We start from the raw sequence: 56,834 nt of genomic DNA on the forward strand, positions 1-56,834 counted from the left end.
AAGTGCCCGCCTTCCGGGCGACATCGATGACTTTGACGTCCCGGTACGGGGAGGAGCTGAGCATCTCGCTGAGGCAGTCGAGCAGCTTCTGCCGGGTCGCCTGCCCACGTCGGCCGGCCACGCGGCCGTCGACGGTACGCACTTGTCCTGTCATGTCGTCAGCTTACCGAGGCGTGATCGGGGCGCGATTCGGCCGACTGCAAATGGGGTGCGCGGGGACGTGGAGGCTGGTGTGCCTGGTCTGCGCGTTGCGCGAGGGGCCGTTACTTTGGCGGCATGGCCGAAAACAGGGCATCCGCGAACGGAACGGGATATCGGGAGGGCGTCCCGTGCTGGGTGGACGCGCAGCTCGCCGACGTGGAGGCGGGCAAGCGCTTCTACGGTGAGCTCTTCGGATGGGTCTTCGAGGAGGCTTTCGACTCCACCGTGCTCGCCCGGCTGGACGACGAGCCCGTCGCCTCCCTCTCGCGCAAGTCGGACGGGCGCATGCCCACCGTGTGGACGGTGTACTTCGCCACCCCGGACGCGGGAGCGCTGGCCAGGCGGGTGCGCGAGGCCGGGGGGCAGGTGGTCACCGCGCCCGTGGAGGTGGGGGACGCGCTGGGCAGGGTCGCCCTGGTCACCGACCCCGAGGGGGCGGTCTTCGGGCTCTGGGAGGCGGGCGAGCACAAGGGCTTTGGGCGCCGGCACGAGATCGGCACCTTCGGCTGGGCCGAGCTGTACGCCCGGGACACCGAGGTCGCCAACGCCTTCTACGGCGAGCTCTTCCACGACGCCCTGTTCGGCCCGGACGCCGAGCCGGACTTCGGGCGCGCGGCCGTCGGGGAGGTCTTCCCGGCGATGATGCCGCCCCACTTCGTCGTCCACTTCCGGGTGGCCGACTGCCAGGAGGTCCTCGCTACGGTGAACCGGCTCGGCGGGCGGGTCCAGGTTGCGCCCTTCGAAACGTCGTACGGGACGGTGGCGGTGGTCAGCGACGATCAGGGGGCGTCCTTCGCGCTCCTGGAGCGCCGGACCGCGCCGTAGGCCTGACCTGGTCCACCTGCGGCCGTCCCACCATGCGAGCCGGAGCTTCCGGCGGGGTCCCGGCTGTGGTTTTGTCCCAAGACACCCCGTTCCGCCCTCGGGTTCGCAACCACGCCCTCGGACAGGAAGAATCGGGGTGCGTGCCGCCAAGGCGGTGCGGTGGTGAGACGCTGCACGGGGTCGCGTACATATGTGGTGACGCGGCTCGTACGGGGAGGTGGCAGGCAGAGTGGTGGATCAGCTGACGCAGCACGATCCGCGCAGGATCGGGCCGTTCGAGGTGCTCGGACGGCTGGGTGCCGGCGGCATGGGGCTGGTCTATCTCGCGCGCTCGGCGTCCGGGCGACGCGTGGCGATCAAGACAGTGCGTACGGAACTCGCCGAGGACCAGCTGTTCCGGGTCCGCTTCACCCGTGAGGTGGAAGCGGCCCGGGCGGTCTCCGGCTTCTACACGGCGGCCGTCGTCGACGCCGACCCGCGCGCGGCCGTGCCGTGGCTGGCCACCGCGTACGTCCCCGCGCCCTCCCTCGAGGAGATAGTGAACGAGTGCGGGCCGCTCCCGGCCCAGGCGGTGCGCTGGCTGGCGGCGGGTGTGGCGGAGGCCCTCCAGTCGATCCACGGCGCCGGTCTCGTCCACCGGGACCTCAAGCCGTCCAACGTGCTCGTCGTCGAGGACGGCCCCCGCGTCATCGACTTCGGTATCGCGTCCGGCGTGTCGAACACGCGTTTGACGATGACCAACGTCGCCGTCGGTACGCCCGCCTACATGTCGCCGGAGCAGGCGAAGGACTCGCGGAGCGTGACCGGCGCGAGCGACGTCTTCTCGCTCGGCTCGATGCTGGTCTTCGCCGCCACCGGCCACCCGCCCTTCCACGGCGCCAACCCGGTCGAGACCGTCTTCATGCTGCTGCGCGAGGGCCCGGACCTGGAGGGCCTCCCGGACGAGCTGCGTCCGCTGATCGAGTCCTGTATGCAGATGGACCCGACGGCCCGCCCGAACCCCGCCGACCTCCAGGCCCAGCTGGCCCCCCACCTGTTCGGCTCCGGCTCCGACGACAGCGGTACGGCCTCGGCCTGGCTGCCCGAGCGGGCGGTCGGCCTGATCGAGTCCCGAAGAGGCGGCCGCCCGGCGGCGAAGCCCTCGACCGGCGGTCGCAGCGGAGGCCGGATCGCGGCCCCGGTGCCGCCGCCGCCCTCGCGCGACCCGGTGGTGCCCGGCCCGCAGCCCGCCCCGGTCGGCGCCCCCGACACCGGCCCGGTACGGCTGGCCGGCGCGGCGGTGCCCATCGGTCCCGGCCCCCGTGTGGCCGATGTCCGCGCCGTCGCGATGCAGGCCCCGCCCCCGGAGGCCGGCCTGGTCGCCTCCTGGACCAAGCCCCGCCCCGGCGTCAACGGCGCGGACCCCGCCGTGGGCCCCGCCGTACCGTCGCCTCCGCCGCTGCCCCCGGAGACGGCGGCCGGCTGGCGCCCCTGGCGTTTCCGCATGTCGAACGACGTCTGGGGCACCCCCTCGGTCGCCGACGACCTCGTCTACGTCACCTCCTTCGAGGTGCACGCCCTGGACGTGGCGACCGGCCGGCGCCGCTTCAAGACGCGGGACGTGGCCTGGTCGATGGCGGTGGCGGACGGCCGTATCCACGCCTCCGACGGACCGACCCTGTTCGCCCTGGACTGCCGCGAGGGCGCAGACCTCTGGCGCCTGCAGACGGACGCCTGGGTGTACTCCCTCAAGGCCGAGCGGGGCACCGTCGTCACCGGCACCCGCGGTGGCGGGGTCCAGGGCTGGGAGGCGTCGAACGGGCAGAAGCTGTGGGAGATCACCGGGGCGCAGACCGACTTCGAGTCGCCCGAGGCCGGGCCGGCGCTGTACGACGGCACGGTGTACGTCTGGCAGGACGCCAGACTGCGCGCCCTGGACGCCCGTACGGGTGACGAGCGCTGGTCGTACCCCATCGGCGACGCCGCCTCCTGCGGCGGGGTTCCGGTGCGGGTGGCGCAGGCGCCGGACGGTTTCGTGTACGTCTCGGCCGGGACGCGGGTCCTCGCGCTGGACGTGGCGAGCGGCCATGTCCGCTGGCACTTCGAGGCCCCGGCGGTCTTCCTGTGCCCGCCCGCCTTCGTACCGGGTCCGGCGGTGACCGGCGGCGGCGTGTACCTCGCCGACTACCTCGGCACCGTCTACGCCCTGGACGCCACCGACGGCCGCGACCGCTGGCGTATCGCGACCGAGTCCCGTTCCTCCACCGAGCCGGTGCTGGTGGCGGCGGGCCATGTGCACGTCGGCAGCGGCAAGGGCCTGTACACGCTGGACGCGGTCACCGGGACGCCGAAGTGGCGCTTCCAGGCGGGCGGCGACATCGTGGGCGCCCCGGCGGTCGCCGAGGGCCGGATCCACTTCGGCTCCACCGACCATCTGCTCTACACCCTGAAGGCCGACGACGGGCGGCTGCGCTGGAAGCTGGCGACCGGCGGCGAGATCACCGGGTCCCCGGTGGTGAAGGACGGGGTCGTGTACGCGTGCAGCAAGGACCGCTGCGTGTACGCGCTGGACGCGGAGAAGGGCACGGGCACGGCCCGCAGCGCCTAGGTGCGCTGTCCGGAGACGTTCGTGACGGCCGTCGTACCGGCACACGGAAGGGATCCGGACGGCGGCCGTCCCGCACGGAGGCGGTCATCTTCACCGCTCCTGCACGAGACGCTACGCCGGGTAAGCGCTGTCCGCCACGTGGCCGCTGCTAGCGTGACGTGCTCACGTTCAGAACACCAACGGGGTGGCACGACAAATCGGGGGTTGTACCAAGTGAAGCTTCGCCATGTCCGCGCTGTGGCCGTGTTCGTCGGTGTGGTCGTCGCCCTGACGGGGGCGCGGCACTCCAGCGGCGGCGGCTGCGACAGCGGCTCGAACTCCAGCAGCTCGTCGAGCAGTTCGGGCGGTACGTCGGGGGGCAGCACCCACTACGACGACGACGACGGCAACGGCTCCTCCGGCGGCCCGGGCGGCGGCACCGAAAGCGCGTCCGCCGAGCCCACCGCCGACGTGCGGCTGGAGAGCTGCACGTACGACGCGAGCCGGGGCATCGTCGCCCGCGTCAAGGCCACCAACAGCAGCACGGTCACCACGTACACCTACGCGTTCGGCGTCACGTTCAAGGACCCCGACGGCGCGGTCGTGCGCACCAGTTCGTCCACCATGCCGTTCGTGGGCCCGAACTCCTCCGACACCCTGGACGTGGCCGCCGTCTACGTCCCGCCGGCCGGCGAGAGCACGACCGGTGTCGTCACCTGCGTACTGGACGACGTCACGCGCACCGCTCACTAGGTGATCAATGCACCAGGCTCATCGCAGCCGGTGCTCGCGGCGCCGTGCCCGGAACAGCTCGCCCTGCCGCTCGGCCGGCAGGTTGCCCAGCGAGATCAGGTGCGGCGCCTGCGCGAACGCCTGGGCGAGGGCGGCCTCCCTGGCCGCCCACAGCGCCCGCACGGTGCCCTGCACGGCCGCGGCCGGATACCCGGCGATGACGGTCGCGCAGTCCACGGCGGCCGCCAACGCCCCGCCCGGCGCGGTCACTTCGCAGACCAGTCCGATCTCGTGGGCCCGGCGCGCCGACAGCCGCTCCGCGCTGCCCATCAGCGCCATGCGCGCGGCCTCCCCGTACGGCATGCGCAGCGCCATGAGCATCGACTCGTAGGCGCTGACCATGCCGTAGGTGGTGTGCGGGTCGAAGAAGGTGGCGCCGGGCTCGGCGATGACGAAGTCCGCCTCCCCGAGCAGGTAGAAGGCGCCCCCGCAGGCCATGCCCCGGACGGCGGCGACCACCGGTTTCCACAGGTCGTTGGACTTGGGCCCGACCCGCAGCAGCGGATCGTCCGTCATGTACGGCGAAGGGGGCTGCGGTACGACGGCGTCCCGGTCCAGCCCCGTGCAGAACGCCTGCTCCCCGGCTCCGGTCAGTACGACGGCCCGTACGGTGTCGTCGAACCGCAACCCCCGCCAGGCAGCCACGAGTTCGTCCCGCAGCGCGAGGTCCAGGGCGTTGAGCCGCTCGGGCCGGTCGAGGGTGACGACGGCGACCGCCGTGGCCGCGTCGATGCTGACGTCCAGGCTCACGGGCGCTCCAGGACCCACCGGACCAGCCCGGTGGTGTCGAAGACGGCCTGGACCTTGGCGCCGATCCGGATCCGGTCCGGCGCGAGGGAGTCCAGGGGCGCGTCCGGGCCGGTGACCAGGTTGCCGACCAGCCGGATGCGGGGCGCGTCGGTGAGTTCGACGACGACCACGTTGTACGGCGCCCGCTCGGCGTATCTGGGCAGCAGGGGAGGGTGCGGGACGACGTACGACCAGACGCGGCCCTGTCCGGACGTGCGGCGCCAGGCGCCGGCGAAGGACTGGCAGTGCGGGCAGCAGGGGCGGGGCGGGAAGCGGGGTTCGCCGCAGTCGGCGCAGGTCTGGACGCGCAGCTCGCCCTGGGCGGCGTACCGCCAGAAGGGGGCGCCGTCGGGATCGGTGACGGGGGAGAGCACCGTGGATCAACTCCTCAGGAGCAGCGCGGAGGTGGGGACGCCCTCACCGGCGGTGACGAGGCAGGTGGCGGCGCCGGGCACCTGGGCGGTGCTGGTGCCGCGGAGCTGTTTGACGCCCTCGGTGACGAGGTTGAACCCGTGGACGTAGGCCTCGCTGAGGCCGCCGCCCCCGGTGTTCAGGGGCAGCAGTCCGCCGATCTCCAGTGCGCCCCCTTCCGTGAACGCCCCGCCCTCCCCTCTCCCGCAGAAGCCGTAGCCCTCCAGGGACAGCGGTATCAGGGCCGTGAACGCGTCGTAGATCTGGGCGACGTCCACATCCTGGGGAGTGAGATCGGCGTGCTTCCACAGATGCCGGGCGGCGGTCCAGGCGGGGCCGGTGAGCGGGTCGTCGCTCCAGTAGTTGACCATGCCGTGGTGCTGGGCGGGCAGGCCCTGGGCGGCGGAGTGGACGTACACGGGGGTGTGCGGGCAGTCGCGGGCCCGCTCGCGGCTGACGACCACGCAGGCCAGAGCCCCGTCGGTCTCCAGGCAGTTGTCGAAGAGGCACAGGGGTTCGCTGATCCACCGGGAGGTCATGTACATCTCGCGGGTCAGCGGCCGTTCGTACATCACGGCGGCCGGGTTCTGGTTGGCCCGGTTCCGGCAGGCGAGCGCGACGTTGAAGAGGTGGTCCCGGGTCGCCCCGTACTCGTGCATGTAGCGGCGGGCGAGCATGGCGATCTCGTCGACGGGCCGCAGGAGCCCGTACGGCCGTGTCCACTGGGCGGGTGTGGGCAGTTGGGCGGTGGTGTTCCGCCAGGGCCGCGGCCCGCTGCCCCGTTTCCGCGACCGCCACGCCACCCCCACGGTCGCCTGGCCGGTGGCGATCGCGGCGGCCAGATGCGCGACCGTCGCGCACGAACCGCCGCCCCCGTAGCCGACCTTGCTGAAGAAGGTCAGGTCGCCGAAGCCGACGGCCTTCGCCAGCTCCACCTCGTCCGTCTCCTCCATGGTGTACGAGGCGAGCGCGTCGACCTCGCCGGGCGCGATCCCGGCGTCGTCGAGGGCGGCGAGGACGGCACGGCAGGCGAGGGTCCGCTCGTCCTCCGGGAGGTGCTTGGCGAACGGCGTCTGACCTATGCCGACGATGGCGGTCGCGTCCTTGAGTCCGGCCATGTGCACACCTCCGCGCCGCGGACGAGTTTGCTGACAGACCGTCAGGTTACCGTTAATCTGACGGACAGTCAGCTACCGAGTTCGGGGAGGCCGATCGTGCAGTGGCAGAGCATCCCGGAGCTGGTCCGCGGGGCGGCCGAGCGGTACGCGGACACCGAGGCGGTGGTGGAGGGCCGGACCCGCATCTCGTACGGCGAACTCGGCGCCCGTGTCGAACGGTCGGCGGCGGCCTGCCTCGCGAACGGCGTCGCGCCGGGTGACCGGGTCGCCGTCTGGGCCCCCAACTCACTGGACTGGATCGTGGCGGCGCTGGGCGCGGTGTCGGCGGGCGCGGTGCTCGTACCGGTGAACACCCGGTTCAAGGGCACGGAGGCGGCGGACGTACTGCGCCGCAGCGGGGCCCGGCTGCTCTTCGTGACCGGCACCTTCCTGGGCACCTCGTACGTGGCGTCGCTGCGCAGGGCCGTCGCTCAGGGGCCGGGGCTGCCGGAGCTGCGGCACGTGGTCGTGCTGTCGGACGACGCCCCCGCGGACTTCCGCACCTGGAAGGACTTCCTGGCGAGCGGGGACGGGGTGGGCCAGGCGCAGGTGCGGGCGCGCGCGGCGGCCGTGGCCGGCTCCTGGCCCTCGGACATCGTCTTCACGTCCGGGACGACGGGCCGCCCGAAGGGCGCGGTGATCACCCATGCGCAGACCCTGCGCGCCTACGAGGTGTGGAGCGACCTGGCGGGACTGCGCCACGGCGACCGCTACCTCATCGTGAACCCCTTCTTCCACACCTTCGGCTACAAGGCGGGGGTGATCGCCTGCCTGATGCGGGGCGCGACGATGATCCCCCAGCCGGTGTTCGACATCGACACGGCACTCGCGAACATCGCGGCGGAACGGGTGTCGGTGCTGCCGGGGCCGCCCACGCTGCACCAGTCGCTGCTGGACCACCCGGCCCGCGCCGCGCACGACCTCTCGGCGCTGCGGCTGGTGGTGACCGGCGCGGCGGTGGTGCCCCTGCGGCTGGTGGACCGCCTGCGCGGGGAACTGGGTGTGGAGACGGTGCTGACGGCGTACGGCCTGTCGGAGGCCAGCGGCATCGTGACGATGTGCCGGCGCGGTGACGACCCGTCGGTGGTCGCGTCCACGTCGGGGCGCGCGATACCGGGCACACAGGTCCGTGTCGAGGCGCCGGTCGGCGAGCCCGGCGAGGTGCTGGTGCGGGGCTTCAACGTCATGCGGGGCTACTACGAGGACCCGGCGGCGACGGCGGAGGTGCTGACGGCGGACGGCTGGCTGCGCACGGGCGATGTGGGTGTCCTGGACGAGTCGGGCAATCTGCGGATCACCGACCGCATCAAGGACATGTTCATCGTCGGCGGCTTCAACGCCTACCCCGCGGAGATCGAGCAGACCCTGGGCCTGCATCCCGCGGTCGCGGACGTCGCGGTGATCGGCGTACCCGACGCGCGGCTGGGCGAGGTGGGCAAGGCGTTCGTGGTGCGCCGGCCGGGCGCGGTGCTGACCGGGGACGACCTGATGGCGTGGGCGCGGCGGGAGATGGCCAACTACAAGGTGCCGCGAGTGGTGGAGTTCGTGGCGGAGCTGCCGCGCAACGCGAGCGGGAAGGTGCTCAAGGGGGAGCTGCGGGGACGAGGCGCCGCGCCCGCATGACACCCCTCGGCCGCGGCGGCTCCCCTCCGTGCCGCCGCGGCCGATCCCCGTGGGGTGTGGTCCTCAGGCCTCGTCGCTCGTGATGTGGGTGTCGCCGAGCGGCTTGACCGTGCCCGCGTCGGCGTCGGTGATGTGGGTGTCCCCGAGCGGCTTGACCGTGCCCGCGTCGGCGTCGGTGATGTGCGTGTCGCCGAGCGGCTTGACGGTGCCGTCGGTCTTCTTCTCTTCGGCCATGCTGTTCAACTCCTGTGGCTGGGTGACGAGGCCCGCCCGGCGACTCCCCCGAGGGCCGCCGGACGGGCTGGTCAGGGCCGTTCACCTTAACGGTGGGCCTTCTTGACGTACCGTCTGCCCCCCGACGCGACGGTTCGACGGCACTCAGCATGCCGGGGGGCGATAAACGAACGATGAACGCGGGCCGTGGCCGGCTACACGGCGGCCATGGGGAGGAGCAGGCCCCGCACCTCCGCGGCCTCCGGGGAGCCCAGGCCCTCGTAGATGGACAGGGCCTCACGCCAGCAGGCCTGCGCACGGTCGAGCTGCCCGATGCCGTACAGGGCACGCCCCAGGACGGTGAGCACGTTCCCCCGCCGCCAGTCCCCGCCGATGCCGCGGAGCACCGCGAGTGACTGCTCCGCGAGCGTGGCGGCCTGGGCCGGCCTGCCCTCGGTGAGCAGTATCTCGGCGATCCGGAAGATCGTCATGCCCTCCCAGAGGCGCTGGCGACTGTCCCGGAAGACCTCAAGCGCTTCATTCAGCTGTTCGACGGCATGGGTGAGCTCCCTGGCCTGCGCGAGGGCCAGCCCCAGCGCGTAGCGGCCGTTGGCGCCGCGCAGGGTGTGGCCCAGACGGTCGTAGATGCTGACGCCCTCGCGCGCGAGCTCGATCGCGCTCGTGGTCCGCCCCATGGCCAGGTGGGCACGGGAGAGGTTGCACAGCGCGCTGGCCTCACCCGCCAGGTTGCCGTCCGACCGGAAGCTGGTGATGGCCTCCTGCAGGTAACCGGCCCCTTCGGCGTGCCGGCCGCCGTAGACCGCGATCACCCCGCGATGGTTCGGCACCCAGCTGTTGAGGGCCGGATCGCTGACCTCCCGTGCCAGAGTCGCCGCCCGGCCGACTTCCTCGTCGGCCTGGGTGAAGCGGCCCGCCGCCAGATGGGCGTCGGTCAGCGTCGTGCGGGCCCGGCCTTCCGCCTGCGCGTCGCCCGCCGCCTGAGCGGCGTCGCGTGCGGCCGTCGCCGCTGCCTCGTAGTCACGGGAGTTGGCGCCGGACTCGGCCAGGTCCTTGGCCGCCCAGAGGAGGTCGACGGCCCTGCGCAGCTCGCCGGTGCGCACGGCCTGACTCGCGCAGGCCAGCAGGCAGTTCGCCTCGGAGTACAGCCAGTCCTGCGCCTCGTGGCGATCGCCGAAGCGCAGGCCCGGGAACTGCCCGTGCTCCAGGTGGTCCACCAGCCGGTCGCCGGGCCGCTCGATCGCGTACACCTGCGCGGTCGTGGCCAGGTAGAAGTCCAGCAACCGCGACAGCGCCGCGTCCCGCTCGCTCGGCGGCTGCTCGTCCCGTTCCGCGCAGGCACGCGCGTAGAGCCGGACCAGATCGTGGTACCGGTACCGGCCGGGCGCCGCCGACTCCAGCAGCGACGTGTCCACGAGGGACTCCAGCAGGTCCTCGGCCGCCTCCACCGGCAGGTCCAGCACAGCCGCCGCGGCGGCGAGCGAGATGTCCGGGCCGTCGGCCAGCCCCAGCAGCCGGAAGGCGCGGGCCTGGGCGGGCTCCAGGGCGCCGTAGCCGAGCTCGAAGGTCGCCTTCACCGCGAGGTCACCGGCCTGCAGCTCGTCCAGGCGGCGGCGTTCGTCCGCGAGCTTGGCGGCGAGCACCGACACCGTCCATGTGCGCCGCGATGCCAGGCGGGACGCGGCGATACGGATCGCCAGCGGCAGGAAGCCGCACGCCGCGACCACGTCCAGGGCCGCCTCGCGCTCCGAGGCGACCCGCTCCTCGCCCACGATCTTCGTGAACAGGGACAGCGCCTCGTCCGGGGACATCACGTCCAGGTCGACCAGATGGGCACCCGCCAGGTCCACCATGCGCACCCGGGACGTCACCAGCGCCGCGCAGCCCTCCATGCCCGGCAGCAGGGGCCGCACCTGGGCGGCGTCCTTGGCGTTGTCCAGGAGCACGAGCACCCGCCGGCCGTCCAGCACCGACCGGTACAGCGCCGCCCGCTCCTCCAGCGAGTCCGGGATCGCCGAGTCGGCCGTGCCCAGCGCCCGCAGGAAGGAACCCAGGACCGTCTCCGGATCCGCCGCCCGCGGGCCGGCGCCCTGGAGGTCGACGTAGAGCTGACCGTCGGGGAAGGCCGTGCGGGCCTGGTGCGCCACATGCACCGCCAACGTCGTCTTGCCCACTCCGCCGATGCCGGCCAGGGCGGACACGGCCATCACCCGGCCGTCCGCGGAGGCGAGGACCTCGCCCAGCTCCGCGACGAAGGCGGCACGCCCCGTGAAGTCCTGGACCGTGGCGGGCAGTTGTGCCGGGCGCACCGGGACCACCGCCGGTTCCGCCACCGGTGCCGACGGCTCCGCCAGTGCCGGGTCCGCCTGCAGGATGCGCTGTTGCAGCTCCTTCAGGCCCGGACGGGGGTCCACGCCCAGCTCGTCCGCCAGCAGTCGGCGCGTGTCCGCGTACACCGCCAGCGCCTCCGCCTGCCGCCCACTGCGGTACAGGGCGAGCATCAGCAGCTCCCGCAGCCGCTCCCGCAGGGGATGCGCCGCCGTCAGCGCCGTCAGCTCCGAGACCGCCTCCGCGTGGCAGCCCTGCTCCAGGTCCATGTCGAGGCGGGACTCCAGCAGTTGGAGCCGCCACTCCTCCAGGCGGACCCGCTGCGCCTCCGCGTAGGGCCCGGGGACCGAGGCGAGCACCTCGCCGTCCCACAGGGCCAGCGCCCGGCCCAGGACCTCCCGGGCGTGACTCAGGTCCCCGGCGCCGCGCGCCTTCTCCGCCTCCGCCGCCAGGTCCTGTGCCCGCGCGAGGTCCAGCGCGCCCTCGGCCAGGCCCCGCACCGCGTAGCCGCCGGACTCGCTCACCAGGACTCCGGGGTCCAGCACCTTGCGCAGCCGGGAGGCGTACGTCCGTACCGCGGCCAGCGCCTGCGACGGCGGTTCCTCGCCCCACAGGGCGTCGATCAGCTCCGCCGCGGTGGCCGTACGGCCCTCGCGCAGCAGCAGGGCCGCGAGCAGGGCGCGCTGCTGCGGGGAACCGGTGGGCAACTGCTCCTCGCCGCGCCACGCGCGCACCGGGCCGAGCACAGCGAAGCGCAGCGCCGCCACCGGCTCCGCCGCTTCTGCCGAGGCGCCGGGACGCCTCTGCTCCGGCACTCGCGGTACCCCGTCCATCGCAGTCCCCCTAGGACCCGTTTACATCTCCGCCAGTTTGCCTTGTTCCGGCAGTCGCGTCAGCTGGGGAGGGACCGATCCGGCACTGGCGCGCGGGATATCACAGGGCCCTCACACGCCCTTCGCAAGGAGGCCCCGACCGACATAGCTGACGGTCCGTCAGATCGGCGCTACCGTGAACGCCATGGACGACACCGAGACGACGTTTCCGCTGATCATCTCCGTCGACGACCACACCGTGGAGCCGCCCAACGTGTGGCAGGACCGGCTGCCGAAGAAGTACCTCGACACCGGCCCCCGCACGGTCCGTGCCCCGCTGCGGGAGATGACCTTCCTCGGCGGCCGGTTCAAGCCCGTCATGGGCCGCCAGGGCGAGGACGGCCCGATCGGCGACTGGTGGGTCTACGAGGACCTGCACCGGCCCTTGACCCGCCTGGACACGGCCGTCGGCTACGGCAGGGACGAGATCAAGCTCGAAGTCATCACCTACGAGCAGATGCGCCCGGGTTCCTACGACGTGCCCGCCCGCCTCGCCGACATGGACGTCAACCACGTCCAGTCCGCGCTGTGCTTCCCGACCTTCCCCCGCTTCTGCGGCCAGACCTTCACCGAGGCCGCGGACCACGAGCTGGGCATGCTGTGCATCCGGGCCTACAACGACTGGATGGTGGAGGAGTGGTGCGGCCCCGAGGCGCACGGCCGTCTCATACCGCTCACTCTCATCCCGCTCTGGGACGCCGAACTGGCGGCGGCGGAGGTCCGGCGCAACGCGGCGCGCGGTGTGCGTGCCGTCGCCTTCTCGGAGATACCCCCGCATCTCGGCCTGCCCTCCGTCCACACCGACGCCTGGGACCCCTTCCTCGCCGCCTGCGACGAGACCGGCACGGTGGTCGCCATGCACATCGGCTCCTCCAGCCGGATGCCCTCCACCTCCGCCGACGCACCGCCCGCGGTCGGGTCCACGATCACTTTCGCCAACTGCTGCTTCTCGATGGTCGACTGGCTGATGAGCGGCAAGTTCGAGCGTTTCCCGAACCTCAAGGTCATGTACGCCGAGGGGCAGATCGGCTGGATCCCCTACATCCTGGAGCGCGCCGACGTGGTGTGGGAGGAGAACCGCGGCTGGGGCGGGGTCGCCGACAAGGTGCACCGGCCGCCGTCCGAGCTGTTCGCCGACCACGTCTACGGCTGCTTCTTCGACGACGCCTTCGGTCTGCGCAACCTGGACGCGATCGGGCTGAACAACGTCCTGTACGAGACCGACTACCCGCACTCCGACTCCACGTGGCCCGAGTCCCGCCAGGTCGGTGAGGCGCAGATGGGGCACCTGGACCCCGAGGTCGTCGAGCGGATCGTGCGGCGCAACGCGATCGAGCTGCTGGGGCTGACCGACGACGGGCTCTGGGAGGGCTCGCGATGAGCCTGTCGTACGGGATCCAGCTCCCCGTCCAGTCCCAGAGCACGATCTACGCCGAGCCCTGGGAGGCCGCGGCCGGTCCCGCCGACCTGGTCGCCGTCGCCCGCGCCGCCGACCGCGCGGGCTTCGCCTACCTCGCGTGCTGCGACCACGTCGCCGTCCCGCGCCGCCTGGCGCCCGCGATGAGCACGGTCTGGTACGACCCCGTCGCCACCCTCGCCCATCTCGCGGCGGTCACCGAGCGCGTCCGGCTGCTCAGCCACGTCGCCGTCGTGGGACTGCGGCATCCGCTGCTCAGCGCGAAGCAGTACGCCACCCTCGACCACTTGTCGGGCGGCCGGCTGATCCTCGGCGTCGGGGCCGGCCATGTGCGCGAGGAGTTCGAGGCGCTGGGGGTCGACTTCGAGCGGCGCGGACTCGTCCTCGACGAGACGATCGACGCCCTGCGGGCCGCCCTCGGGCCCGAGGAGTTCCCCGAACACCACGGCAAGCTCTACGACTTCGAGGGCCTGGGGCAGCTGCCGCGGCCCACCCAGGAGCGCGTCCCGGTGTGGGTCGGCGGCTCCTCCCCGGCCGCCGTGCGCAGGGCCGCGCTCAAGGGGGACGGCTGGCTGCCGCAGGGGGACCCGCGTGACCGGCTGCCGGCGCAGATCGCGCGGATCCGGCAGCTGCGCGAACAGGCCGGCCGCGACGCGCCGTTCGTCGTCGGAGCCATCGCCGAGCCGCTGTACGTCGGCAGCCCCGGCTGGGACGTCGGACGCCGCACGCTCACCGGCGGCGGCGAGGAGCTCGCCGAGTCGCTGCGGGCCTACCGTGCCATGGGTGTGCACCAGGTCCAGGTGCGCTTCCGGTGCCGCGGCCGCTCCGAACTCACCGACCAGATCGAGGCGTTCGGGGCGGAGGTGGCACCGCTGATGTAGCCGGGCCGTCGCTGCGCGCATCCAGCATCTGACGCATCGTCAGATATGGCGCTACGATGCGGGCTCCACCGTGTCCACCGCGTGAAGGGGGCCGTAATGGGCAAGCTCGACGGGCGGGTCGTCATCGTCACCGGGGCGGCACGCGGGCAGGGGGAACAGGAGGCGCGCCTCTTCGCCGCGGAGGGCGCGAAGGTCGTCGTGGCGGACGTCCTCGACGAACAGGGAGCGGCGCTGGCCGAGGAGATGGGCGCGCTCTACGTCCACCTGGACGTGGGCCGTGAGGCCGACTGGAAGGCCGCGGTCACCGCCGCGCGTGCGGCGTACGGCCATGTCGACGGCCTCGTCAACAACGCCGGCATCCTGCGCTTCAACTCGCTCGTCGACACGCCCCTGGACGAGTTCATGCAGGTCGTGCGGGTCAACCAGGTCGGCTGCTTCCTCGGGGTCAAAACGGTGGCGCCCGAGATGGCCGACGGCGGCACGATCGTGAACACCGCCTCGTACACGGGGGTGACGGGCATGGCGGCCGTGGGTGCGTACGCGGCCACCAAGCACGCCGTCCTCGGTCTCACCCGCGTCGCCGCCCTGGAGCTCGCGCCCCGTGGGATCCGGGTCAACGCCGTGTGTCCCGGCGCCATCGACACCGCGATGTCCAACCCCGCCCACCTGGACCCGGCGGCGGACGCCGAGGAGACCTCCAGGGCCCTGGACGGGCTGTACCGCAAGCTCGTGCCGCTCGGCCGGATCGGCCGGCCGCAGGAGGTGGCGCGCCTCGCGCTGTTCCTGACCTCGGAGGACTCCTCGTACATCACGGGGCAGCCGTTCGTCATCGACGGCGGCTGGCTGGCCGGGGTGTCCGTCATCTGACTGACCGTCAGCTATTGACGGTGTCCGCGGGCGGTGCGACAGTCGGGCGGCAAAGGATCTGACGGTTCGTCAGGAACTAGGGATGGTGACCCGCCGTGGAATTCGGGCTCTTTGTACAGGGGTACGTGGGCAAGCGCGCCGAGACCGACCCACTCGCCGAGCACAAGGCGCTGATGGAGGAGACCGAGTACGTCATCCAGGCGGACAAGTCCGGCTTCAAGTACGCGTGGGCATCGGAGCACCACTTCCTGGAGGAGTACTCGCACCTCTCCGCGAACGACGTGTTCCTCGGCTACCTGGCGCACGCGACCGAGCGGATCCACCTCGGCTCCGGGATCTTCAACCCGCTCGCCCAGGTCAACCACCCGGTCAAGGTGGCCGAGAAGGTCGCCATGCTCGACCATCTCTCGCAGAACCGCTTCGAGTTCGGCTCCGGCCGCGGCGCCGGCTCCCACGAGATCCTCGGGTTCCTGCCGGGCATCACCGACATGAACCACACCAAGGAGATCTGGGAGGAGACGATCGCCGAGTTCCCGAAGATGTGGCTCCAGGACGAGTACGCCGGCTTCCAGGGCAAGCACTGGTCCCTGCCGCCGCGCAAGGTGCTGCCCAAGCCGTACGGGAAGTCGCATCCGGCGATGTGGTACGCGGCCGGATCGCCCCCGTCGTACGCGATGGCGGCGAGGAAGGGCCTGGGCGTGCTCGGGTTCAGTGTGCAGAAGGTCTCCGACATGGAGTGGGTGCTGGAGCAGTACAAGACGGCTGTCGTGAACGCCGAACCCGTCGGGGACTTCGTCAACGACAACGTGATGGTGACGACGACGGCGATCTGCGCGCCGACGCACGCCGAGGCGATCGAGATCGCGGTCAACGGCGGGCTGCACTATCTGCCGTCGCTGGTGTTCCGGTACCACGACACGTTCCCCCGCCCCGAGGGCTTCCCGGTGTGGCCGCAGACGCTGCCGGAGTACACCGCGGAGTTCGTGGAGCTGCTGATCGAGGAGGAACTGCTGATCTGCGGTGACCCCGACGAGGTGCTCACGCAGTGCAAGCGGTGGGAGCAGGCGGGCGCCGACCAGTTGAGCTTCGGGCTGCCGGTGGGCGTGCCGAAGGAGGAGACGCTGCAGACGATCCGGCTGATCGGGGAGCACGTGATTCCGAAGATCGACACGGATCCGGTGCATCGGACGTCGCGGTTCCGCAGGGGTGCTTGAGCGTCGTCGGCGGGGGCGGGTGCGTTGTGGCTGGTCGCCCCTGGGTGGGCTGGCGGGCCCGGAGTTGAAGGAGGCAACGTAATGCTCGATCACGTCATCAAGGGCGCGTCCGTTGTCGACGGGACCGGCGCGCCCGCGTACACCGCCGACGTCGGCATACGCGACGGCCGTATCGCCGTCGTCGGGGCCGTCACCGGACAGGCCCGGACCACCGAGGACGCCTCCGGGCTCGTCCTCGCGCCCGGCTTCGTCGACCCCCACACCCACTACGACGCCCAGCTCTTCTGGGACCCCTACGCCACACCCTCCCTCAATCACGGCGTCACGACCGTCGCCGCCGGGAACTGCGGGTTCACGCTCGCGCCGCTGAACCCCGACCGGCCCGGCGACGCCGACTACACCCGGCGCATGATGTCGAGGGTCGAGGGCATGTCGCTGGTGGCGCTGGAGGAGGGGGCGCCCTGGAGCTGGCAGTCCTTCGGGGACTATCTGGACGCCCTGGAGGGGCGGATCGCCGTCAACGCCGGGTTCATGGTGGGCCACTGCGCGCTGCGGCGGTACGTGATGGGCCCGCGGGCCGTCGGCGGACAGCCCACCGACCAAGAGCTCGCCGCCATGCTCCGGCTCTTCCACGAGGCCATGGAGGCCGGTGCCTGGGGGTTCTCCACCACCCAGTCGTCCAGCCACTCCGACGGCGACGGGCAGCCGGTGGCCTCCCGGCACGCGCGACCGGCGGAGCTGCTGGCGCTCGCGCGGGCCGTCGCCGAACACGAGGGCACGCAGATCGAGGCGATCGTCGCGGGGTGTCTCGATCAGTTCAGCGACGCCGAGATCGATCTGCTGGCGGACCTGAGCGCGGCGGCCGGGCGGCCGCTGAACTGGAACGTGCTGACCATCGACGCGGCCGTCCCGGAGCGAGTGCCGCGGCAACTGCTCGCGAGTGAGCGGGCGCGCAAGGCGGGCGGCCGGGTCGTGGCCCTCACCATGCCGATCCTCACGCCGATGAACATGTCGCTGGGCACCTTCTGCGCCCTCAACCTGATCCCGGGCTGGGGCCCGATCCTGGCCCTGCCCGTGCCGGAGCGCATCGCCAGGCTCCGCGACCCCGACGTGCGGGCCGAGATGCTGCGGCGGGCGGGCTCGAAGGAGGCGGGCGTCTTCAGACGGCTGACGCACTTCGGGCGGTACGTCATCGGCGACACCTACAGCGAGGCCAACCGCGGGCTGAGCGGGCGGATCGTGCGGGACATCGCCGAGGAGCGCGGCCAGGAACCCTTCCAGTGCCTGGTCGAGATCTGCGCCGCGGACGACCTGCGTACGGTCCTGTGGCCGATGCCCACCGACAACGACCCCGCGTCCTGGGCGCTGCGCGCCGAGACCTGGCAGCACGAGGACGTGCTGCTCGGCGGCTCGGACGCGGGGGCGCATCTGGACCGGATGTGCGGGGCGCCGTACACCACCCGGTTCCTCGGGGACTGTCTGCGCGGGCGGCGGCTGGCGAGCCTGGAGCAGGCCGTGAAGATGCTGACGGACGATCCCGCCCGGCTCTTCGGGCTCCGGGAGCGCGGCCGGATCCAGGAGGGCTTCCATGCCGATCTGGTGCTCTTCGACCCGGAGCGGATCGACGCCGGCACGGCCACCCTGGTGCACGACCTGCCGGGTGACAGTCCGCGGCTGGACTCCCGGGCGATCGGGGTACGGGCCGTGTGGGTCAACGGGGTCGAGGCGATCCGGGACGACGTGGTGACCGGGGCCGTGCCGGGGCGGGTGCTGCGCTCGGGGCGCGACACCAGGACGGTGGCGACGAGGTGAGTGCCGAGGGCGTCGAGCGGCAGCGGTTGTTCGTCGGCGGTTCGTGGGTGGAGCCGGACGGCGGCTGTTACCCCGTGATCGACCCGGCGACCGAGGACCTCGTCGGATGGGCTCCGGAGGCCTCGCCGGATCAGGTGCACGCGGCCTGCGCCGCGGCCCGCGAGGCCTTCGGGCCGTGGTCGCGTACGGCGCCGGAGGAACGGGCGGCCGTACTGGGGCGGGCGGCGGACATCATCCGCGGCCACCTCGTGCCGTACGCCGACCTCGCGCAGGCCGAGACCGGCGCGACCACGTCGACGGCCCGCGGCATGCAGGTCGGTGTCGGCGCGGCCAGGTTCCGGCGGTACGCGCGCGTGGAGCCCGCGGAGTGGGCGATACCGCCGCAGATCAACGGGGCCGGGCATGGGGGTACCTCCCACGCCCTCAAGGCAGCGGGGGAGGGGAAGGCGGGTGTGCTGGGCGCCCTGGCCGTCCGCCGGCCCGTCGGGGTCGTCACCTGCATCACCTCGTACAACAACCCGTGGGCCAACCCCGCGGGCAAGATCGCGCCCGCGCTCGCCATGGGCAACACCGTCGTGGTGAAGCCGGCTCCGCAGGACCCGCTGTCCGTCTACCGGATGGCCGAGGCACTGGAGGCCGCCGGGGCGCCCGCGGGGGTGGTGAACGTCGTCTCCGGCCGCTCGGTGGAGGTCGGCGAGGCGGCCGTGGCCGGGGACGTGGACATGGTGAGCTTCACCGGCTCCACGGCGGTCGGGCAGCGGATCGCCGAGGTGTGCGGGCGGGACATGAAACGGCAGTTGATGGAGCTCGGGGGGAAGGGCGCGGCGGTCGTCTTCGACGACGCGGACATCGGCTCGGCGGTCGCCGGGATCGGCACCACCTTCTCCTTCTACAGCGGGCAGATCTGCACCGCGCCGACGCGGGTGCTGGCCCAGCGCGGTGTGTACGAGCGGCTGGTCGAGCAACTGGCGCTGTACGCGGGCCGGTTGCGGGTCGGGGACCCGCGCGACCCGGCCACGGTCGTCGGGCCGGTGATCTCGGCCGGGCACCGGGACCGGGTGGAGGCGTACGTGGAGGCGGGCCGAAAGGACGGCGCGGTCGTGGTGGCCGGCGGTGAGCGGCCGCCGCTCGACCGGGGTTTCTACGTGGCCCCCACCCTCCTCGCGGACTGCACGCCCGACATGCGGGTGGTGCGGGAGGAGATCTTCGGGCCGGTCGTCTGCGTGATCCCCTTCGACGAGGAGGAAGAGGGCATCGCCCTCGCCGACGACACGGACTACGGCCTGATCGACTACGTCTGGTCCGGCGACGTCGCCCGCGCCTTCCGGGTCGCCCGGCTGCTGCGGGCCGGCGGCGTCGGCATCAACACCGTCGGCCGCAACATGGAGGCGCCGTTCGGCGGTTTCAAGAAGAGCGGTGTCGGCCGGGACGTCGGCTCGTACGCCCTGCACGCGTACAGCGAGCTGCAGTCGATCGTCTGGCCGGGGTGAGACCTCGGACAGCACGGGGGCGCGGCACGGGCGGGCGTCCTCAGTCCCTGTCCAGGTCCACCCGCACGGTCAGCAGCCCCGTCCCGATCAGCCGTACCGCCGCGCTGTTGAGGCGGGGCAGGCGGCGCAGACGGGCCACCGGGTCGTCGTCCGGCAGCAGGTGGGCGGTGCCCGCGTACCACCGCCCCCGGATCCGCACCCGCACCCGCGGATCCGCCTCGATGTTGCGGACGTAACCCGACCTGCGCCCGAACTCCGAGACCAGCCAGAAGGAGTCGGCGACCCGGCGTCCGCCCACCGGCGTGTGCCGGGGGAGCCCGGAGACGCGCCCCGTGGTCTCCAGGACCGTCTGGAACGGCATCCGGCGCAGCACCGGGTTGGCGACACGCCGCTGGAACGTGGTGGCGACGCGGAATCTGAGGTCGGCCGAGCGGGACATCGTGTGAGGGTCTCCTGTTTCCTGCCGGGTGGCACGGTGTGAAGGTCGAACTGTTGCTTCAATGGTTCCCGACGCGGCAGGACGAGAGCGGGTGGCTGCGGATGCGGGTCGTGACCTGGAACCTCTGGTGGCGCTTCGGGCCCTGGGAGGCCCGGCAGAAGGCGATTCTCGCCGCGTTGCGCGAACTGCGCCCCGACGTCGTCGGCCTCCAGGAGGTGTGGGCCGCCGGCGGTGAGAACCAGGCGGAGTGGCTGGCCGGAGAACTCGGCATGCACTGGGCCTGGGCCCCCTCGCCCGCTCCCGAACGCTGGCGCCGCAGGATCGGCGACCCCACGGTCGACATAGGGAACGCCGTACTGAGCCGCTGGCCGGTGGTGGCCCAGCGGGCGCTGCGCCTGCCGGCCCCCTCCGACGTCGACGACGGCCGGCTGGCCCTCCACACCCGCCTGGCCACCCCCGCCCACGACCTCCTCTTCGTCACCGCCCATCTCACCTCCGCCCCGCACGGCTCGGCCGTCCGCTGCCGCCAGGTCACCGCGCTCGCCGGGTTCATCGCCGAGAACCGGGTCTCCACGCCGTTCCCGACGGTGGTCACCGGGGACTTCAACGCGCGGCCGGACGCCGACGAGATCCGTCTCTTCGGCGGCCACCGGACCGCCCCGGTCGTGCCGGGCCAGGTCTTCTTCGACGCCTGGCAGTACGCCGATCCTGCCGCGCCCTCGGCCACGTGGGACCGCGACAACCCGTACGTCGCCTCCGGCCGGGAGCCGAGTGCGCGGATCGACTACATCCACGTGGAGCCGCCCGGGGCGGGCGGGCTGGGCCGTGTGCGCGCCGTACGGCGCGCGGGCGACGGCCCGGTCGACGGCGTCTGGCCGTCGGACCACGCGGCGGTGGTCGCCGACCTGGCGGACGAGCCGGCCCCCTGACGCCGCCGTGCCCGGACCCCGGGCGGGCCGAGGGCAGGCGCGGACGGCGTACCCGCCCACACGGCCTTCAGCCGCGGTGACAGAACCCGGCGAGCAGCCGCGGCCCCGGCAGGTGACGGGCAGGCGTCGTCGGTCGGCAGGCCCCCGGACCGCACGGGACGCGTGCCGTGCGGTCCGGTCGGCGGCGCCACCGGCGAGCGCGGGGGCGGTCATCCGGGGGCGTGCCCCAGGAAGATCGGGTTCGTGAACGCCGCCAGCGCGCCGGGGAGCGGCCCGGCCGCCGTCTCGTGACGCAGCTCCGCCCGTACGTAGGCCGCGTACGACGGCGTCGTACGCCACTCCACGACCCCCGCCCCCGACACCGGCAGCGGTGCGCTCGTGAACAGCACGCCCTGGTCGGTGACGAAGCGGACCGTGCAGCGGGGGGCGCCGGACGCCTCCAGCCGGACCGTGACCGGGGTGTCCCGGTCGACCTCCAACCGCCCGCCGATGCCCGCGTGCCGACCGCGTCCGCCCGACACGGTGAACGCCAGGGACACGTTCTTCGACTCGGCCACGTACGACCGCCCCGCCCGGATGCCCTCCTGGATCGCCTCTCGGGTGAGGTCGTCGGCGAGGACGACCGTCTGCGGGCTGCCGACCGGGTCGGGGTCGCGGTGGGCGTCGCTGTTGCCCATCGCCGGGATCCAGGAGCGGGTGGCCGAGCGCACGGACGCGACCAGCATGCTGTCCCAGTCGGCCAGGGCCATCTCGTCGTCGGGGGTGTAGGGGCCGTTCCAGACCTCGACCGCGTCGGCCTCGCCGAAGCCGAACTTCCAGTTGCAGCCGACACAGGTGGCGTGCGGGTGGGCCGGGACCACGAGGCCGCCCGCCGCCCGGATCTGCCGGGCGAAACGGCCGAAGCGGTTGTCCCGGGCCCGGTAGCGCCAGTCGACGAAGGTCCCGGGGTCGGTGCCGAGCGCCACCACGTGCCCGTTCCTCGTCGTGACCTCCTCGCCCAGCATGATCAGCAGGTCGTCGCCCGCCACGTCCGCCCAGTGCGCGTGCGAGGAGTGCGTGTTGTGCTCGGAGGTGTTGATGAAGTCCAGGCCCGCCGCCCGCGCCAGCGCCGCGATCTCGGCGGGTGTGCGGCGCCCGTCGGAGTACCAGGAGTGCAGGTGGCAGTCGCCCCGGTACCAGGCCCGGCCCCGGCCCTTCGCCCGATCCGGCGGGTACGTCGGCTCGACCGCCTCGCCGGGCTCGCCGTACGTCAACGTGATCGTGACCTCGTACGGCAGGCCCTGCGGTGCGACCGTGTAGGGGCCGAGCGCGATGTGCCAGGTGCCCTTGCGGACCGGGCCCGGGATGTACCCCGGCGTGGCGTCGTCCGCCCGGATGAAGAACTCCGTGCGCGCACCGCCCGACCAGCCGCGGAAGCCCCGGCCGCCGAGGTCCGTGCCGCGCTGGTCGAACATGCCGATGTCCAGGGCGTTGCCCGGGGTCCCGGCCGGGACGGAGGGCTTGTCGTAGGTGTAGGAGACCTTGATCTCCCGTACGCCGGCGGGTACTTCCACCGGCAGGTACACGAAGTCGGGGGACCCGGGGGGCAGAGTGCCCCGCACGGTGCGGGTCTGCGTGCCCCGGCCGTTCTCGGCGCCTGACGCGAAGGTCACGCTTCCCAACGTAAGCGCGGCGGCGGCGCCCGTCACGAACAACGCGCGTCTTCCCAGGCCCGCGTGGTCGTCCTCGCACATGCTGCTGCTCCCCAGGTCGTCGTGAGTGACATGGCGTGGGTGGTGCAGTGGTGATGCGTGCAACTCTCGTATTCAGCCGTGAACTGCCGTGCAAGGGAAGGGAATCGGCGGACAATCGGCAGCCGAGCGGAAGGCGACCGGGACCGGGAACCATCCTGTGCCGACCAGTCGGTATGGACATCGCGGCGTCCGCGCGGTACAGATGCAGGCATGCGTATCTCCGTCACGATCTTCCTCACCGACGAGACGATCACCCCGACCCGGCTCGCCCGTGAGCTGGAGCAGCGGGGATTCGCCGGCCTGTACCTGCCCGAGCACACCCACATCCCGGTCGAGCGGACCACCCCCTACCCGGCCGGCGGGGACCTGCCGCCCGAATACGGCCGTACCCTCGACCCCTTCGTCGCGCTCGGCCAGGCCGCCGCCGTCACCGAACGCCTCGGCCTCGGCACCGGCATCACGCTCGTCGCCCAGCACGACCCGATCGGCCTGGCCAAGCAGATCGCGTCCCTGGACCACCTGTCGGGCGGGCGGTTCACGCTCGGCCTCGGCTTCGGCTGGAACGTCGAGGAAGCGGCCGACCACGGCGTCGACTGGGCCACGCGCCGCGAACTCGTCCGCGACCGGATGGCCCTGATGCGCGCGCTGTGGGCGGACGAACCCACCGCGTACGACGGCGAGTTCGGCGCGGTACGGGCCAGTTTCGCCTACCCCAAGCCGGTGCAGAAACCGCGCGGGCCGAAGGTCAACGGCCCGCGCACCCTCATCGGCGGAGCCGCCGGTCCGAAGCTGTTCGCGCACATCAGCGAGTACGCCGACGGGTGGCTGCCCATCGGCGGGCGCGGACTGTCCGAAAGTCTTCCCCGGCTGCGGGAGGTCTGGGCGGACGCCGGACGCGACCCCGAGACGCTCCAGGTGGTGCCGTACGCCGTGTATCCCAGCCCCGGCAAGCTCGCCCACTACGCGGACCTGGGGATCGAGGAGGTCGTGGTGCAGTTGCCGCCGGCGGGGGAGGCGGAGGTGCTGACGGCGCTGGACGCGTGCGCCGGGTATCTTCCCTGAGGGGAGAATCGAACACGAGGGGGAGATCACGCTGCGCATCTTCTGGTTGGCCTGGCTGGCACGGCACTTCGGCGAGTACGGCTACAGCCACGGGCTGGTGCGCGGGGCGATCGGCACGACCGCCGTGCTGGTGACCGCGATGCTGGTCTGGCTCGCGCTGCACCGCAACCGGCCGGCCGCCCTGACCGCCGCCGGTCTCACCTGCACCCTGGGCATCGGGTGGCTGGCCTTCCACTGACGGGTCGCCGGGCCTGATCAGGGCGATCGTATGCTCGAAGGATGACGACCTCCGCGACCTCCGGAACCGGCCCCACCGACCGCCCCGGCGGCACCGGCCCGACCGAGAACTCCATGCGTCGCGCCCTCAAGCGCGCCCGGGACGGCGTGGCCCTCGACGTCTCCGAGGCGGCCGTGCTGCTGCAGGCCCGCGGCGAGGCCCTCGACGACCTCGTGACGTCCGCCGGCCGGGTGCGCGACGCGGGCCTCGAAGCGGCCGGCCGGCCCGGCGTCATCACCTACTCCAAGAGCGTCTTCATCCCGCTCACCCGGCTGTGCCGGGACAAGTGCCACTACTGCACGTTCGTCACCGTCCCCGGCAAGCTGCGCCGCGCCGGACACGGGATGTTCATGTCGCCGGACGAGGTCCTCGACATCGCCCGCAAGGGCGCGGCCCTCGGCTGCAAGGAAGCCCTGATCACGCTCGGCGACAAGCCGGAGGACCGGTGGCCGGAGGCCAGGGAGTGGCTCGACGCGCACGGCTACGACGACACGATCGCCTACGTGCGCGCCGTCTCCATCCGCATCCTGGAGGAGACGGGACTGCTTCCCCACCTCAACCCGGGCGTCCTGAGCTGGACCGACTTCCAGCGGCTCAAGCCCGTCGCCCCGTCCATGGGCATGATGCTGGAGACGACCGCGACCCGCCTGTGGTCCGAGCCCGGCGGCCCGCACCACGGCTCCCCGGACAAGGAACCCGCCGTCCGGCTGCGGGTGCTGGAGGACGCGGGCCGTTCCTCCGTCCCCTTCACCTCCGGGATCCTGATCGGGATCGGCGAGACGTACGAGGAACGCGCGGACTCCCTCTTCGCGCTGCGGAAGATCTCCCGGGCGTACCACGGCATCCAGGAACTGATCATCCAGAACTTCCGTGCCAAGCCGGACACCGCGATGCGCGGCATGCCGGACGCGGAGCTGGACGAACTGGTCGCCACGGTGGCCGTGGCCCGGCACATCATGGGCCCGAGCGCCTGCCTCCAGGCCCCGCCCAACCTGGTCGACAGCGAGTACGAACGGCTGATCGCGGCCGGTATCGACGACTGGGGCGGTGTCTCCCCGCTGACCATCGACCACGTCAACCCCGAGCGTCCCTGGCCGCAGATCGAGGAGCTGGCCGGGCGCTCGGCGGCGGCCGGCTTCGAGCTGCGTGAACGTCTCTGCGTCTACCCGGAGTTCGTGCGGCGCGGCGAGCCCTGGCTGGACCCGAGGCTGCGCCCGCACGTGGGGGCGCTCGCGGATCCGCAGACGGGCCTCGCCCTCGCGGACGCGGTGGTCGAGGGGCACCCGTGGCAGGAGCCCGAGGAGGCCTTCGTCGCCTCCGGCCGTACGGACCTGCACACCACCATCGACACCGAGGGCCGTACGTCCGACCGGCGCGACGACTTCGACGAGGTGTACGGCGACTGGGGTGCCCTGCGCGAGGCCGCGGCGCCCGGGATGGCGCCGGAGCGCATCGACACGGACGTGCGCCAGGCGCTGCGGGTCGCCGCCGACGACCCGACCCGGCTCACCGACGACGACGCGCTGGCGCTGCTGCACGCGGACGGCCCGGCGCTGGACGCGCTGTGCGCGGTGGCGGACGACGTCCGCAAGTCGGCGGTGGGCGACGACGTCACGTACATCGTCACGCGGAACATCAACTTCACCAACGTCTGCTACACCGGCTGCCGCTTCTGCGCCTTCGCCCAGCGCCGCACCGACGCCGACGCCTACACCCTGTCCCTGGACCAGGTCGCCGACCGGGCCCAGCAGGCCTGGGACGTGGGCGCGGTGGAGGTCTGCATGCAGGGCGGCATCCACCCGGACCTGCCCGGGACGGCGTACTTCGACATCGCGAGGGCGGTGAAGGAACGCGTCCCCGGCATGCACGTCCACGCCTTCTCGCCGATGGAGGTCGTCAACGGCGCCACCCGCACCGGCATGTCGATCAGGGAGTGGCTGGCGGCGGCGAAGGAGGCGGGCCTGGACTCGATTCCCGGGACCGCCGCCGAGATCCTCGACGACGAGGTCCGCTGGATCCTCACCAAGGGCAAGCTGCCGACGGCGACCTGGATCGAGGTGGTCTCGACCGCGCACGAACTCGGCATCCGGTCGAGCTCGACGATGATGTACGGCCACGTCGACCAGCCCCGCCACTGGCTCGGCCACCTGCGCACCCTGGCGGGCATCCAGCAACGCACGGGCGGCTTCACCGAGTTCGTGACGCTGCCGTTCATCCACACCAACGCGCCGGTGTACCTGGCGGGCATCGCGCGCCCCGGCCCGACGACCCGGGACAACCGGGCCGTGACGGCGATGGCCCGTCTCCTGCTGCACCCGCACATCCCCAACATCCAGACCAGCTGGGTCAAACTGGGCACGGAGGGTGCGGCCGAGATGCTCCGCTCCGGGGCCAACGACCTGGGCGGCACGCTGATGGAGGAGACGATCTCGCGGATGGCGGGCTCGTCGTACGGCTCCTACAAGTCGGTGCGCGACCTGGTGGCGGTCGCCGAGGCGGCCGGCCGTCCGGCGAAGCCCCGCACCACGCTGTACGGCGAGGTGCCGCAGGAGCGGCAGCGGGCGGCGACCGCCTCGGACGGGCACCTGCCGGAGCTGCTGCCGGTACTGGACTGAGGAGGACCCTGCCGTGGGGGTCGGTACGATGATCCGACCCCCGTCGGAGGGGTTCCGTAGCTGAGGAGATGCGTGCCGTGCCTGCTCCCAAGGTCTGGGTGACCGGTCTGACGGTGGGCGCGATAACCGCCGTCGCCGTCCTCGCCGTGCAGGCCGACAAGGGGCCGCACCCGACGGCCGCGGCGGTCCGGCCGAGCGCGTCGGCGACGCCGGGCGCGAGCCCCGCCCCGTCGAAGTCCGCCGCCCCCGCCGCCGTCCCGGACGACTCGGGCAGCGGACGCCGGATCGTCTACTCCCTCGGCCGCAAGCGCGTCTGGCTGGTCGACGCGAGCGACGCGGCCCGGCGGACCTTCGCCGTCTGGCCGGGCACGGTGAGCCCGGACCCCGGCACCTATCAGGTGTCCTCGCGCAACGAGGCGACCACGGGCTCGGACGGCGTGGAGATCGAGAACATCGTCTACTTCGCCGCGAAGTCCGGCATCTCCATCGCCTTCTCCAACGCCGTCGACGGCTCCTCGCCCCCGCCCGCCGCGGGCAAGCAGACCGGCGGGGTGCGGATGCGTACCGCCGACGGGGACGCGTTGTGGGCGTTCGGCGAGACGGGTACGTCGGTGGTCGTGGTCGAGTAGGAGTTCGCTGCATGGCTCCACCCTGTGGCTGCGGCGGTTCTCGGCAGGGCCCCTGGAGTCGCTCCAGAAGTGGGCCCTGCGCCACTGACCCGGGTCAGGCGTCGGTCTGCCGCACCTGTCCGAACGGCAGGTGGTTGACGATCAGCACCAGCCCGCTGAACAGGAACACCCGCGTCGCCGCGTCCAGGCCGTTCCAGTCCCCGGACTGCCACATGGCGAACCACTCACCGCCGATCGCGATGAACCCGCCGCCGAACAGCAGCATCAGCATCAGCAGACCGTAGGTGGAAAAGCGGCGGGCGCGCGGGTCGTCGCGGCGGAACCACAGCCAGGTGCCGTATATGAGCACGAGGGCGGCGACCGTCTCCCAGGCGATGATCGCGACGTACGCCGCGTCCTGGAGGCCCTTGCTGGTGATGGCTCTCCACATCAGGTCCTCGTCCTTGAACGTGGTGTCCATCGCCAGGACATGCCGCACGAACTGCTGGTTGGTGCCGAAGTCGGTGATGTTCCCGAAGGCGACGAGGGCCGTGTAGAGCGCGACGCTCGCGGTGAGCAGGGTGGCGGCCAGATGCAGGGCGGTGCGTGGGGGTGTCGTAGGCATGATGGTCATCTTCCCCGTGGGACCGGCACCCCCCATAGGCATTCAGCCAGAATGGGCGCAACGGAGACGAGCGGGAGGATCCACGCGTGGGGCAGGCGCGGCCGTCGATGCAGGAGCTGATCGGCCGGCGCAGTCGTGCCGGTTTCGTGGGCCGGGGCGCCGAACGTGCCGCCTTCCGGGCCAACTTGGACATCCCGCCGGAGGACGAGCGGCACCGTTTTCTGTTCCACGTGCACGGCAACGCGGGTGTCGGAAAATCCTTCCTGCTCCGCGAGCTGGAGCAGATCGCCAGGGAACGCGGGGCGTTGACGGCGTACGTGGACGAGAGTGCGGGAAGCGTGCCGGAGGTGCTGGAGACGTTCAGTCGGCAGTTCGCCGCGCAGGGCAGGCGGTTGAAGGACCTGGACCGGCTGCTGACGGCACACCGGGAGCGCCTGCACGAAGCGGAACTGGCCGCGTTGACGGCGCAGTCGGCGCAGTCGGCGCAGCCGGGGCAGCAACCCGGGCCGTCGGCGGGCAGCATGGCCGTGGCCCGGGCCGGGCTGGTGGGGCTGGGCATGGTCCCGGGCATCGGCGCCTTCGCGGGCGCCCTGGACCCGGCCCAACTCGCCGAGGGAGCCGAGCGGTTGCGTTCCGGGCTCGGCGCTCGCTTCCGCACCCACGAGGACGCGCGGCTCGTGCTCGCCCCCGAGGGCGTGCTCACCCCGGTGCTGCTGGAGGAACTCTCCCAGGCCGCGTCCGCCGTGCCCTGGATCGTGCTGTTCTTCGACACCTACGAGCGCACCGGCCGGTTCCTCGACCGGTGGCTGCACACCGTGATGACCTCCGAGCGGTACGGCCCGCTGCCCGCCACCGTCGTCGTGGTGACGGCCGGACAGCTCCCCTTCGACGCGGCCCGCTGGGGCGCCTTCGGCGACTTCATGACCGACCTGCCCCTGCTGCCGTTCACGGAGCCGGAGACCCGGGACCTGCTCGCCGGAAAGGGAGTGGTGGCCGAACCGGTCGTCTGGGAGGTGCTGCGCCTCACCGGTGGCCTGCCGGTGCTCGTGTCGACCCTCGCCGAGAGCCGGCCCGCCGATCCGGCCGACGTGGGCGACCCCAGCGCCACGGCCGTCGAGTGGTTCCTCAAACGGGAGGCGGATCCGGTACGGCGTTCGGTCGCCCTGGCCTGCGCGCTGCCACGGCGTCTGGACGCCGACGTGTTCCGGGCGGTCGTGGGCCTCGCCGACGCCGAACTGGACGGACTGTACGCCTGGTTGCGGGGACTGCCGTTCGTCAGCGAGCGGGGCGGCCTGGTCCGGTACCACGACGTCGTACGGGCGCCGATGCTGCGGTTGCAGCGCCGGCAGGCGCCCCGGACCTGGGCGGCCCGGCAGCAGGCGCTCGCCTCGGTGTTCCGGGAGTGGCGCTGTGAGGCGGAAGCCGGACGGAGCGTCGAGGAGCGGTGGGCGGACGAGACGTGGCGGGAGCTTCGGCTGGCGGAGCTGTACCACCTGCTGTGCGCGGGGCAGCGGTCGGCGCTGACGAGCGTGCTCGGAGACGTCGTCGACGCCTGCGAGCAGGGCGAGTCCACCGCCGAGCGGTGGGCACGGGTCCTGGTGGACGCCGGGGCGGACGCCGAGACCTGGGCGGTGGCCCAGTGGGGCCAACGGCTGGCGGCGGCGCTCGACGGCGGCGGGACGCCCGCGGCACTCGACCTGGTGCTGCGGGCCACGGGATTCGAGCCCGCGTCGGCGTCCGCGGGGCCGGCGGCGTACGGCGCGCCGGTGGCCGCCGGCCCGGTTGTGCCGGCCGGCTGGCCGCCGGTGGCCGGCACGGCGCCCGGCACGGGGTGGGGCACGGCCGCCACCGCGGCTTCCTCCGGGCCGTCCGTACCGGCCGGAGCCGGGGCGGCACTCCACGGAGAGCGGCCCCGTCCGCCCCGGGCGGGCGCCACCCGGCCGGACACGTCCGGCGACGGGCGGTCCCATGAGACCCCGCAGGGAGCGTCTGAGGACCAGCCCGCCCGGACGCCGCGGACCGACCCGCAGGACCAGGACGAGCAGCCGCCGTACCCCGTGCCGCGGGATCAGCGCACCCACGAGGCGTCGCACTCGGCGGCCCCGGTCGGCACTCCCCGGGCCGACGGGCCGTCCGACGCCGGCTGGCGGGTCGGCCTCGACCCGGCCGCCGCGGCCCGCGCCTACCGCGCCCAGGCCATCGCCCACGACCTCGCCGGCGACGTGCGCACGGCCGTCGCCCGCCTCGACCGTGCCCTCGAACTGGCCCCCGACGACCCCCGCAGCCTCGCTCTGCGCGGCGAGTACCACCGTGCCCTGGAGCACCACGACGAGGCGATCCGCGACCTGGACCGGGCGCTCGCCCTGAACCCCGCCGACGCCTTCGCGCTGGCCTCCCGCGGCGCCACCCGCCTCAGCCGCCGGGAGTACGCCGAGGCGCTCACGGATCTCGACCGGGCCGTGGCACTCAAGCCGGACTACCCCTGGGCGCTGGTACGGCGGGCCCGGGTGCACCGCGCCCTCGGAGACCCCGCGCGGCAGCTCGCCGACCTCGACCTGGCGGTGGCCGTGGACCCCGACTGGGCCTGGGTCCGCTGCGAACGCGGGGACGCCCTGCGGGTCGCCGGCCGCGACGAGGAGGCCCTCGCCGACTACGACCACGCGCTCGCCCTGGAGCCCGAGTACGGCTCGGCCCGCGCCAGCCGGGGAGCCTCGCTGGCCAACCTCGGCCGCCACGAGGAGGCCCTCGCCGAGCTGGACCTGGTGCTGGAGCGCAGGCCGTCGTACACCTGGGCCGCTGAGCAGCGGTCGGCCGTGCTGAGCCGACTGGAGGAGGGCTCTCCTACTCCCGCACGCACCGCAGGAACAGATGGGGCTCGGGCCCCGCACCGGGGTGATCGGGAGTGAACAGCACGTCCCGCGCGGACAGCACCGTCAGCCCCGCCCGGCCGAGCATGCCGGTGAAGTCGTCGGCCGCGAAGCTCGTCGCCCGTACCGCCTGCCCCATGAAGACCACCTCGACGTCCTCCGCGTCCACGGGCACGGTCGCGACCACCATGCTGCCGCCCGGGCGCAGCGCCCGTGCCAGCCGTCGCACGAGGGCCTCCTGCGCGGGGCGGGACATCTGCAGCAGGGAGAAGTACACGCAGACCGCGTCGAACGAGCCCTCGTCGAGCGGGACTTCGGCGATGTCGGCGTGCCGGAAGGCGGCGTCCGGCACCTGCCGGGTGGCGAGGTCCACCATGACGGGGGACGCGTCGATCCCCAGCACGTCATGGCCCGCCGCGGCGAGCGTCCCGGCCGTCGGCCGCCCCGTCCCACTGCCGACGTCCAGCACCCGGCTGCCGGGCGCGAGCCGTCCGGCGAGCCACGCCAACGACGCCCGGTGCTCCTCGGAGTGCGCGAACGCCTTCTCGTAGGCGAGCCCCAGGGCGTCGAAGACGACGGCGGCCTGTTGTGCCTGGTCGCCGCCGATCACGAGCGCGCGGGCATCTGCTTGACGAACTCCGCCCAGACGCCGTCGGCGAAGGTGAGGTGGGCGCCGTTCCGGTCCTTGGAGTCGCGGATGTGGATGGTGGCGCCGGTGGGGGATATGGCGATCTCGACGCAGTCAGGCTCGTCGGTGCCGCTGTAACTGCTCTTGAACCACGTCAGTGCGGTGGTGTTCATGTCTCTTCTCCCAGCAGCTTCTCGATGAAGGCCAGTGACTCCCGAGGAGAGAGAGCCTGCGCCCGGATCATTCCATAGCGCATCTCCATGACCTGGACTTCCCGCGGGTCACTGACAACTCGGCTGTGCAGCTCTGCTGCCAAGTAGCCCACTGTCTTGCCGTCCCGGAGCTTCAGCACGCGGAACGAACCGCTCACGTACGCGTGGTCCGCTCGGCTTGTCGGCATCACCTGGATCTCGACGTGCCGCAAGCCGCCGACCTCCAATAGGTGTTCGAGCTGTTGTCGTAGCACCATCCTGCCTCCGACGGGCCGCCGCAGTGTGGCCTCTTCTTGGACGAAGGTGATGAACGGCCGGGGCGTCCGTTCGAAGACGGCCTTGCGCGCCATGCGTGCGGCGACGACCCGTTCGATCTCCTCTTCCGTGTGCGCGGGTCGCCGCGTCTCGTACAGCGCCTGTGCGTACTCCGGAGTCTGAAGAAGGCCGTGGATGTGCAGCGCGGTATAGGCGCCCATCTCGACCGCCTCGTCCTCCAACTTCGCCAGATCCCGCACCTTCTTCGGATACCTGGCCCTCTCCACGTCCTCCTTCATCGCGGAGAGCTTCCCGCCCGCCCCGAGCACCTCGTCAGCCTTCTCCAGGAAGTCGGGCTTCGGAATCCGCCGCCCTCGCTCCACGGACGAGACCATCTCCTCGCCGTACCCGATGGCGGCACCCAGCTCGCCCTGCTTCTTCCCCGCGGCCTCCCGCCACATCTTGATCTGCCGTCCGACCGTCCTGAGTACGGCCTCGGCCTCCTCGTCCTCCACCGGCATCCCTCCCGACGTACGAGCCGTACGACCCGGCCCCGCACCCGGACAGTCACGTTCCGTACCCGGATCGTTGCTGTTCAGCGTAGAAACGGCTGGCCACGCTAAGTGACATGAGTCCAAAATCAGTCGCCCAAGTCACCTCCGCCACGCACCACTTCGCGGTTCAGCTGTCCGCGACTCGAAGAGGTGCTCGACTGGCCCGGCTGCTCGCCGAACGCCAACTGGACGACTGGAACAGCCCCTTCGAGGGCGCCGTACACGTCGTGGCCGAGCTGGCGTCGAACGCCGTACTGCACGGGCGCGTCCCCGGCCGGGACTTCCGGCTGAGACTGTCGCTGCGCGCCGACGGCACCCTGCGCATCGAGGTGACCGACGCCCGGGGAGACCGGATCCCGCAGGTCCGCGTCGCGGTGGACGGCGATGTGGAGTCGGGGCGGGGCTTGCTGATCGTGGCGGCGTACGCCGCCCGCTGGGGCGTCGACGAGTCTCCGGCCAACTGCAAGACGGTGTGGGCCGAACTGACACCGGATCGCGGGGAGGCGTGACCCGGCCGTTCTCGACGCCAAAGACCAAAGAACCGGGAAAAGAACCAACCCACCCCCACCGCCCCCGTCGATCACCCGCAGGGGTGAACATCGACAACTCGGCTGGCGCGGACGGGAGTCGATGGTGCAGCGTCTGCCGCAGACAACCGCACACATGAATCGGCCCTCGCCGGGACTGGCATCCCAGTGCGAGGGCCTGACACCGAGGAAGCAGTCCCTTCCCGATGACTGAACAGCACCCTAGCGCGCCCGCGCCCGCGAAGTCCGGCCGTTCCGCCGGAGGCGTGGAGCACGTCAACGAACCCCACCACGATCAGTTCGTCGTGGTCGGAAACCACCTCGCCCAGCACCCGGAGCTGTCCCTGACGGCGATCGGCCTGGCGGTCCACATCCAGTCGCTCCCGGCGCGCACCCCGATCGGGATCAAGACGCTGGCCGCGAAGTTCCCCGAAGGGGAGATCCGGATCGCCGCGGCCCTGCGGGAGCTGGAGGCGCACGGATATCTGGCTCGCACCAAGGAGCGTCTTCAATCGGGCCGAGTCGTGACCCGGACGATCTCGTACAACAAGCCGGGGGTCGCGGCGGTGCGAGACGCCGCGAAGCCCGCACCGCGCCCGGCACCGCCGCCCCGCTCGGGGGCGGAGGCCGGACCCCGCACCACCGCCACCGACCTCCTTGCCGGTCTGCGCGCCCACGACTCCCGGCTGCTGCTGGCCGAACGTGATGTACACCGCCTGGCCCCAGCCGTCTCCGCATGGCTGGAGACATGAGTGCGTCTACGTCTGCAATATCACCTGGTACGGCTGATACCTGCCCACTTGCGTTCACTTCAGCCACACCTCGCATACCGTTCCGCACCCTGAACCGATCGTCCCCGGTCGATTACAGTGACGAACTGTCGTACGGACGGTCGGGTGGCAGGGGGAGGTCTTGGTGGGTGCGACAGCCGGCGCCGTCTGGGGCCGTACCGAACAGCAGGACTTCCGCAGCCGGGTGCGCGGCACGCTGCTCGGGGCCGCCGTCGGGGACGCCCTCGGTGCGCCGGTCGACGGGCTCGGGCTGGACGAGATCAAGGAGCAGTACGGTCCCGAGGGACTCGTCGACCTCGGGTTCGGGTACGGGCGGCGCGGTGCCGTCAGTCATCTCACCCAGCTGACTCTGTTCTCCGTCGACGGGCTGATAAGAGCCCAGGTGAGACGGGACACCGGAGCCTGGCACCCGCCGACCGACCTGCACCGGGCGTATCTGCGCTGGGCCGCCACGCAGCGGGACTGGGGTCCCGACGAGCGCCGCAAGGAGGACGGCTGGCTGGCCCGTGAGGAGTGGCTGTACGCCCGCCGGGAGCCGACGCGGGCCCTGCTGCTGGCTCTCGGTGACGACGTCATGGGCACCCTGGAGTCGCCGAAGAACACCGCCGAGCTCGGACCCGAGGCCACCGCCCGTTCCGCGCCCTTCGGGCTGCTCGTCGGCTGGGAGCCGCAGCTCGTCGTGCAGCTCGCCGTGGAGTGCGCCACGCAGACCCACGGTCACCCCGTCGCCTACCTGTCGGCGGGCGCGTACGCGGTGATCGTGCACGGGCTCGCCTGCGGGGAGAGCCTCGACGGGGCCGTGCAGCGGGCGCGTGCCCTGCTCGCCCTGCGGCCGGGGCACGAGCCCGTGTCGGACGCGTTGCAGCACGCGCTGGGCGCCGTCAGGCAGGGCATGCCCACCCCGGCGCGGGTGGAGGAGCTGGCGGCCGACGGTTCGGCGGACGGGCTGCTCGCGGCGGCCGTGTACTGCGCGCTGGTGGGGGAGGACGTCCGGCACGGGCTCTGCCTCGCCGTGAACCACGACGGGCCCTCCGCCGCCGCGGGCGCTCTCACCGGGGGCCTGCTGGGCGCCTTGCACGGCGAGACGGCCCTGCCCCCGGCCTGGCTGGCCGAGCTGGAGGGCCGCCCCACGATCCTCGAACTCGCCGACGACTTCGCCATGGAGATGACCCAGGGCCCGGCACTGCACGGGCCCGCGGCGTCGTCACCGGGGTGGCTGGCCAAGTACCCGCGGGCCTGAAGCCGCGCGACGCCCGCTCGCGGTGGACAACGGCGAGGGCGGCCCCCATGACCACCCTGAGGGGCGTGATCAGAGGGTGATCGGGTTGTGGTCAGCGCATCAGCTCCCCTGCGTTCACCAGGAGCGACTGTCCGGTGATCGCCCGCGCCCGGTCGGAGGCGAGGAAGACGGCGGCGTCGGCCACATCCGCGTCCGTGGCCAGTTCGGGCAGGGCCATGCGGTCGGTCAGGCGGGCCAGCACGTCGGGCTCCGGGACGCCTTCGGTCCGTGCCGCGAAGCGCACGTACGCCTGGACCGGCGGGCCCCACATCCAGCCCGGCAGGACGGTGTTCACCCGGATGCGGTGCGGGCCGAGTTCCCGGGCCAGGGAGTACATGGCGCTGGTGAGGGCGCCCTTGGAGGCGGCGTAGGCGGCCTGGCGCACCTGCGAGGGGGCGGCCACGGCCGACTGGGTGCCGATGAACACCACCGAACCGCCGCGCTCCTTGAGGGCCGGCAGGCAGGCGCGGGTCATCCGCAGTGAGCCCAGCAGGTTGACGTCGATCACCGACTGCCAGGTGGTGAAGTCGGCGTCCTCAAGGCCGCCGAAGCAGGAGTCCAGGGCGGCGACATGGACGACCCCGTCGATCCCCCCGAACCGCTCCCGGGCCAGCGCGGCGAGCGCATCGCACTGCCGCTCGTCGGTGATGTCGGTCGCCCGGTACGCCGTGTGCGCCCCGTCGGGATCGATCTCGGCGGCGCTCTTCGCCAGATTCGCCTCCGTGCGCGCCCCGAGCACCGCGTTCCCGCCGTCCCGTACGACCGCCGCCGCCACCTGGTGGCCGAGCCCGGCGCCGACTCCCGAGACGACGACGGTCTTGCCGTCGAGCAGTGACATCGGTCCTCCATGGGTCGTCCCGGTCCGCCACTGACTCTGGCGGATTATCTGACGGAGCGTCAGAGTATGGGCGTCCGAGGGAGGAAGGAAGGGAAGGGAACGGCATGAGCGAGGACACCCGCAGCGAGGTGTACGCCGAACTGGCCGCCGTCGGCCCCTACGGCGTCCACCCCGGCCACGCCCTGATCACCATGGTCGAACCGCACCCGGGCCACGAGTACGCCTACAACCGCTGGTACGAGGACGACCACTACTACGCCGGCGCCATGGCGATGCCCTGGATGTACGCCGGCCGCCGCTGGGTCGCCACCCGGGAGCTGCAACTCCTGCGCTACCCCGAGAAGTCCGCGATCGCCCAGCCGGTCACCGCCGGCTGCTACCTCTCCACGTACTGGATCACCGCCGGCCGCTACGACGACCACATGCGCTGGACGGTCGCCATCAACAAGCGCCTCAACCGCGACGCCCGCGTCCACCACAACCGCACCCACGTCTTCACCGCGTTCCAGGACCACGAGGCGACGGTGTACCGCGACGGCGCGGCGGGCCCCCGCGACTTCCACGCCCTCGACCACCCCTACGCGGGCCTGGTGGTCGAGGTCGTCGACGCCGAGGCGCCGGAGCGGCGGGCCGAGTTGCTGGAGTGGCTGCGCACCCGCCATCTCCCGAGGCGCCTGGCCGGTTCCCCGGCCGCCCTGGTGACGGTCTTCCGCCCCACCCCGCTCCCGCTCGACCGCATGTCCTACGTCAAGCAGGTCGAGGGCGTCGACACCCGCCTGACCCTCCTGTGGTTCCTGGAGGCGGACCCGAGGCGGTGCTGGCAGGAGCGCTTCACCGGCCTGGACACCGCGGTGGAGGAGACGGGACTGGGCCGGGTGGAACTGGTCGCGCCGTTCATCCCGACGGTGCCGGGGACGGACCGGTACGTGGCCGAGCTGCGCTGAGACGGGGAGGCGTCGATCGGCGGCCGGGCACGGCCGAGCCCCCTCGGCAAGGACGGCGGGCTGGTCGAGAGGGCTCTGGCTGTACTGCTTGTGCAGTTGTCGATCGTGAGGTCGGTCGAGGGGTGAGGATCAGACAGACCGCCCCTTACGCCTTGACCGACGCCACGAAGGTGTTCCACGCCTGTGCGGGGAACGCCAGGACCGGGCCCTCGGGCACCTTGGAGTCCCGTACCGCCATCGCCGCCGTGACCGGCGACTTGACCTCGACGCACGCGCCGTTCCCGGTGGAGTACGAAGACTTGGTCCACGTGTCCGTGGCACCCTGACGAATTGCCATGTCTGCTCCGAATTGCCAGATGTTGAGTTGCTGTCACCGCCCCGCGCGGTCCGTGACGGGAACCCGCGGGGCGATTCACGCCAACGTTGTTGCTGGGTGGCGTGATCGACGCTACTCGCCAACATCGGCTGACGAAGCGACTATTCACTCGGCCGGGTGGCATATTCCAATGGAGTCTTCCATCCCAGCCAGGGGACGGTGTACCGTACGGCGCTTCTCCGGGCGGGACGCTCGGAGCGCCGTCGCTCGGCGTCCGCCGTCAGCGCGCGTACTCCTTGGCGATGTCCGCGATGAACTGGCGCGACTGGTCCACATTCAGCGCCTGCGCCCGCAGGTGCTCGTACATCACGCTGTACTTCTGGACGTCGTTCGCCTTCTCCAGATACAGGTCGCTGGTGACGCCCTCGATGTAGACGACGCTGGAGTCGGCCGCGTCCGGGAACTCCAGGATCGCGTACTGCCCGTTGAGGCCCGGGTGCGCGCCCATCTCGAAGGGGATGACCTGCACGGTGACGTGCGGCAGCTGGGACTGCTCCACGAGCTGTTCCAGCTGGTCACGCATGAGGGACTTGTTGCCCACGACCCGGCGCAGGGCGGCCTCGTCCAGGACGGTCCACAGCCGCAGCGGGTTCTCCTCGGTGGAGATTCGTTCCTGTCGGCGCATCCGCACCTGGACCCGCTTCTCGATCTCGGTGGACGCCGTCTCCGGCAACGCGCCCGCGATCAGGGCCTCGGCGTACTGCTTCGTCTGCAACAGGCCCGGAACGACCTGGGGGTCGTACACCCGCAGGCTCGCGGCGTCCGTCTCCAGCCCGATGTAGACGCTGTAGGGGATGTCGCCGAACGAGTGCCACCAGCCCTGCTGCCGCGAGTCCTTGGCCATCTGCATCAGCGAGTCCACGATCCGGTGGTCCTCCACCTCGTAGACCCCGCACAGGTCCCGGACGTCGCGCTGGCTGATACTGCGCCGCCCGTTCTCCAGCCGGCTGATCTTCGACTGCGACACCAGCAGCCGCTCGGCCACCTCTTCGGCCGTCATGCCCTTGAGCTCGCGGAGCCGGCGCAGCTCCTGGCCCAGCCGGCGTCGCCTGACGGTGGGATTGACATTGGACGCCACGGGACGCGCACCTCCGGCTGCCTGCCTTGTGATTGCCACTTTGCGTATCTGCTGCTGAGCAGACTGCCACCAAGGTGCTTACTACCGCTGGGAAACGGTGGATATGCGCTGGATACACGCCAGTTCGGGGCCGTCTCGGGCACATGCGGCCGCGCGGGGCGACGGGACCTCGGAGCACGTCCGAGCACACGGACGTACGGTCCCGTCGCCCCGCGCGGACCAGCGGCTCCCGTACCGGAGTCTCGGAGGACCGCGGTGTGGCGCCGGGTGCGTATGGAGCATGCGGTGCTGTGGAGCATGTGGAGCATGTAGAGCGTGGTTCTTGTGGACCACGTGGTGCCAGGTGCCCGTGGTGCGGGCGTGCAGTACCCGCGGGCTTGCGGTGCCGGTGGTACCTGGTCGAGCGCACGCCGCCGCCCCGCGTGGCGCGGGCCGCCGACCGCTGCTCAGTGAGCCACGACGCGCGCCATGGATCCGCGGCGAGGCTGCACCGGAACGCCGCGAGCGGGTTCCGCCGTCGCCCTGCCACCGGGGGCGGCCTGACGGCCGGCCGGGGCCGGGCTGCGGCGCGGCTGGGCCGCCGCACCGTTCTGGACGTCCATCACGGCGTGCGCGACGAGACCGCCCATGGGGTCGTGCCTGATCAGGTCCCGCAGCCGGGAGCGGGACGACCGTCCCTCGTTCCCCGGGTACAGGTGCTTGCCCAGGCCGACCGCGTGTGCCAGGGCGGCGAGCGCCGCGGTCCGCGGGTCCGGCGGTACGCCGGTGCGGATCGCGGAGTCCAGCCGGGCCCTGATCTCCCGGCTGATCTCGTTGTCCGTCGCCTGGTAACGAGTCGTCGGCAGCACCCCGCACATCTGACCGGCGACGGCATGCACCATGCCGCACCGCTCCAGATGCGAGAGGTAGGTCTGGCGCAGCCCCAGCCGGGGCCCGCCGATCCAGTGGACGGCCCGTACCGGAGCGCCACGCCTTCGCAGCAACTCCAACGCGCAGTCCAGTGTCGGATCTCCAGTCGGCCGTGGTACCACCACGGCGATACGATCCCCGTCTGGGGCTATCCGTCCTGCCAGCGCCAGCTCCACTAGCTGTGCTCCGGCCAGGCCGAGGTCGAGCGACTGCGGCTGTGCGGTGGTACCCGTGGCCGGGTCCAACGCCAGCAGCAGAAGCTCCTCCGGAAGTGTTCTGCGGCTCCTGCCCATCCATGCCTCCCCGCGTGGATGAATGACAGGGTGACCCCTCTCACATTGGTCTGTCGAGGGTGCGTGACCGCTTCGTGAGGGAACCGGTAGGTATGTCGTTCTCGTCTACCGCATGAGTCGAGGGTCGCGCACAGGACACTGGTACATGGTTCGGACAGCGGCACGGGGGCCGTACGGGCACGGGTCCGGGCGGTGGCTCAGGGTTCGACAACCGCACGCGGCGCGTGCGGCGGCACATGGAGGAGGCATCGGTGGCGGGCGAGTCCCCCGACAGGTCGAAGCAGCGCGAGTCGTCGGCAGAACCGACGTCGGGGAGCGCGGGTACGGTTCCGGACCCCGCTTCCGCACCCAGTGCCGAGGCCCCCACGGAACGCCGGGACCCCCGCCTGGCGATGTCCCGCGAGACCGTCTCGCCACGCGGCGCCGTGGACACGGCGACGAAGGTGCTGTCCCGGGCCGACCTCGAAGCGGCGAGGCGGAAGGACGGGGCCGCCGCGACGGGAGCCGCGGACCCGGAGGACGCCGGTGAGGTGGCTGCCGACGGCGATGACGCTGTCGCCGGTGAGGCGAAGGCTGCGGATGCCGGAGTGAGTGCGTCCGAAGCGGGGCAGGCTGTGGGGGCGAAGGGCGAGGCCGCGCATGCCGAGGCTGCTGCCGAATCCCGGGACGCCGAGGCCGGGAGCACCGCGGACGGTGACGTCGACGCGACCGGGGCCGAGGAGGCGCGGGATGCCCAGGGGCGGGACTCCGAGGACCGGGGCGACCGGCCCGCCGGGGCGGGTGACGACCGGCTGAGGGCCGCTGTGGCGGCTTGGGTCGCCTCCGCGGACGCCGACGACGCCGCGGGCGCCGAGGCCGATGAGGCGAGCGACGCCGCGGAGGACCGGGAGAAGGCCGAGGGCGACGATTCGCCCGTCGGGGAGCGGCAGGTCGAGGCTTCCGGCGCCGACTCCGGGACCGCTGCCGAGGCGACGCCGGAGACCGGGTCCGTCGACTCGGCCGCATCCGACGCCGGCCGGCCCACCGCGGCCTCGGCCGCCGAGCCCGCCGACGCGGGCGAGGACAACGCGGCGAACCCCGCCTCGGCCGACGCGGAGCCCGCCGACGCCGTACCGGCCGACGCGGACCCCGCCGACGCCGTACCCGCCGACACGGACCCGGCTGACGCCGCACCCGCCGACACGGAACCCGCCGACACGGAACCCGCCGACGCGGCCGGAGCCGTCGATCGGGAGGACCCCCGCCGGGGGGACTCCGTGCGTGACGCGGAGGCGTCCGGGGGCGAGGGCGCCGGGCAGCGGGCTTCCACTGCCGACGCGGAGGCCGCCGACGGCCCCGCCGACGGTGGTGGCGTCGATCAGCCGACCGCTGTCTTCAAGGCCGTACGGCCGACCCCTGAGAAGCCCCCGGTGGACCAGCCCACCACCATGCTGAAGGCCCCCCGGCCCGAGGCCCCCTCCGAGCGCACCAGCAAGTTCGTCGCGCTCAAGCCGGACATGCCGTCGGCCGAGCCGCGGGCGGACGCACCGAAGAGCCCCGCCCCGAAGAGCCCCGCCTCGAAGAGCCCCGCCCCGAAGAGCCCCGCCCCCGACGTCACCGCCGCCGTTCCCCAGGTCGGCCCCGAGCGGACCACCCAGCAGCCCCTGCCGCCCAAGCCGCCGCTGGACCTGCTGGCCGAGCTGACGAACACGCCGCCGCCCCCGGAGACCCCCGTCCGGACGCTCGTCCGGCGCATCAAGATCTGGACCCCCCTGGTCCTGCTCCTCGTGATCGTCTTTGCGATCGCGCAGGCCGTCCGTCCCCTGCCCACGCCCACGCTCGCCCTGACCGCCGAGGAGTCGTACGCCTTCGACGGCGGCAAGGTGTCCCTCCCGTGGCCCGGTGAGGGCCAGGGCTGGATGGACGTCAACGGCATCGGCACGATGGGCGCCTTCGGCAAGCAGACCCCCGTCGCCATCGGGTCCGTCGCCAAGGCCATGACCGCGTACATCGTCCTCAAGGACCACCCGATGAAGCCGGGCGAGGACGGCAAGAAGATCAAGGTCGACGCCCTCGCCGAGAAGGAGGGCGGCTACGACAAGGACGGCGAGTCCACCCTCAACACCGTCAAGGAGGGCGACACCCTCACCCAGCACGACGCGATCGCGGCCATCATGATCCCGTCCGCGAACAACATCGCCCGCCTGCTGGCCCGCTGGGACGCCGGTTCCGAGAAGGCGTTCATCCAGAAGATGAACGACACCGCCAAGGAACTGGGCATGAAGAACACGACGTACACCGACGCCTCCGGCCTGAAGGAGACCACCGTCTCCACCGCCGAGGACCAGGTGAAGCTGGGCAACGAGATCGTCAAGATCCCGGCGCTGACGGAGATCACCGCCATGGGGCAGTGGATCGACCCGTCCGGGAAGAAGCACTACAACTACAACTATCTCGTCCCTTACAACGGTGCCATCGGCATCAAGACGGGCACGACCACCGCGGCCGGCGGCAACCTCCTCTTCGCCGCCCGCAAGGAGATCGACGGCGAGACCGTCACCCTCGTCGGCGCCGTCCTCGGCCAGCACAAGGCGCCGATCATCCAGACCGTCAACGACGTCAGCAAGACGGCGATGCTCGCCGCCCAGGACGAGCTGACCTCGGCCAAGATCCTGAAGAAGGGCGACGTCGTCGGATACGTGGACGACGGACTCGGCGGCCGTACCCCCGTCGTCCTCACCCAGGACGTCACCGCCGTCGGCTGGTCCGGCTACCGGGTGAAGCTGTCCTTCGACGCCCACGACGTGCCGCACACCGCGAAGGCCGGCACCAAGGTCGGCACGCTCACCGTCGGTGACGGCACGAGCGGCGCGGTCAAGGCGCCGGTGGCCCTCCAGAGCGACCTGACGGAACCCGGTTTCACCGCCAAGCTGACCCGCCTCGGCTGACCTGCCCGGCCGGCCCACGGGCGGCCCGACGGCGTTCAGCACGCACCCCGCCGAGGGAGCCGCCCGGCGGGGTGCGTGCTAGCGTCACGAAACGGTCAGGTCGTCGCTCACGGGGCACGGCCGCAGACCCCTGCGACAGGGCCGGCAGCACCGGGGGAACGGGACGCGGCCGGAACAGAAGACGGGACAGTACGGGGAGTGCCTCAAAGGTGGCCACTGCGGAGCCGACACGCGCCGACGACGCCGATCCGGGACGGGGAGCCGGTCCGCGAATACGCGTACCCGCGCCGCGCCAGGGAGACCATGAACGGCCGCCGGACGACAGACCGCCGTCGCGGCTGACCGCCGCCGTGCTCGCCCTGCGTGAGCGTCTGCTGCGTCATCCGGTGCTGTCGATGACGGCCCTCGCCGGACTTCTGCACGTCATCTGGTTCTTCACGTTCGCAAGCAGCGGCGGCGACCTCGCGGCCCAGGACGCCTGGGCCGAGTTCGTCGGCCGGCACCCGGACTCGGCGTACAACCTCGCCTGGTACGGCGGCATGCACCCGGTGTCGTACAGCGTGGTGTCGCCGTATCTGATGTCGGTGCTCGGCGTCCGTACGACGATGATGATCGCCGGAACCCTCTCCGCCGGCCTGCTGACGCTGATCCTGCTGCGCAGCCGGGCCGTGAGGAACCCGCTGTGGGCGGCGCTCGCCGGAATCCTCGGGCTGACCTGCAACGCGATCTCCGGGCGCGTCACCTTCGGGCTCGGCACGATGTTCGCGCTGGGCGCCGTCGCCGTCGTGTTCTGCTGGCCGCACCGCTGGCGCTACAAGCGGTGGGCCAAGGCGCTGTGCGCGGCCCCGCTGGCCGCGCTCGCCACCATGGCGTCACCGGTCGCGGGACTCTTCGTCGGCTTCGTGGCGGTGGCCCTGTTCCTGCAGAAGCGGCGGCCGGGCGCCTGGGCGCTGGGCCTCGCGCCGACCGCGGTCGTGGCCGTGTCCGCCTGGCTGTTCCCGTTCTCCGGGACCCAGCCGATGGTGTTCGGCTCGATGCTGCTGCCGCTGCTGATCTCGGTCGCGGTCTACGTCCTCGTCCCCGAGGAGTGGAAGACGGTCCGGCTGGTGGCCGCGGTCTACGGGCTCGCGGTCGTCCTGGTGTGGGTCGTCAGCTCGCAGATCGGCTCCAACATCACGCGCCTGGCGATGCTCTTCGGCGGAATGGCCCTGGTCGCCGCGCTGCCCTTCGCGGTGCCCCGCTCACGCAAGTGGTACGCGGGCGTGCTGGCCCTGCTCACCTTCGCCGGCTGGATCGGCTACAAGACGGTCGACGACATCATCCACTCCGCCCCGGAGGCGGCCTGGGCGCGCCAGCTGGCGCCGCTGGTCAACGAACTGCAGGAGGTCGGTGCCGAGAAGGGCCGGGTCGAGGTGGTCCCGGCCCGCTCCCACCGCGAGGCCGCCGCCCTCGCGCCGTACGTCAACCTGGCCCGGGGCTGGAACCGCCAGGCCGACATGGGGCGCAACCCGCTGTTCTACGACGGCACCCTCAACTCCGCGAACTACCGCGAGTGGCTCAAGCGCTGGGCCGTGCACTTCGTGGTCCTGCCCAAGGACGAACCGGACCCCACGGGGGCACAGCGGGAGCGGCAGCTGCTGCAGCGCGGACTGCCCTACCTCAAGCAGGTGTGGGGTGACGCCAACTGGCAGCTGTTCGAGGTGATCGACCCGGCGCCGCTCGCCGAGCCGAACGCCGTCGTCGAGCGGGCCGAGCAGGGCGAGATGACGATCCGGGTGCGCAAGCCGGGCCGCGTCCTCGTCCGCGTCCCCTACTCGCCGTGGCTGAGCATCGTCGACGCCGAGGGCAAGAAGCTGGACGCGCCGGCGGAGACCACGGCGTCCCGCGGCCGTCCCGACGGTGAGCCCAATTCGTACGACAACGTCCACGGCTGCCTGATGGAGACGGCTCAGGACGCGCTCGGCGACCAGTGGACGACACTGGTGGCCCCGAAGGCGGGGACGTACCGCCTGGCGGCGCCGTACGGCGTGCCGCGCGGGACGCCCTGCCCCGAGGAGTGGTGGCCGCAGCAGCAGTGACGCGGCGGGCGCCGCCCGCGTCAGGCCGGCCGCGGCGCCCACCGGACCACCGTCGCGTCACCTCACCTGACCGGGAACGCCACGTCGCACACCGGGTCCTCGGACCCGGCCGCGTCCCAGTCCGCGAAGTACACCTCGCGGCACGGGCCCGCCTGCCACAGCCCCTGCTTCGGGATCCACTGCTCCACCGCCTCGAAGGCGGACAGGATCTGCGGGTGGGCGACCTGCGCCTTGGTGATCCGGGTGTAGGCGAGCCGGTGGGCCGGTTCCACGCGCACCTTCGACTCCCACGCGCGGCCGTGCCTGTCGGCCCAGCCCCGTGCCGCCGCCTCGTCGGCCACCGGAACGCACGCCTCGGCCGGTCCGTCGCTCTCCGCCGACACGTCCGAGTGGTAGACGACGAACGGCGGACCCGTGATGCCGCCGCACTCCTTCGCCGCCGCCTCCAGGCGCCCCAGTGACGCGCCGATCCACGCCGGCAGCTCGCCCGCCAGCACATGCCGGGTCTCGGTGATCAGCACCTGCTCGGGCACCTCCACCGTCTCGACCACGAACTTCCCGTACATCTCGGAGCTCCTCCCCGACAGTCGTCCACGGAGGTACTCGGCGAGTGTCCGCTGCCCCGCCAGGCGCGCCTCGACGTCCGCCCAGTAGGCGGTGAGCCGCTCCGCCGCCGAGGCACCGTCCGGGGCCTCGACGATCTCGGCGACGCGCGCGAGCGGCATGTCCAGCTGCCGCAGGAGCGCCACGAGACGGGCCCGCTCGATCTGGTCCGCCCGGTAGTAGCGGTAGCCGCTGACCTCGTCGACGTGCGCGGGGGCCAGCAGCCCCAGACGGTCGTACAGCCGCAGGGCCTTGGCCGACAGCCTGGCCCGCGCGGCGAACGCGCCGATGGTGAGCAGTTCGTCGTTCACGGCCTCATCCTCCGTCGCCGGGGGCCTTTCCCGCCCGGCGACGACGACGCTCCGCCCTGCCCCAGGGGCAAGGTCAACCGGTCACGCCAGCTGGGCCTCGATGGCCGTCACGACCTCCGTGGCCCCCGGCTCGGTCTGCGGCGAGAAGCGGGCGACGACCTGCCCGTCCCGGCCGATCAGGAACTTCTCGAAGTTCCAGCGGATGTCGCCGCTGTGCCCCTCGGCGTCCGCGAAGCCGACCAGGCGCTCGTACAACGGGTGCCGGCCCTCACCGTTGACCTCGACCTTCTCGGTCAGCGGGAAGGTCACGCCGTACGTCGCCGAGCAGAACTCGGCGATCTCCTCGGCGGTGCCGGGCTCCTGGCCGAGGAACTGGTTGCAGGGCACGCCGAGCACCGTGAAGCCGCGCTCCGCGTACTGCTCCTGGAGCTTCTCCAGGCCGGTGTACTGGGGGGTCAGGCCGCACTTGGAGGCCACGTTCACGACCAGTACGGCCTGACCGGCGTACTGGGAGAGGTCGGCGGAGCCGCCCTGCAGGGCACCGATCTCGACGTCGAGGGGGGATGCGTGGGTGTCAGCAGTCATGTGCGGATGCTAGCTCCGCCGGGTGCCGGGCCGGTGGTCCGGTCCCGCCGCCTCCACCAGCCACGGGCGGTGCGCTGGTCGCCCTGCTGTCCCCGCGCGCCACGCTGCTGGTCTCCGCGGCGCTGTACGCGGCGGCCGCTCTGGTCACCCGCCTGGGCCTGACCCGCCGCGCCCCCCGTGCCACGGGCCGCCCCTCCCTCGCCGCGACCTGGCGCAGCAACGCCCTGCTGTGGTCCTCCCGCCCTCGCCGCCACCTCTACCTGGCCCTGTGGATCCCCAACGGTCTCGTCGTGGGCTGCGAGTCGCTCTACGTGTCGTACGCCCCGCACGCCGCGGGCATCCTGTTCGCCTGTGCGGCGCTGGGCATGTTCGTGGGCGACGTGACGGTGGGCCGTCTGCTGCCACCGGCGTGGCGCACCCGGCTCGGCGTGCCCCTGCTGGTGCTGCTGGCCGCCCCGTACCTGCTGTTCGCTCTGCGCCCGGCCGTGCCGCTCGCCGCCGTGGCGGTCGCCGTCGCCTCGGTCGGGTTCGGGGCGAGCCTGGTGCAGCAGGAGCCGCTGGTGGCCCTGACACCCGACGAACTCAGCGGTCATGCGCTGGGGTTGCACTCGTCCGGAATGCTCACGATGCAGGGGGTCGAAGCGGCGTCGGCGGGCGCGGTGGCCCAACTGACCTCCCCCGCCATGGGGATGACGGTGATGGCGGCCGCCTCGATCGCCGTGACCCTGGCCCTGACCGCGGCGAGTGTGCGGGCACCGGAGGAGGGCGGGCTGGTGGTGGCGGGCCGGGGGTGAAGGGGGGCCGAAGGGCGAGGGGCGCTTCGACGTGGGCGTCCCGCGCATGACGTGACAGGTTGCATCCGCAACTGGCATGCTCACGTTCGCGATCACCGGCGACGGACGGGGGAACGATGACGACAGCGCCCGGAGGGTTCTCCGCGCGGGCCGAGTCCATGGACGGCAGCTCGCACCTCCTGAACGAGCTGGCCGGACTGCTCTACGCCGGGCGGATGGACGGGGAGAACGCCACCCAGTGCCGCGTGCCGCGCTCGCATCCCCAAGTGGCCGAGGCGGTCGACGACTTCGCTCGTTTCGCGGGGGATCGGTACGGCGACCTGGTGACCCTGTTGTCGGCCCTGTCCACGAAGCTGCGGTCGACCGCGAACGCCTACGTGAAGGCCGACGCCGACGCGCAGCGCGCGATGGACGACCTGCTCGACAACGGGCGTTACGTCGCGCCCGAGGACCGGTGAGCGCCGTGGCCCACCGCGCGGACGTGGACTTCCTCGACGCCTCGAACCCTCAGCTGATCGAGCGGACCGCGGCCGAGTACGGTCGCCTCCACGCCCTCCTGGCCTCCTGCGACGACGACTTCCGCAAGGCCGGGAAGGTCGAGTGGGAGAGCGAACACCGGGAGCGTTACACCAGGCGGCTGCGGGAGGCGCTCGACCTGGCGGAGCACCTCGCGGCGGCCTTCAGGCGCGTACGCGAGGCGCTGGACGGTTACGCGGCCGCCGTCGAGCGGGCCAAGGGACACTTCGAGAGCGGGCGGACCACGGAGGACCGCCTGCTGGAGGTGATGTCCCGGGAAGCCGTCGCACTCACTCCCACGGCCCGCGCCGCGGAACCACTGCGCCGGTGGGAGGACCTGCGGGCCACGACCGGCTTCCTGGACCGGGTGGCGGAACTCACCGCCGACGTCGACGCGATCCGCGAGGAGGCCGAGCACTACTACCACGCCACCAGGAACCACTACGGCGACGCCGAGCGCGTGGAGTCCGCCGCCCGGGAGCACTGCGTACAGGAGATACGGGCGGCCCTGCGGTCCCTTCCGGACTTCCGTGGCGGAGACAGCGCGCACCCGGCCCTGCTGGCCGGCGCCGTCGACGCGTTGCGCCGCGAGGTGCGCGAGGCGAGCCGCGACCCGAACACCCAGCTGCCCGGCACCGGTGCGAAGACCGACTCGGTCTCCGGGGTGCCGGGCGACACCGCGGTCTCGCCGTCGTTGCAGCGCATACGGGACAGACTCGCGCTGCTGCCGCCCGCCCAGGACCACTACCTGTACCTGCCGTCCGACGACGACGCCGGCCGCCGCACGTACATCTCGGGGAACAAGGCCCTGATCAACGACGCCGCCCACCGGTCCGGTCTGCCCCCCGAGCTGCTGGCGGGCGTCGCCTGGATGGAGGTCGAAGGCGATCCTTCCTGGATCGACGAGGCCGCCTACGGGGTGCGCCGTCACGTTCCCGGCACGGGAGAGGCGGACCGGACCTCCATGGGCCCGATCGCCATCCAGGTGCGCCGGTCCGCCGAAGTGCTCGGCTACGACCCGCTGAACCTCACCGACGCACAGCGTGCAGAGGTGGTCGCCGCGACCAAGGATCCGGGCCAGAACATCTACATCGCCTCGGAGTACCTCGCCCAGCTGAAGGCCGAGAGCGAGTTCGCCGACGTACCGCCGGAGCGGATGACCAGGGAGCAGATGCAGGAACTCGCGGCCCGCTACAACGGTGGCCCCTACTACCGCAGCGACGACGCCCAGTCCTACGGCCGCGGATTCGACCAGGACGTCGACGAGGCGAAGCGGGCACTGGACTCATGAGCGCGCCCCGCAGGTCACGGGTCATGGGCGTCGTGTGCGCGGTCCTGCTGGTCACCGGCTGCCTCGTGGCGGCAGCCGCGACCGGTGTCGCCTACCTGTCGAGTCCGCTGGGCCCCTGGGATCACCAGTCCTTCGACCACATCCGGCTGTTCGGCACGCTCGGACTCGCCTTCGCCCTGCTCACCGCCCCGCCCGCCGCCCTGGCCGTCGCGCGCCGCCGGCTGCGACTGTGGTGGATCGTTCCGCCCGTGGTGATCACGATGGCGGCGTGGGGCCGCCTCACCGTGTTCTTCCCGGCGCGCTGACGGCCAGGCGGAGACCGGGACGGTCACGGGCCCTCACCGCAGTACCGGCAAGGGCCCGCGGTCGGCTGTCGAAGCCACCGTCGTCCGCGAAGCTAGGCCGCCTTGCGGCGCGCCGGACGCCGGCCGGGGGCGGGCTCCTCCACATCGTCGAGCGCGAAGGTCTCGTCCTCCCCGAAGTCCGGGGTTCGGAAGGGGTTCGTCGCGGGAGGCGGCGATGCTGCCGCGGAGCAGCGGGGTTGCTCTTCCACAGCGGAGAACAGCGACGTCAGATCGATGGGAGGTCTCTCTTTCGTGACAGGTCCCTGAAGGGACCTGGTGTGCCGTGACCGGGCACGACGGTGGGTCCTACAGCTTGGTCATCTTGGCGTACGGGCTCAGGATCCGCATCTGCGTCGAGCCGAAATCCACGAGCGCCGCGATCCCGTCCTCGATGCCGATCACCCGGCCGAGGCCGTACACATCATGGGTGACCCGGTCCCCCATGGCGAAATGCTTGGGAACCGGTGTGACAGGGGCCTTGAAGGGGCTGGTGGGCAGATGACGCTTAGGTACCACAGGCTTGGTCATGGCTCAGTATGAGCCTTTGTGCATCCGCGCGCTGTGGCGGTCGGCACAGATCCGGGCGGGAGCACAGCGTCACGCCCGCGAACCGGCGGTGGTGGTACGACGGCGAGGGCCCTGCCGACGCGCGTCGGCAGGGCCCTCGCCGGTCCTGGATCAGCAGCCCCAGGGGCCCCGAAGCCGGGACCCGTGTGCGCTACTTGCCGAGGACGACGGTGTTGTTGCAGCCCTGGCTGGAGCCGAGGCTGGTGTACTGCGAACCGGGCGAACCCTCGCCGTTGGACCGGTTGCCCTCACGGCCGTTCTGGAATCCGTACTGACCCTGTACGTCGACGTTCTCCTCGGCCGTCCGGCACGTGGTGCTCTGGCTGATGACGAGCATCTGGCTCTCTTTGACCTGGTGCTTCTGACCGTGTCCGCGCTTGTGCCCGTGCTTCTGCTTGTGCCCGTGCTTCTGCTTGTGCCCGTGCTTCTGCTTGTGCTCGTGGCTCTGCTTGTGCCCGTGCTTGTGCCCGTGTCCGTGACCGTCGGCGTAGGCGGTGCCCGTGCCGAGGAAACCGATGGCGCTGAGGAGGACGGCCACGACAGCGGTCTTGTGAGGCTTGCGCATGTCTTCTCCGAGCGTTGAAGCGGCCGCGTACGCGATCCGCCACGTCATAAGGTGACGAGAGATTAATGGGCAAATGTCTGATATATGCTCGTCGGCACGCCGGATCATCCGACCGGTGAGCGAGGGTGCCGGCCCCATGTCTGCTCCAAGTCCCCAGTACGGCCCAGGCATCGCCAAGCCGGATGCGGGCGTGGACTCCTGAGCGCAGAACCACCCGTGTGGCCGCGCCATGAGCGCGAGGAGGCCCAGGGCTCTTCGCCGTGACCCGCCCACTGGTTCCGTGCCGGCCCGCGAAGGCGCCTTTCGCGGTGCGGAGTTGAACGCGGCGCTGCCTGAGCCACTCACCCGGGAACAGGCGGGCGGCCCAGCGCCAACCGTGTCACGCGCCGCCAGTCGGCCGCCCCGCCGCCGACCCGCGCGGCGTGGGGGCGACGGCGGGGCGTACGCACCCGCAGTGCCCCGGGCGCGCTGCGGCACACGACGGGAGAGGGCAGAACGACGTGCTCCCCGTCGATGCCGACCGGGAGGCTGCCGGTGTCGGCTTCGACGACGACTTCCCCGGCGCTCAGCCGGACGAGCCCCCCGGAGCGCGGGCCGCGCACCAGTCGGGCCGCCTGAGCGGTGTTGCCGACCCGCACGCACACCACGCCGAGCAGGCCAGAGTCCAGCCGTTGCCTGCGTCCCGGACGGGCCGCGTCGACGGCACGTCCGTAGGGGTTGTTGCTGACGAGGAGTGCCTGAAGCCGGTCGACGTACGTTCCGTCGGCCCGTGCCCGCAGTCCGGGCGCGTCCTCGCCGGTGAGCAGACCGGGCAGGGTGCGCAGGGTCGTGCGGGCCTTGGCGTCCCGGTACGCGGGGTCGGTGACGACGGACGCGTACGTTCCGAACGAGGCGTTGTTGACGAAGACCCGGTCCGCGGCGTACCCGAGGTCGACGCGGAACTCGACACCGTCGGTCAGGGCTGCCAGGGCCGCCGCCGGATCGTCGCGGTCGAGGCCGAGGTCCAGGGCGAAGTGGTTGCGGGTACCCGCGGGGATCACCACGAACGGCAGGTCGTGGCGCGCCGCGACCTCGGCCACCAGCGCCTGGGTGCCGTCGCCGCCCGCCACCGCCAGCAGATCGGCCCCGTCGGCGACGGCCTGCCGAGCCAGTTCGGTGACGTTCTGGCCGCCTTCGAGCAGCACCACCCGGCAGCCGACCGCCCGGGCCTTGTCGACCAGGTGGAAGCGGCCCACCTTGCCGCCGCCGGAGCGCGGGTTCATGAGGACCCAGGGGCTGTGGGGCGCCCCGTCGACCGCCTGCCCCGCATGCTCGGAGGCGGTGTGCCCGGGGCTCAGGGCCGCACGGGCCGCCGTGACGGCCAGCACCCACAGGGCCACGGACAGCGCGGCCGGTCCCAGCATGCCGAACGTGGCATACAGGGCGAGGACGGCGACCGGCGCGATCACCGACAGGGCCGCCCCGAGGGCTCGGAGCGCACCGGTGTGCGCCAGGGTCCACCACACCCCGACGGCAGCGAGCGCCACTCCGGCGACGCCGGCCAGCGCCCACAGCACGCTCCGCAGCCCGGCGGCGACGAGCGGCACCAGGATGCTTCCCAGCAGGGCGAGCACGGCGAGGCGGGCCCGTCCCGCAGGGCCCATGGGCAAGGCCGGGCCGTCGCGTCGCACTAGACCGGTGGCCGCTTCTCGTACGGGCGGCGCTCCCCGTACACCGGTCGCTGCCCGTACTCCGGGCCGTCCGTGTACGCCGGGCCCTCCTCGGACAGGTCGAAGACATTGCCGCGCCGGACCACGCACAGGGCCCAGATGATGAACCCCGAGATGGTGATCATCGTGACCGACCACACCGGGTAGTACGGCAGCGAGAGGAAGTTGGCGATGACGACGAGTCCGGCGATGGCCACGCCGGCGACGCGTGCCCAGGTCGCGGCCTTGAACAGCCCGAAGCTGACGATCAGGGCGACCGCGCCCAGGGCGAGGTGGACCCAGCCCCAGCCGGTCAGGTCGAACTCGAACACGTAGTCGTCCGTCGTGAGGAAGATGTCGTCCTCGGCGATGGCCATGATGCCCCGGAAGATGTCGAGCAGGCCGACGAGGAAGAGCATGACGGCCCCGAAGGCCGTCAGGCCGGTCGCCCATTCCTGCTTCGCCGTCGCCGGCCGGGTGTGTGTCGCGGTCATCTCGCGCCTCGTCTCATGTGCTCCGGAAGCTCGGCGATGGGCGGTACGGGAGGTGGAGCCCGAGTGCTCCGCCGGACCGTGGCCGGTCGGCACCAGGTCCTTCGCCTCGCGGAACTCCGCGTCCGTGATGCCGCTGGGAGCGGATCCCGGACCGTCGGCCCTCTCGTCGACGCGGTTGATGCTCTCTCCTCCGTCCCGGCACCCGCACGCTGTCGCGTGCTGCCTTCAGCGTGCGCACGGCAAGGGCCGGGCGGCCTCACCCGGCGCGGGTGAGCGTCGGGCCGCCGGCGGCCCGGGGCGCCGCGCACGGCGGCCGGAGCAGGGGCAGCTCATCCCGTGGCCGCGGGGGTGCGGCGGCCGTCCGGCACAAGGTGGCCGTCCGGCACAAGGAGGCGGAGCCGACCGGGACGCTCGGGTGCGTGTGAGGCGCCTGCCGAGCCGGGTTCCCCACCGGGGCGACGGCTGGTCACCGGACAGCGCCTGATCCGGACGACCGGGGGCATCGTCCCGGGCGGACGCACATGCCGCCCAGCTGGGTGTGGGCGACCGCTACGACTTCGGGGCGCTGGAGGCCGCCTGCCGCTCCAGCGGGACCAGGGGGAGCGGCTCCGGGCGACACCGCCGTACGGCAGGGCCGGACCCGGACACGCTCACCGGGTTCCCCTCACTCCGGCAACTGGCGCATCTCCACCACCCGGAGTCCCAGTGACTGGCAGCGTGCCAGCAGCCCGTAGAGGTGCGCTTCGTCCACGACGGGCCCGAACAGGATGGTCTGGCCGGACATCACCACATGGCCCAGCTCCGGAAACGCCTTGGCCAGCGTCTCCGACAGGTTTCCCTCGATGCGGATCTCGTAGCGCACGAGCTGTCCCTCCAAGGGCTGCTTCGGTCCGGCGGACGGCGCCCTCTCCCGCGATCGTCCCGCCTCGGTGCCCCCTCGGACCTCACCCGGTACAGGTGACCGCCCCCCGGCGGGCGGATGCCGAGGATCAATGCTTCAGGACGATCTTGAGGGCGATGATCAGCAGCCCGAGCACCAGGTTGACCGACGCGGTCGCGGCCATGAGCCGCGGCGGAGCACCGGCGCGGCGGGCCGCCGCCACGGACCAGCCCACCTGGCCGGCGACGGCGACGCAGAGAGCCAGCCAGAGAGCACCCCGTACATCCAGCCCCAGGAGCGGGCTGACGGCCACCGCTGCGGCCGGCGGGACGGCGGCCTTGACGATCGGCCACTCGTCACGGCACACGTGCAGCACGACCCGGCGGCCCAGAGCCTGTTGCGCCAGGCGCGCCCCGAACAGTTGGGCGTGCACGTGGGCGACCCAGAACACCACTCCGGTCAGCAACAGCAGCAGCGTCAGCTCGATGCGGGGGAACGAGCCCAAGGAGCCCGCGCCGATCACCACCGAGGCCGCGAGCATGGATCCGTAGACGCCACCCGTGTAGTCCGCGCGGGCCCGGCGCTCGGCACGCCGCTCCGCGCGGGCCGAGGCCGGACCGCTCGTGGCTCTGGTCCTGGACACAGGTGCCTCCCTTGCAGCTCAGCGCGTCGGTCCGGTCGCCCCGGCCGCGGTTTCGGCGTCCGGCCGCCGCGGGCGGTCCTTCCGGGCGGTGGGCAGATGCGGCGTGACCAGGAAACTGGCGAGGGCGATGCCGCCGGTGGCCAGGATCGCCGCCTTCAGGCCGTCCAGCTGCGCGGAGGCGTAGGAGTCCGCGACGGCGGCGACCTCCGACGGCGGCAGCCCGGCCCGCTCGGCCGCCGAGCGCACCTGATCGGTGGGGACGAAGGTGATCCCGGCCTGGAGGGCGACACCGACCTCTTCCCGGGTCTGTTCGGACAGCTGTGGATCGTCGTTCACCTGCGTGGTGAAGGCGTGGGCCAACGCACCGATCAGAATGGACCCGATGAGCGCGGTGCCCAGCGCGGAACCCAGATTCTGTGCCGTGAACTGGAGCCCTCCGGCCTCACTGCGTTCCGCCTCGCCGACGCTGGACTGGACGACGTTGCCCAGTTGCGAGGCGAGCAGGCCGACGCCCACGCCCAGCAGCGCCATGGCTCCGGCGAACTGTGCGTCGTCGATGGCCGGGTCGATGGTGGCGAGCAGCCACACGATGGCCGCCACCAGGATCACCAGGGCCAGCCGCACCACCCGGCGCGGCCCCATGACCCGCCCCAGCGGCGACGCCGACAGGGAGGTCACGAACATGGCCACGGACACCGGGAGCAGCCGCAGGCCCGTCTCGAAGGCGTCGAACCCCTGAACCACCTGCAGGTACAGCGGGATGGTGAAGAACAGGCCCAGCAGGATGAGGTTCTGGCTCAGCAGCGTCGACAGGCCGGACCGCAGCACGGGTCTGCCCAGCAGGGACAGGTGCACCAGCGGGTCGAGGCCCTGGTGCTCCCGGCGCCTCTCCCAGTGCCGGAAGAGGGCCAGGACGGCCGCCCCGGCGCCGATGACGAACAGCGTGGGGGCGAAGCCGAGGACGGTGAAGGGAGGGTTGCGCGGCTGCACCCATCCCCAGGTGCTGCTCTGCAGCACCCCGAGCACACCCAGCCCCAGTCCGGCCGCGGAGAGCACCGCACCGACCACGTCCAGCCGGGGACGCGGGCCGGCCGGGGCAGGCGTCGCGATCACCCGGCGGCACAGCAGGATGGCCGCGACGACGACGACCTCACCGGCGAAGACCAGCCGCCAGGTCAGGTACGTCGTCACCCAGCCGCCCAGCAGCGGCCCGACCGCGATTCCCGCGCCGGCGAGCCCGCCGATGACCGCGTAGGCGACGGCCCGGTCCTTCCCGCGGTACGACTCCGCGACGAGGGCGGCCATGGCCGGCAGCACCAGCGCGGCTCCGAGCCCCTCGATGACCGACCAGCCCAGCGTGAGGACCCACAGCGTGGGCGCCACGGCGGTCAGGGCGGACCCCACGCCGTAGACGACGAGGCCCAGCAGGAACATGCGGCGCCGCCCCAGAATGTCCCCGAACCTGCCGCCGATGATCATGAACGCGGCCATGACGAGCGCGTACAGCGTGATGACGGCCTGGATGGCGGTGACCTCCGTGTCGAAGTCCTCGACCAGCTGACTGATGGACACGTTCATGACGGAGGTGTCCAGGACCATCAGGAACTGGGCGGTACCGAGGACGATCAGAGCCTGCCAGTGCTTCACGCTGCCCACCTCGCAGAGTCGTCCGGCTCGGGTTCGCCGCCGGAGCAGGCGGGGCGGTGAGCCGACGCACGCCTCGCCGCTCCTCCCATCGCATCCCGAGCACGCCCTGCGTGCCTCACCCGCCACGGGGGAAGGGCCGCGTCACGGCGGTGTGCGCCGGTGCGGAGGGCGGGCGCCGACTTGGACGGTCGGACATGCGACGATCAAGGTGATTCGTGGTAGATACGACTTGTGTCGCACCGGGAGAATCCGAGAACGGAGGGCTCCCGCACGGAGCTCTCTCCTCCACGCTCGCTGCTGGCGTCGGTGATCACCGATCCCGGGCACCTTCCCGAACTTCTCGCCGACTTCGCCGTCCGCCGCATGGGCCCGGCCGTGCCCGAAGTGATCGCCTCGCTTCGGCGGAGCCACCCCGACGCCACCGAGGCGGAGCTCCGGGCCCGGGTGGTCGCTCGCGGCCGACGGGCCGTCGTCTCGGAGGGATCCGTCGTGGGCGGCCCCTTCCTCGTGCTCATCCCCCTCGCGTTCTGCGCGGCGCTGCTCCGCCAGGCCCGTACGGTCCTGGAGCTGGCCGCCCTCGACGGCCGCGACCCCACGGCGAGCGCCCGCGCCGGCGAACTCCTCGTCCTCCAGGGCGTGTACGAGAACACCCGCCAGGCGCAGGACGCGCTCGACCGCACCCCACACCCCGCCGACGCCCCCGCTCGCCGGAGGCGATGGGCGGCCCTGTGGACCGTCACCCTGCGCATGGCCCGCCTTCTCGGCATCCTCCCGCCGGCCGAAGAGAGCCGGCCGGCGGGCCCGCGCGTACGGCGGGTCGCCGTCCAGGCTTGGCGGTGGCTGCTCCTCGGCGCGGTCTTCCTGGTCGGGCTGGTCGCGCCCCTCGTCTGGCTCCCGTACATGGCGATGGTCTACCGGCGTGCCGACGCCCGCCTGTCGAACCGGGTCCTCGCCTACTACTTCGCCGCTCCCGCCCTCGCCCCGCGCCGATCCCCCCGCCGGGCCCCCCGCCTGGAACCGGACATGCTGGCGGCCCTGCTCCGTGCCCTCCTCTCCCTCCTCGTACCGGTCGTCCTGACCGCCGTGACCTTCCTGACCGGCCTGCGCATCGCCGAGAGCCGCTGGCCGGTCCTCGGCATCACCCTGGCCACGGCGTCCGCCGGGGTCGGCGCCCTCTGGTACCGGCGCCGCCGCCGGCGCCCTTGACGGTCCTGTGAAACGCAGCCGGACGCTCACCAGCTATTTCGCGGGCCGGCTGGTCAGCTTCGGGCCGAGTCCGCTCGGAGGCCGGGCCGGAACGCGTGGAACGAGTCGTCGCCCGGCTGGACGATGCCGTAACTGCTCTCCGGCACCTCGTTCCATGCGCCGGGGAGGTCGCCCAGCGGTTCGGACACGACGAGGCGGGTCTCGTCGGAGACGTCCCGCAGGAACGCGGCGTCGGGGTGGAGCCCGCGCAGGGTGGCCACGTCGGTGCTGAAGTACAACGACCGTGAGCGTCCCTCGCTGGAGTAGCGGAAGACCCATGCGCGTTCGCCGTCGGCCACCGCGAGGGTCATCTGCAGCGGGTGGGGGATGTCGTGCGCGTG

The 56,834-nt window shown here is 72.3% G+C and carries 52 protein-coding genes and 1 pseudogene (2 of these 53 running past the window's edge); 27 read left to right on the forward strand and 26 right to left on the reverse strand.

Translation table 11 applies throughout. The features are described 5' to 3' along the window. Positions 1-142, reverse strand: partial view of a TetR family transcriptional regulator gene (locus ACWCPI_RS14375; protein WP_451038528.1) — the start only. 494 nt of this gene lie to the left of the window's left edge; the window shows 142 of its 636 coding nt (coding positions 1-142); its start codon is at positions 140-142; the stop codon falls past the left edge of the window. A 134-nt stretch (positions 143-276) separates the two neighbouring features. Between ACWCPI_RS14375 and ACWCPI_RS14380 the strand changes: the two genes are divergently transcribed. From ACWCPI_RS14380 to ACWCPI_RS14390, 3 genes are all read left to right on the forward strand, one after another. Beyond that, complete coding sequence (locus ACWCPI_RS14380) at positions 277-1,026, forward strand: VOC family protein (RefSeq protein WP_451038409.1); 750 nt, start codon at positions 277-279, stop codon at positions 1,024-1,026. A 229-nt stretch (positions 1,027-1,255) separates the two neighbouring features. Further along, positions 1,256-3,613: an outer membrane protein assembly factor BamB family protein gene (locus ACWCPI_RS14385; protein ID WP_451038410.1), complete on the forward strand. Its 2,358-nt coding sequence runs from the start codon at positions 1,256-1,258 to the stop codon at positions 3,611-3,613. Between the two features lie 213 nt (positions 3,614-3,826). Beyond that, on the forward strand, positions 3,827-4,345 hold the full coding sequence (locus tag ACWCPI_RS14390; RefSeq protein ID WP_451038411.1) for a hypothetical protein: 519 nt from the start codon (positions 3,827-3,829) through the stop codon (positions 4,343-4,345). Positions 4,346-4,363: 18 nt separating this feature from the next. Here ACWCPI_RS14390 and ACWCPI_RS14395 read toward each other — a convergent pair whose 3' ends face one another. Genes ACWCPI_RS14395 through ACWCPI_RS14405 form a run of 3 tightly spaced genes read right to left on the reverse strand, consistent with a single transcriptional unit; the run spans position 4,364 to position 6,702 of the window. Further along, positions 4,364-5,134: an enoyl-CoA hydratase/isomerase family protein gene (locus ACWCPI_RS14395; RefSeq protein ID WP_451038412.1), complete on the reverse strand. Its 771-nt coding sequence runs from the start codon at positions 5,132-5,134 to the stop codon at positions 4,364-4,366. Next, the gene (locus tag ACWCPI_RS14400) at positions 5,131-5,547 is read right to left on the reverse strand and encodes a Zn-ribbon domain-containing OB-fold protein (protein WP_451038413.1); all 417 of its coding nucleotides are present in this window, start codon (positions 5,545-5,547) and stop codon (positions 5,131-5,133) included. The genes ACWCPI_RS14395 and ACWCPI_RS14400 overlap by 4 nt, the downstream gene beginning before the upstream one ends. 6 nt (positions 5,548-5,553) lie before the next feature. Beyond that, positions 5,554-6,702: a lipid-transfer protein gene (locus tag ACWCPI_RS14405; RefSeq protein ID WP_451038414.1), complete on the reverse strand. Its 1,149-nt coding sequence runs from the start codon at positions 6,700-6,702 to the stop codon at positions 5,554-5,556. Between the two features lie 96 nt (positions 6,703-6,798). Here ACWCPI_RS14405 and ACWCPI_RS14410 point away from each other — a divergent pair, with 96 nt between their 5' ends. Further along, complete coding sequence (locus ACWCPI_RS14410; protein ID WP_451038415.1) at positions 6,799-8,364, forward strand: FadD3 family acyl-CoA ligase; 1,566 nt, start codon at positions 6,799-6,801, stop codon at positions 8,362-8,364. A 63-nt stretch (positions 8,365-8,427) separates the two neighbouring features. Here the strand turns inward: ACWCPI_RS14410 and ACWCPI_RS14415 are convergent, their stop codons facing one another. Further along, positions 8,428-8,598, reverse strand: coding sequence for a hypothetical protein (locus ACWCPI_RS14415; protein WP_388807560.1), 171 nt, complete (start codon positions 8,596-8,598; stop codon positions 8,428-8,430). Between the two features lie 194 nt (positions 8,599-8,792). Then, on the reverse strand, positions 8,793-11,756 hold the full coding sequence (locus tag ACWCPI_RS14420) for a BTAD domain-containing putative transcriptional regulator (RefSeq protein ID WP_451038416.1): 2,964 nt from the start codon (positions 11,754-11,756) through the stop codon (positions 8,793-8,795). Positions 11,757-11,940: 184 nt separating this feature from the next. Here ACWCPI_RS14420 and ACWCPI_RS14425 point away from each other — a divergent pair, with 184 nt between their 5' ends. The 6 genes from ACWCPI_RS14425 (at position 11,941) to ACWCPI_RS14450 (ending at position 19,476) form a co-directional block, all read left to right on the forward strand. Beyond that, on the forward strand, positions 11,941-13,176 hold the full coding sequence (locus tag ACWCPI_RS14425) for an amidohydrolase family protein (RefSeq protein ID WP_451038417.1): 1,236 nt from the start codon (positions 11,941-11,943) through the stop codon (positions 13,174-13,176). Further along, positions 13,173-14,093 carry an LLM class F420-dependent oxidoreductase gene (locus ACWCPI_RS14430; protein ID WP_451038418.1) on the forward strand — a complete coding sequence of 307 codons (921 nt, stop codon included), beginning with the start codon at positions 13,173-13,175 and terminating at the stop codon, positions 14,091-14,093. Before ACWCPI_RS14425 ends, ACWCPI_RS14430 begins: the two co-directional genes overlap by 4 nt. A gap of 96 nt (positions 14,094-14,189) precedes the next feature. Then, on the forward strand, positions 14,190-14,960 hold the full coding sequence (locus tag ACWCPI_RS14435; protein WP_451038419.1) for an SDR family NAD(P)-dependent oxidoreductase: 771 nt from the start codon (positions 14,190-14,192) through the stop codon (positions 14,958-14,960). Between the two features lie 95 nt (positions 14,961-15,055). Next, positions 15,056-16,174, forward strand: coding sequence for an LLM class flavin-dependent oxidoreductase (locus ACWCPI_RS14440; protein WP_451038420.1), 1,119 nt, complete (start codon positions 15,056-15,058; stop codon positions 16,172-16,174). Positions 16,175-16,255: 81 nt separating this feature from the next. Continuing rightward, complete coding sequence (locus tag ACWCPI_RS14445; protein ID WP_451038421.1) at positions 16,256-17,986, forward strand: N-acyl-D-amino-acid deacylase family protein; 1,731 nt, start codon at positions 16,256-16,258, stop codon at positions 17,984-17,986. Beyond that, entirely contained in the window at positions 17,983-19,476 is a 1,494-nt protein-coding gene (locus ACWCPI_RS14450) for an aldehyde dehydrogenase family protein (RefSeq protein ID WP_451038422.1), read from the forward strand. Before ACWCPI_RS14445 ends, ACWCPI_RS14450 begins: the two co-directional genes overlap by 4 nt. A 40-nt stretch (positions 19,477-19,516) precedes the next feature. On the opposite strand, the gene ACWCPI_RS14455 is transcribed toward ACWCPI_RS14450, so the two are convergent. Next, entirely contained in the window at positions 19,517-19,915 is a 399-nt protein-coding gene (locus ACWCPI_RS14455; protein ID WP_451038423.1) for a nitroreductase/quinone reductase family protein, read from the reverse strand. A gap of 101 nt (positions 19,916-20,016) precedes the next feature. On the opposite strand from ACWCPI_RS14455, the gene ACWCPI_RS14460 reads away from it, so the two are divergent. Continuing rightward, positions 20,017-20,844 (forward strand): endonuclease/exonuclease/phosphatase family protein, encoded by an 828-nt coding sequence (locus ACWCPI_RS14460; protein ID WP_451038529.1) that lies wholly within the window; start codon positions 20,017-20,019, stop codon positions 20,842-20,844. Positions 20,845-21,053: 209 nt separating this feature from the next. Here the strand turns inward: ACWCPI_RS14460 and ACWCPI_RS14465 are convergent, their stop codons facing one another. Further along, positions 21,054-22,577 carry a CehA/McbA family metallohydrolase gene (locus ACWCPI_RS14465; protein ID WP_451038424.1) on the reverse strand — a complete coding sequence of 508 codons (1,524 nt, stop codon included), beginning with the start codon at positions 22,575-22,577 and terminating at the stop codon, positions 21,054-21,056. A gap of 210 nt (positions 22,578-22,787) precedes the next feature. Between ACWCPI_RS14465 and ACWCPI_RS14470 the strand changes: the two genes are divergently transcribed. The 4 genes from ACWCPI_RS14470 to ACWCPI_RS14485 all read left to right on the forward strand — a co-directional run bounded on the left by ACWCPI_RS14470 (position 22,788) and on the right by ACWCPI_RS14485 (position 27,160). After that, the gene (locus tag ACWCPI_RS14470; protein WP_451038425.1) at positions 22,788-23,639 is read left to right on the forward strand and encodes an LLM class F420-dependent oxidoreductase; all 852 of its coding nucleotides are present in this window, start codon (positions 22,788-22,790) and stop codon (positions 23,637-23,639) included. Between the two features lie 46 nt (positions 23,640-23,685). After that, the gene (locus ACWCPI_RS14475; RefSeq protein ID WP_451038426.1) at positions 23,686-23,877 is read left to right on the forward strand and encodes a hypothetical protein; all 192 of its coding nucleotides are present in this window, start codon (positions 23,686-23,688) and stop codon (positions 23,875-23,877) included. A gap of 41 nt (positions 23,878-23,918) precedes the next feature. Next, positions 23,919-26,531, forward strand: a complete 2,613-nt coding sequence (locus ACWCPI_RS14480; protein ID WP_451038427.1) for a bifunctional FO biosynthesis protein CofGH — start codon at positions 23,919-23,921, stop codon at positions 26,529-26,531. Positions 26,532-26,599: 68 nt separating this feature from the next. Next, a complete protein-coding gene (locus ACWCPI_RS14485; protein WP_451038428.1) occupies positions 26,600-27,160 on the forward strand; it encodes a hypothetical protein in 561 nt (186 codons plus the stop codon). A 94-nt stretch (positions 27,161-27,254) separates the two neighbouring features. Here the strand turns inward: ACWCPI_RS14485 and ACWCPI_RS14490 are convergent, their stop codons facing one another. Then, complete coding sequence (locus ACWCPI_RS14490) at positions 27,255-27,764, reverse strand: DUF2165 domain-containing protein (RefSeq protein WP_451038429.1); 510 nt, start codon at positions 27,762-27,764, stop codon at positions 27,255-27,257. Between the two features lie 86 nt (positions 27,765-27,850). On the opposite strand from ACWCPI_RS14490, the gene ACWCPI_RS14495 reads away from it, so the two are divergent. Beyond that, positions 27,851-30,670 (forward strand): AAA family ATPase, encoded by a 2,820-nt coding sequence (locus ACWCPI_RS14495; RefSeq protein WP_451038430.1) that lies wholly within the window; start codon positions 27,851-27,853, stop codon positions 30,668-30,670. Here ACWCPI_RS14495 and ACWCPI_RS14500 read toward each other — a convergent pair. From ACWCPI_RS14500 to ACWCPI_RS14510, 3 genes are read right to left on the reverse strand one after another with little or no spacing between them, the layout of a single operon-like run. After that, the gene (locus tag ACWCPI_RS14500) at positions 30,606-31,241 is read right to left on the reverse strand and encodes a class I SAM-dependent methyltransferase (protein WP_451038431.1); all 636 of its coding nucleotides are present in this window, start codon (positions 31,239-31,241) and stop codon (positions 30,606-30,608) included. The genes ACWCPI_RS14495 and ACWCPI_RS14500 overlap by 65 nt on opposite strands. Next, complete coding sequence (locus ACWCPI_RS14505; RefSeq protein ID WP_451038432.1) at positions 31,238-31,432, reverse strand: DUF397 domain-containing protein; 195 nt, start codon at positions 31,430-31,432, stop codon at positions 31,238-31,240. Before ACWCPI_RS14505 ends, ACWCPI_RS14500 begins: the two co-directional genes overlap by 4 nt. Then, positions 31,429-32,241, reverse strand: a complete 813-nt coding sequence (locus ACWCPI_RS14510) for a helix-turn-helix domain-containing protein (RefSeq protein WP_451038433.1) — start codon at positions 32,239-32,241, stop codon at positions 31,429-31,431. The genes ACWCPI_RS14505 and ACWCPI_RS14510 overlap by 4 nt, the downstream gene beginning before the upstream one ends. A 113-nt stretch (positions 32,242-32,354) precedes the next feature. On the opposite strand from ACWCPI_RS14510, the gene ACWCPI_RS14515 reads away from it, so the two are divergent. From ACWCPI_RS14515 to ACWCPI_RS14525, 3 genes are all read left to right on the forward strand, one after another. Further along, positions 32,355-32,789, forward strand: coding sequence for an ATP-binding protein (locus ACWCPI_RS14515; protein ID WP_451038434.1), 435 nt, complete (start codon positions 32,355-32,357; stop codon positions 32,787-32,789). Between the two features lie 224 nt (positions 32,790-33,013). Beyond that, the gene (locus ACWCPI_RS14520; RefSeq protein ID WP_451038435.1) at positions 33,014-33,559 is read left to right on the forward strand and encodes a hypothetical protein; all 546 of its coding nucleotides are present in this window, start codon (positions 33,014-33,016) and stop codon (positions 33,557-33,559) included. A 163-nt stretch (positions 33,560-33,722) separates the two neighbouring features. Next, positions 33,723-34,838: an ADP-ribosylglycohydrolase family protein gene (locus ACWCPI_RS14525; RefSeq protein WP_451038436.1), complete on the forward strand. Its 1,116-nt coding sequence runs from the start codon at positions 33,723-33,725 to the stop codon at positions 34,836-34,838. A gap of 91 nt (positions 34,839-34,929) precedes the next feature. Here the strand turns inward: ACWCPI_RS14525 and ACWCPI_RS14530 are convergent, their stop codons facing one another. Next, the gene (locus tag ACWCPI_RS14530; RefSeq protein WP_451038437.1) at positions 34,930-35,715 is read right to left on the reverse strand and encodes an SDR family oxidoreductase; all 786 of its coding nucleotides are present in this window, start codon (positions 35,713-35,715) and stop codon (positions 34,930-34,932) included. Between the two features lie 104 nt (positions 35,716-35,819). Here ACWCPI_RS14530 and ACWCPI_RS14535 point away from each other — a divergent pair, with 104 nt between their 5' ends. Continuing rightward, on the forward strand, positions 35,820-36,659 hold the full coding sequence (locus ACWCPI_RS14535) for a hypothetical protein (RefSeq protein ID WP_451038438.1): 840 nt from the start codon (positions 35,820-35,822) through the stop codon (positions 36,657-36,659). 145 nt (positions 36,660-36,804) lie between these two features. Here ACWCPI_RS14535 and ACWCPI_RS14540 read toward each other — a convergent pair whose 3' ends face one another. From ACWCPI_RS14540 to ACWCPI_RS14550, 3 genes are all read right to left on the reverse strand, one after another. After that, entirely contained in the window at positions 36,805-36,996 is a 192-nt protein-coding gene (locus ACWCPI_RS14540; RefSeq protein ID WP_451038439.1) for a DUF397 domain-containing protein, read from the reverse strand. A gap of 259 nt (positions 36,997-37,255) precedes the next feature. Further along, a complete protein-coding gene (locus ACWCPI_RS14545) occupies positions 37,256-38,113 on the reverse strand; it encodes a helix-turn-helix domain-containing protein (protein WP_451038440.1) in 858 nt (285 codons plus the stop codon). A 446-nt stretch (positions 38,114-38,559) separates the two neighbouring features. Continuing rightward, the gene (locus tag ACWCPI_RS14550) at positions 38,560-39,315 is read right to left on the reverse strand and encodes a GOLPH3/VPS74 family protein (RefSeq protein ID WP_451038441.1); all 756 of its coding nucleotides are present in this window, start codon (positions 39,313-39,315) and stop codon (positions 38,560-38,562) included. Positions 39,316-39,566: 251 nt separating this feature from the next. Here ACWCPI_RS14550 and ACWCPI_RS14555 point away from each other — a divergent pair, with 251 nt between their 5' ends. After that, complete coding sequence (locus tag ACWCPI_RS14555) at positions 39,567-42,242, forward strand: D-alanyl-D-alanine carboxypeptidase (RefSeq protein ID WP_451038442.1); 2,676 nt, start codon at positions 39,567-39,569, stop codon at positions 42,240-42,242. Positions 42,243-42,451: 209 nt separating this feature from the next. After that, positions 42,452-44,320 (forward strand): MFS transporter, encoded by a 1,869-nt coding sequence (locus ACWCPI_RS14560; RefSeq protein WP_451038443.1) that lies wholly within the window; start codon positions 42,452-42,454, stop codon positions 44,318-44,320. 62 nt (positions 44,321-44,382) lie between these two features. Here ACWCPI_RS14560 and ACWCPI_RS14565 read toward each other — a convergent pair whose 3' ends face one another. Together ACWCPI_RS14565 and ACWCPI_RS14570 are read right to left on the reverse strand one after the other, a co-directional pair. Continuing rightward, positions 44,383-45,234: a MerR family transcriptional regulator gene (locus tag ACWCPI_RS14565; RefSeq protein ID WP_451038444.1), complete on the reverse strand. Its 852-nt coding sequence runs from the start codon at positions 45,232-45,234 to the stop codon at positions 44,383-44,385. Positions 45,235-45,315: 81 nt separating this feature from the next. Continuing rightward, entirely contained in the window at positions 45,316-45,819 is a 504-nt protein-coding gene (locus ACWCPI_RS14570; protein WP_451038445.1) for a glutathione peroxidase, read from the reverse strand. Between the two features lie 59 nt (positions 45,820-45,878). Here ACWCPI_RS14570 and ACWCPI_RS14575 point away from each other — a divergent pair. The 4 genes and pseudogenes from ACWCPI_RS14575 to ACWCPI_RS14590 form a co-directional block, all read left to right on the forward strand. Next, positions 45,879-46,613 (forward strand): annotated as a pseudogene (locus ACWCPI_RS14575) (MFS transporter); the annotation flags it as partial. 116 nt (positions 46,614-46,729) lie between these two features. After that, positions 46,730-47,071 (forward strand): hypothetical protein, encoded by a 342-nt coding sequence (locus tag ACWCPI_RS14580; protein WP_451038446.1) that lies wholly within the window; start codon positions 46,730-46,732, stop codon positions 47,069-47,071. Further along, positions 47,068-48,420: a hypothetical protein gene (locus tag ACWCPI_RS14585; RefSeq protein ID WP_451038447.1), complete on the forward strand. Its 1,353-nt coding sequence runs from the start codon at positions 47,068-47,070 to the stop codon at positions 48,418-48,420. The genes ACWCPI_RS14580 and ACWCPI_RS14585 overlap by 4 nt, the downstream gene beginning before the upstream one ends. Then, entirely contained in the window at positions 48,417-48,725 is a 309-nt protein-coding gene (locus ACWCPI_RS14590; RefSeq protein ID WP_451038448.1) for a hypothetical protein, read from the forward strand. The genes ACWCPI_RS14585 and ACWCPI_RS14590 overlap by 4 nt, the downstream gene beginning before the upstream one ends. A gap of 345 nt (positions 48,726-49,070) precedes the next feature. On the opposite strand, the gene ACWCPI_RS14595 is transcribed toward ACWCPI_RS14590, so the two are convergent. From ACWCPI_RS14595 to ACWCPI_RS14625, 7 genes are all read right to left on the reverse strand, one after another. Next, complete coding sequence (locus ACWCPI_RS14595) at positions 49,071-49,292, reverse strand: hypothetical protein (protein WP_451038449.1); 222 nt, start codon at positions 49,290-49,292, stop codon at positions 49,071-49,073. 190 nt (positions 49,293-49,482) lie between these two features. Further along, positions 49,483-49,896 carry a hypothetical protein gene (locus tag ACWCPI_RS14600; protein ID WP_451038450.1) on the reverse strand — a complete coding sequence of 138 codons (414 nt, stop codon included), beginning with the start codon at positions 49,894-49,896 and terminating at the stop codon, positions 49,483-49,485. Positions 49,897-50,237: 341 nt separating this feature from the next. After that, a complete protein-coding gene (locus tag ACWCPI_RS14605; protein WP_451038530.1) occupies positions 50,238-51,539 on the reverse strand; it encodes a diacylglycerol/lipid kinase family protein in 1,302 nt (433 codons plus the stop codon). 26 nt (positions 51,540-51,565) lie between these two features. After that, entirely contained in the window at positions 51,566-52,078 is a 513-nt protein-coding gene (locus ACWCPI_RS14610) for a DUF7144 family membrane protein (protein ID WP_451038451.1), read from the reverse strand. A gap of 664 nt (positions 52,079-52,742) precedes the next feature. Then, on the reverse strand, positions 52,743-52,940 hold the full coding sequence (locus tag ACWCPI_RS14615) for a hypothetical protein (protein ID WP_451038531.1): 198 nt from the start codon (positions 52,938-52,940) through the stop codon (positions 52,743-52,745). A gap of 127 nt (positions 52,941-53,067) precedes the next feature. Then, entirely contained in the window at positions 53,068-53,601 is a 534-nt protein-coding gene (locus ACWCPI_RS14620; RefSeq protein ID WP_451038452.1) for a hypothetical protein, read from the reverse strand. Between the two features lie 18 nt (positions 53,602-53,619). Continuing rightward, the gene (locus ACWCPI_RS14625) at positions 53,620-55,248 is read right to left on the reverse strand and encodes an MFS transporter (protein ID WP_451038453.1); all 1,629 of its coding nucleotides are present in this window, start codon (positions 55,246-55,248) and stop codon (positions 53,620-53,622) included. 306 nt (positions 55,249-55,554) lie between these two features. Between ACWCPI_RS14625 and ACWCPI_RS14630 the strand changes: the two genes are divergently transcribed. Then, complete coding sequence (locus ACWCPI_RS14630; RefSeq protein WP_451038454.1) at positions 55,555-56,454, forward strand: hypothetical protein; 900 nt, start codon at positions 55,555-55,557, stop codon at positions 56,452-56,454. A gap of 53 nt (positions 56,455-56,507) precedes the next feature. On the opposite strand, the gene ACWCPI_RS14635 is transcribed toward ACWCPI_RS14630, so the two are convergent. Then, a protein-coding gene (locus ACWCPI_RS14635; protein WP_451038455.1) for a class II glutamine amidotransferase crosses the window boundary here: on the reverse strand, positions 56,508-56,834 show its final stretch. Its footprint extends 525 nt past the window's final position; 327 of the gene's 852 nt are visible here — the last part of the coding sequence; its start codon lies off the right edge, out of view; it ends in the stop codon at positions 56,508-56,510.

Source organism: Streptomyces sp. NPDC001920, from assembly GCF_053594495.1.

Excerpts from the sequence above, each read along its gene's own strand:
- ACWCPI_RS14380 (WP_451038409.1), top strand. The coding sequence starts at position 277 with ATGGCCGAAAACAGGGCATCCGCGAACGGAACGGGATATCGGGAGGGC.
- ACWCPI_RS14405 (WP_451038414.1), bottom strand. The coding sequence starts at position 6,702 with ATGGCCGGACTCAAGGACGCGACCGCCATCGTCGGCATAGGTCAGACG.
- ACWCPI_RS14415 (WP_388807560.1), bottom strand. The coding sequence starts at position 8,598 with ATGGCCGAAGAGAAGAAGACCGACGGCACCGTCAAGCCGCTCGGCGAC.
- ACWCPI_RS14420 (WP_451038416.1), bottom strand. The coding sequence starts at position 11,756 with ATGGACGGGGTACCGCGAGTGCCGGAGCAGAGGCGTCCCGGCGCCTCG.
- ACWCPI_RS14425 (WP_451038417.1), top strand. The coding sequence starts at position 11,941 with ATGGACGACACCGAGACGACGTTTCCGCTGATCATCTCCGTCGACGAC.
- ACWCPI_RS14430 (WP_451038418.1), top strand. The coding sequence starts at position 13,173 with ATGAGCCTGTCGTACGGGATCCAGCTCCCCGTCCAGTCCCAGAGCACG.
- ACWCPI_RS14435 (WP_451038419.1), top strand. The coding sequence starts at position 14,190 with ATGGGCAAGCTCGACGGGCGGGTCGTCATCGTCACCGGGGCGGCACGC.
- ACWCPI_RS14445 (WP_451038421.1), top strand. The coding sequence starts at position 16,256 with ATGCTCGATCACGTCATCAAGGGCGCGTCCGTTGTCGACGGGACCGGC.
- ACWCPI_RS14455 (WP_451038423.1), bottom strand. The coding sequence starts at position 19,915 with ATGTCCCGCTCGGCCGACCTCAGATTCCGCGTCGCCACCACGTTCCAG.
- ACWCPI_RS14460 (WP_451038529.1), top strand. The coding sequence starts at position 20,017 with ATGCGGGTCGTGACCTGGAACCTCTGGTGGCGCTTCGGGCCCTGGGAG.
- ACWCPI_RS14465 (WP_451038424.1), bottom strand. The coding sequence starts at position 22,577 with ATGTGCGAGGACGACCACGCGGGCCTGGGAAGACGCGCGTTGTTCGTG.
- ACWCPI_RS14470 (WP_451038425.1), top strand. The coding sequence starts at position 22,788 with ATGCGTATCTCCGTCACGATCTTCCTCACCGACGAGACGATCACCCCG.
- ACWCPI_RS14480 (WP_451038427.1), top strand. The coding sequence starts at position 23,919 with ATGACGACCTCCGCGACCTCCGGAACCGGCCCCACCGACCGCCCCGGC.
- ACWCPI_RS14485 (WP_451038428.1), top strand. The coding sequence starts at position 26,600 with ATGCGTGCCGTGCCTGCTCCCAAGGTCTGGGTGACCGGTCTGACGGTG.
- ACWCPI_RS14490 (WP_451038429.1), bottom strand. The coding sequence starts at position 27,764 with ATGCCTACGACACCCCCACGCACCGCCCTGCATCTGGCCGCCACCCTG.
- ACWCPI_RS14505 (WP_451038432.1), bottom strand. The coding sequence starts at position 31,432 with ATGAACACCACCGCACTGACGTGGTTCAAGAGCAGTTACAGCGGCACC.
- ACWCPI_RS14515 (WP_451038434.1), top strand. The coding sequence starts at position 32,355 with ATGAGTCCAAAATCAGTCGCCCAAGTCACCTCCGCCACGCACCACTTC.
- ACWCPI_RS14520 (WP_451038435.1), top strand. The coding sequence starts at position 33,014 with ATGACTGAACAGCACCCTAGCGCGCCCGCGCCCGCGAAGTCCGGCCGT.
- ACWCPI_RS14530 (WP_451038437.1), bottom strand. The coding sequence starts at position 35,715 with ATGTCACTGCTCGACGGCAAGACCGTCGTCGTCTCGGGAGTCGGCGCC.
- ACWCPI_RS14535 (WP_451038438.1), top strand. The coding sequence starts at position 35,820 with ATGAGCGAGGACACCCGCAGCGAGGTGTACGCCGAACTGGCCGCCGTC.
- ACWCPI_RS14540 (WP_451038439.1), bottom strand. The coding sequence starts at position 36,996 with ATGGCAATTCGTCAGGGTGCCACGGACACGTGGACCAAGTCTTCGTAC.
- ACWCPI_RS14550 (WP_451038441.1), bottom strand. The coding sequence starts at position 39,315 with ATGGGCAGGAGCCGCAGAACACTTCCGGAGGAGCTTCTGCTGCTGGCG.
- ACWCPI_RS14570 (WP_451038445.1), bottom strand. The coding sequence starts at position 45,819 with ATGACTGCTGACACCCACGCATCCCCCCTCGACGTCGAGATCGGTGCC.
- ACWCPI_RS14580 (WP_451038446.1), top strand. The coding sequence starts at position 46,730 with ATGACGACAGCGCCCGGAGGGTTCTCCGCGCGGGCCGAGTCCATGGAC.
- ACWCPI_RS14590 (WP_451038448.1), top strand. The coding sequence starts at position 48,417 with ATGAGCGCGCCCCGCAGGTCACGGGTCATGGGCGTCGTGTGCGCGGTC.
- ACWCPI_RS14595 (WP_451038449.1), bottom strand. The coding sequence starts at position 49,292 with ATGACCAAGCCTGTGGTACCTAAGCGTCATCTGCCCACCAGCCCCTTC.
- ACWCPI_RS14600 (WP_451038450.1), bottom strand. The coding sequence starts at position 49,896 with ATGCGCAAGCCTCACAAGACCGCTGTCGTGGCCGTCCTCCTCAGCGCC.
- ACWCPI_RS14605 (WP_451038530.1), bottom strand. The coding sequence starts at position 51,539 with ATGGGCCCTGCGGGACGGGCCCGCCTCGCCGTGCTCGCCCTGCTGGGA.
- ACWCPI_RS14610 (WP_451038451.1), bottom strand. The coding sequence starts at position 52,078 with ATGACCGCGACACACACCCGGCCGGCGACGGCGAAGCAGGAATGGGCG.